Origin of the sequence: Microbacterium pseudoresistens, assembly GCF_013409745.1 — a bacterium.
Lineage (GTDB): Bacteria > Actinomycetota > Actinomycetes > Actinomycetales > Microbacteriaceae > Microbacterium > Microbacterium pseudoresistens.
Genome location: NZ_JACCBH010000001.1, coordinates 2,363,432 through 2,419,161 on the forward strand (window position 1 = coordinate 2,363,432; position 55,730 = coordinate 2,419,161).

At 69.1% G+C, this 55,730-nt stretch carries 58 protein-coding genes and 2 tRNA genes (1 of these 60 cut by a window edge); 45 read left to right on the forward strand and 15 right to left on the reverse strand.

What is annotated here, in order from left to right; translation table 11 throughout:
- The 3 genes in view from BKA02_RS11600 to trmD are tightly spaced (at most 9 nt apart) and all read left to right on the forward strand, a layout consistent with a single transcriptional unit that may run on beyond the window.
- Positions 1–51: the end of an RNA-binding protein gene (locus BKA02_RS11600; protein ID WP_179434208.1), read on the forward strand. The gene continues 180 nt to the left of window position 1, outside the view; only the last 51 of its 231 coding nucleotides appear in the window; the start codon falls outside the window, past its left edge; it ends in the stop codon at positions 49–51.
- 1 nt (position 52) lies between these two features.
- Complete coding sequence (rimM, locus tag BKA02_RS11605; RefSeq protein WP_179434210.1) at positions 53–649, forward strand: ribosome maturation factor RimM; 597 nt, start codon at positions 53–55, stop codon at positions 647–649.
- 9 nt (positions 650–658) lie between these two features.
- Complete coding sequence (gene trmD, locus BKA02_RS11610) at positions 659–1,342, forward strand: tRNA (guanosine(37)-N1)-methyltransferase TrmD (protein WP_179434212.1); 684 nt, start codon at positions 659–661, stop codon at positions 1,340–1,342.
- Between the two features lie 24 nt (positions 1,343–1,366).
- Here the strand turns inward: trmD and BKA02_RS11615 are convergent, their stop codons facing one another.
- Positions 1,367–1,816, reverse strand: a complete 450-nt coding sequence (locus BKA02_RS11615; RefSeq protein WP_179434214.1) for a DUF4190 domain-containing protein — start codon at positions 1,814–1,816, stop codon at positions 1,367–1,369.
- Positions 1,817–1,922: 106 nt separating this feature from the next.
- Between BKA02_RS11615 and BKA02_RS11620 the strand changes: the two genes are divergently transcribed.
- A complete protein-coding gene (locus BKA02_RS11620) occupies positions 1,923–2,660 on the forward strand; it encodes a class I SAM-dependent methyltransferase (protein ID WP_179434216.1) in 738 nt (245 codons plus the stop codon).
- On the opposite strand, the gene map is transcribed toward BKA02_RS11620, so the two are convergent.
- On the reverse strand, positions 2,661–3,443 hold the full coding sequence (map, locus tag BKA02_RS11625) for a type I methionyl aminopeptidase (RefSeq protein WP_179434218.1): 783 nt from the start codon (positions 3,441–3,443) through the stop codon (positions 2,661–2,663).
- A 99-nt stretch (positions 3,444–3,542) separates the two neighbouring features.
- Here map and BKA02_RS11630 point away from each other — a divergent pair, with 99 nt between their 5' ends.
- From BKA02_RS11630 to BKA02_RS11670, 9 genes are all read left to right on the forward strand, one after another.
- Positions 3,543–4,049, forward strand: a complete 507-nt coding sequence (locus BKA02_RS11630) for an MFS transporter permease (protein ID WP_179434220.1) — start codon at positions 3,543–3,545, stop codon at positions 4,047–4,049.
- Between the two features lie 186 nt (positions 4,050–4,235).
- Complete coding sequence (gene rplS, locus BKA02_RS11635; protein WP_179434222.1) at positions 4,236–4,583, forward strand: 50S ribosomal protein L19; 348 nt, start codon at positions 4,236–4,238, stop codon at positions 4,581–4,583.
- A gap of 116 nt (positions 4,584–4,699) precedes the next feature.
- Entirely contained in the window at positions 4,700–5,464 is a 765-nt protein-coding gene (gene lepB, locus BKA02_RS11640; protein WP_179434224.1) for a signal peptidase I, read from the forward strand.
- Positions 5,461–6,120, forward strand: coding sequence for a ribonuclease HII (locus BKA02_RS11645; protein WP_179434226.1), 660 nt, complete (start codon positions 5,461–5,463; stop codon positions 6,118–6,120). Before lepB ends, BKA02_RS11645 begins: the two co-directional genes overlap by 4 nt.
- A gap of 53 nt (positions 6,121–6,173) precedes the next feature.
- The gene (locus BKA02_RS11650; protein ID WP_179434228.1) at positions 6,174–6,500 is read left to right on the forward strand and encodes a DUF2469 family protein; all 327 of its coding nucleotides are present in this window, start codon (positions 6,174–6,176) and stop codon (positions 6,498–6,500) included.
- A gap of 99 nt (positions 6,501–6,599) precedes the next feature.
- Complete coding sequence (locus tag BKA02_RS11655) at positions 6,600–6,962, forward strand: YraN family protein (protein WP_179434230.1); 363 nt, start codon at positions 6,600–6,602, stop codon at positions 6,960–6,962.
- Positions 6,959–8,488 (forward strand): YifB family Mg chelatase-like AAA ATPase, encoded by a 1,530-nt coding sequence (locus tag BKA02_RS11660; RefSeq protein ID WP_179434232.1) that lies wholly within the window; start codon positions 6,959–6,961, stop codon positions 8,486–8,488. The genes BKA02_RS11655 and BKA02_RS11660 overlap by 4 nt, the downstream gene beginning before the upstream one ends.
- Positions 8,485–9,690, forward strand: coding sequence for a DNA-processing protein DprA (gene dprA, locus BKA02_RS11665; protein WP_179434234.1), 1,206 nt, complete (start codon positions 8,485–8,487; stop codon positions 9,688–9,690). The genes BKA02_RS11660 and dprA overlap by 4 nt, the downstream gene beginning before the upstream one ends.
- Before the next feature lie 59 nt (positions 9,691–9,749).
- Positions 9,750–10,652 (forward strand): tyrosine-type recombinase/integrase, encoded by a 903-nt coding sequence (locus BKA02_RS11670; RefSeq protein WP_179434236.1) that lies wholly within the window; start codon positions 9,750–9,752, stop codon positions 10,650–10,652.
- A gap of 18 nt (positions 10,653–10,670) precedes the next feature.
- Here BKA02_RS11670 and BKA02_RS11675 read toward each other — a convergent pair whose 3' ends face one another.
- The gene (locus BKA02_RS11675) at positions 10,671–11,213 is read right to left on the reverse strand and encodes a murein hydrolase activator EnvC family protein (protein ID WP_179434238.1); all 543 of its coding nucleotides are present in this window, start codon (positions 11,211–11,213) and stop codon (positions 10,671–10,673) included.
- A gap of 306 nt (positions 11,214–11,519) precedes the next feature.
- On the opposite strand from BKA02_RS11675, the gene rpsB reads away from it, so the two are divergent.
- From rpsB to BKA02_RS11715, 8 genes are all read left to right on the forward strand, one after another.
- Positions 11,520–12,434 carry a 30S ribosomal protein S2 gene (gene rpsB / locus BKA02_RS11680; RefSeq protein WP_179434240.1) on the forward strand — a complete coding sequence of 305 codons (915 nt, stop codon included), beginning with the start codon at positions 11,520–11,522 and terminating at the stop codon, positions 12,432–12,434.
- A 45-nt stretch (positions 12,435–12,479) separates the two neighbouring features.
- The gene (gene tsf, locus BKA02_RS11685) at positions 12,480–13,307 is read left to right on the forward strand and encodes a translation elongation factor Ts (protein ID WP_179434242.1); all 828 of its coding nucleotides are present in this window, start codon (positions 12,480–12,482) and stop codon (positions 13,305–13,307) included.
- An 89-nt stretch (positions 13,308–13,396) separates the two neighbouring features.
- Entirely contained in the window at positions 13,397–14,113 is a 717-nt protein-coding gene (gene pyrH / locus BKA02_RS11690) for a UMP kinase (protein WP_179434244.1), read from the forward strand.
- Positions 14,114–14,195: 82 nt separating this feature from the next.
- The gene (gene frr, locus BKA02_RS11695) at positions 14,196–14,750 is read left to right on the forward strand and encodes a ribosome recycling factor (protein WP_179434246.1); all 555 of its coding nucleotides are present in this window, start codon (positions 14,196–14,198) and stop codon (positions 14,748–14,750) included.
- A gap of 7 nt (positions 14,751–14,757) precedes the next feature.
- On the forward strand, positions 14,758–15,747 hold the full coding sequence (locus tag BKA02_RS11700; protein ID WP_179434248.1) for a phosphatidate cytidylyltransferase: 990 nt from the start codon (positions 14,758–14,760) through the stop codon (positions 15,745–15,747).
- A 2-nt stretch (positions 15,748–15,749) separates the two neighbouring features.
- Complete coding sequence (locus tag BKA02_RS11705; protein ID WP_179434250.1) at positions 15,750–16,310, forward strand: DivIVA domain-containing protein; 561 nt, start codon at positions 15,750–15,752, stop codon at positions 16,308–16,310.
- A gap of 48 nt (positions 16,311–16,358) precedes the next feature.
- Positions 16,359–17,057 (forward strand): aggregation-promoting factor C-terminal-like domain-containing protein, encoded by a 699-nt coding sequence (locus BKA02_RS11710; RefSeq protein ID WP_343045401.1) that lies wholly within the window; start codon positions 16,359–16,361, stop codon positions 17,055–17,057.
- A 12-nt stretch (positions 17,058–17,069) separates the two neighbouring features.
- Positions 17,070–17,354 carry a hypothetical protein gene (locus BKA02_RS11715; protein WP_179434252.1) on the forward strand — a complete coding sequence of 95 codons (285 nt, stop codon included), beginning with the start codon at positions 17,070–17,072 and terminating at the stop codon, positions 17,352–17,354.
- A gap of 9 nt (positions 17,355–17,363) precedes the next feature.
- Here the strand turns inward: BKA02_RS11715 and BKA02_RS11720 are convergent, their stop codons facing one another.
- Complete coding sequence (locus tag BKA02_RS11720) at positions 17,364–18,428, reverse strand: AI-2E family transporter (RefSeq protein ID WP_179434254.1); 1,065 nt, start codon at positions 18,426–18,428, stop codon at positions 17,364–17,366.
- Positions 18,429–18,594: 166 nt separating this feature from the next.
- Here BKA02_RS11720 and BKA02_RS11725 point away from each other — a divergent pair, with 166 nt between their 5' ends.
- Together BKA02_RS11725 and BKA02_RS11730 are read left to right on the forward strand one after the other, a co-directional pair.
- On the forward strand, positions 18,595–20,454 hold the full coding sequence (locus tag BKA02_RS11725; protein ID WP_179434256.1) for a DUF8094 domain-containing protein: 1,860 nt from the start codon (positions 18,595–18,597) through the stop codon (positions 20,452–20,454).
- Positions 20,451–21,404 (forward strand): tetratricopeptide repeat protein, encoded by a 954-nt coding sequence (locus BKA02_RS11730; protein ID WP_179434258.1) that lies wholly within the window; start codon positions 20,451–20,453, stop codon positions 21,402–21,404. Before BKA02_RS11725 ends, BKA02_RS11730 begins: the two co-directional genes overlap by 4 nt.
- A 14-nt stretch (positions 21,405–21,418) precedes the next feature.
- Here the strand turns inward: BKA02_RS11730 and glgB are convergent, their stop codons facing one another.
- From glgB to glgX, 3 genes are read right to left on the reverse strand one after another with little or no spacing between them, the layout of a single operon-like run.
- The gene (gene glgB, locus BKA02_RS11735; protein WP_179434261.1) at positions 21,419–23,608 is read right to left on the reverse strand and encodes a 1,4-alpha-glucan branching protein GlgB; all 2,190 of its coding nucleotides are present in this window, start codon (positions 23,606–23,608) and stop codon (positions 21,419–21,421) included.
- Positions 23,605–25,683, reverse strand: a complete 2,079-nt coding sequence (locus BKA02_RS11740; protein WP_179434263.1) for a maltotransferase domain-containing protein — start codon at positions 25,681–25,683, stop codon at positions 23,605–23,607. Before BKA02_RS11740 ends, glgB begins: the two co-directional genes overlap by 4 nt.
- 20 nt (positions 25,684–25,703) lie before the next feature.
- On the reverse strand, positions 25,704–27,773 hold the full coding sequence (gene glgX, locus BKA02_RS11745; protein ID WP_179434265.1) for a glycogen debranching protein GlgX: 2,070 nt from the start codon (positions 27,771–27,773) through the stop codon (positions 25,704–25,706).
- Positions 27,774–27,860: 87 nt separating this feature from the next.
- Between glgX and BKA02_RS11750 the strand changes: the two genes are divergently transcribed.
- From BKA02_RS11750 to ligA, 3 genes are all read left to right on the forward strand, one after another.
- On the forward strand, positions 27,861–29,054 hold the full coding sequence (locus BKA02_RS11750) for a cysteine desulfurase family protein (protein ID WP_179434267.1): 1,194 nt from the start codon (positions 27,861–27,863) through the stop codon (positions 29,052–29,054).
- A 9-nt stretch (positions 29,055–29,063) separates the two neighbouring features.
- Positions 29,064–30,161 carry a tRNA 2-thiouridine(34) synthase MnmA gene (gene mnmA / locus BKA02_RS11755; protein WP_179434269.1) on the forward strand — a complete coding sequence of 366 codons (1,098 nt, stop codon included), beginning with the start codon at positions 29,064–29,066 and terminating at the stop codon, positions 30,159–30,161.
- Between the two features lie 140 nt (positions 30,162–30,301).
- Complete coding sequence (gene ligA / locus BKA02_RS11760) at positions 30,302–32,620, forward strand: NAD-dependent DNA ligase LigA (protein WP_179434271.1); 2,319 nt, start codon at positions 30,302–30,304, stop codon at positions 32,618–32,620.
- A 128-nt stretch (positions 32,621–32,748) separates the two neighbouring features.
- On the opposite strand, the gene BKA02_RS11765 is transcribed toward ligA, so the two are convergent.
- Complete coding sequence (locus BKA02_RS11765; RefSeq protein ID WP_246286025.1) at positions 32,749–33,045, reverse strand: acylphosphatase; 297 nt, start codon at positions 33,043–33,045, stop codon at positions 32,749–32,751.
- 110 nt (positions 33,046–33,155) lie between these two features.
- Between BKA02_RS11765 and BKA02_RS11770 the strand changes: the two genes are divergently transcribed.
- Both BKA02_RS11770 and BKA02_RS11775 read left to right on the forward strand, forming a co-directional pair.
- Positions 33,156–33,419, forward strand: coding sequence for a type II toxin-antitoxin system Phd/YefM family antitoxin (locus tag BKA02_RS11770; RefSeq protein ID WP_179434273.1), 264 nt, complete (start codon positions 33,156–33,158; stop codon positions 33,417–33,419).
- Entirely contained in the window at positions 33,407–33,811 is a 405-nt protein-coding gene (locus tag BKA02_RS11775) for a PIN domain-containing protein (RefSeq protein ID WP_179434275.1), read from the forward strand. The genes BKA02_RS11770 and BKA02_RS11775 overlap by 13 nt, the downstream gene beginning before the upstream one ends.
- 9 nt (positions 33,812–33,820) lie before the next feature.
- Here the strand turns inward: BKA02_RS11775 and BKA02_RS11780 are convergent, their stop codons facing one another.
- Positions 33,821–35,617 carry a DEAD/DEAH box helicase gene (locus tag BKA02_RS11780; RefSeq protein WP_179434277.1) on the reverse strand — a complete coding sequence of 599 codons (1,797 nt, stop codon included), beginning with the start codon at positions 35,615–35,617 and terminating at the stop codon, positions 33,821–33,823.
- A 46-nt stretch (positions 35,618–35,663) separates the two neighbouring features.
- Positions 35,664–37,376, reverse strand: a complete 1,713-nt coding sequence (locus BKA02_RS11785) for a long-chain-fatty-acid--CoA ligase (RefSeq protein WP_179434279.1) — start codon at positions 37,374–37,376, stop codon at positions 35,664–35,666.
- A gap of 243 nt (positions 37,377–37,619) precedes the next feature.
- On the opposite strand from BKA02_RS11785, the gene BKA02_RS11790 reads away from it, so the two are divergent.
- The 7 genes from BKA02_RS11790 to BKA02_RS11820 all read left to right on the forward strand — a co-directional run bounded on the left by BKA02_RS11790 (position 37,620) and on the right by BKA02_RS11820 (position 45,236).
- Positions 37,620–39,581: a lipase family protein gene (locus BKA02_RS11790; RefSeq protein ID WP_179434281.1), complete on the forward strand. Its 1,962-nt coding sequence runs from the start codon at positions 37,620–37,622 to the stop codon at positions 39,579–39,581.
- Between the two features lie 9 nt (positions 39,582–39,590).
- Complete coding sequence (gene gatC / locus BKA02_RS11795) at positions 39,591–39,890, forward strand: Asp-tRNA(Asn)/Glu-tRNA(Gln) amidotransferase subunit GatC (RefSeq protein ID WP_179434283.1); 300 nt, start codon at positions 39,591–39,593, stop codon at positions 39,888–39,890.
- A 14-nt stretch (positions 39,891–39,904) separates the two neighbouring features.
- The gene (gatA, locus tag BKA02_RS11800; RefSeq protein ID WP_179434285.1) at positions 39,905–41,422 is read left to right on the forward strand and encodes an Asp-tRNA(Asn)/Glu-tRNA(Gln) amidotransferase subunit GatA; all 1,518 of its coding nucleotides are present in this window, start codon (positions 39,905–39,907) and stop codon (positions 41,420–41,422) included.
- Positions 41,422–42,951 (forward strand): Asp-tRNA(Asn)/Glu-tRNA(Gln) amidotransferase subunit GatB, encoded by a 1,530-nt coding sequence (gene gatB, locus BKA02_RS11805; protein WP_179434287.1) that lies wholly within the window; start codon positions 41,422–41,424, stop codon positions 42,949–42,951. The genes gatA and gatB overlap by 1 nt, the downstream gene beginning before the upstream one ends.
- A gap of 51 nt (positions 42,952–43,002) precedes the next feature.
- The gene (gene dinB, locus BKA02_RS11810) at positions 43,003–44,256 is read left to right on the forward strand and encodes a DNA polymerase IV (RefSeq protein WP_179434289.1); all 1,254 of its coding nucleotides are present in this window, start codon (positions 43,003–43,005) and stop codon (positions 44,254–44,256) included.
- A gap of 63 nt (positions 44,257–44,319) precedes the next feature.
- Positions 44,320–44,655, forward strand: coding sequence for a hypothetical protein (locus tag BKA02_RS11815; protein ID WP_179434291.1), 336 nt, complete (start codon positions 44,320–44,322; stop codon positions 44,653–44,655).
- Complete coding sequence (locus tag BKA02_RS11820; protein WP_343045402.1) at positions 44,652–45,236, forward strand: nucleoside/nucleotide kinase family protein; 585 nt, start codon at positions 44,652–44,654, stop codon at positions 45,234–45,236. The genes BKA02_RS11815 and BKA02_RS11820 overlap by 4 nt, the downstream gene beginning before the upstream one ends.
- Before the next feature lie 24 nt (positions 45,237–45,260).
- Here BKA02_RS11820 and BKA02_RS11825 read toward each other — a convergent pair whose 3' ends face one another.
- From BKA02_RS11825 to orn, 5 genes are all read right to left on the reverse strand, one after another.
- Positions 45,261–45,752 carry a DUF2017 family protein gene (locus BKA02_RS11825; RefSeq protein WP_343045403.1) on the reverse strand — a complete coding sequence of 164 codons (492 nt, stop codon included), beginning with the start codon at positions 45,750–45,752 and terminating at the stop codon, positions 45,261–45,263.
- Positions 45,749–46,045, reverse strand: coding sequence for an ATP-dependent Clp protease adapter ClpS (gene clpS, locus BKA02_RS11830; RefSeq protein ID WP_179434293.1), 297 nt, complete (start codon positions 46,043–46,045; stop codon positions 45,749–45,751). The genes BKA02_RS11825 and clpS overlap by 4 nt, the downstream gene beginning before the upstream one ends.
- The gene (locus tag BKA02_RS11835) at positions 46,042–46,389 is read right to left on the reverse strand and encodes a metallopeptidase family protein (protein ID WP_179434295.1); all 348 of its coding nucleotides are present in this window, start codon (positions 46,387–46,389) and stop codon (positions 46,042–46,044) included. The genes clpS and BKA02_RS11835 overlap by 4 nt, the downstream gene beginning before the upstream one ends.
- Positions 46,390–46,512: 123 nt before the next feature.
- A tRNA-His gene (locus tag BKA02_RS11840) sits at positions 46,513–46,588 on the reverse strand.
- 30 nt (positions 46,589–46,618) lie between these two features.
- Complete coding sequence (orn, locus tag BKA02_RS11845) at positions 46,619–47,245, reverse strand: oligoribonuclease (protein WP_179434297.1); 627 nt, start codon at positions 47,243–47,245, stop codon at positions 46,619–46,621.
- A 60-nt stretch (positions 47,246–47,305) separates the two neighbouring features.
- Between orn and BKA02_RS11850 the strand changes: the two genes are divergently transcribed.
- The 10 genes from BKA02_RS11850 (at position 47,306) to BKA02_RS11895 (ending at position 55,669) form a co-directional block, all read left to right on the forward strand.
- A tRNA-Arg gene (locus tag BKA02_RS11850) sits at positions 47,306–47,378 on the forward strand.
- Positions 47,379–47,543: 165 nt separating this feature from the next.
- Positions 47,544–48,770, forward strand: a complete 1,227-nt coding sequence (locus BKA02_RS11855) for a glutamate-5-semialdehyde dehydrogenase (protein ID WP_246286343.1) — start codon at positions 47,544–47,546, stop codon at positions 48,768–48,770.
- Between the two features lie 49 nt (positions 48,771–48,819).
- A complete protein-coding gene (locus BKA02_RS11860; RefSeq protein WP_179434301.1) occupies positions 48,820–49,044 on the forward strand; it encodes a hypothetical protein in 225 nt (74 codons plus the stop codon).
- Positions 49,045–49,053: 9 nt separating this feature from the next.
- The gene (nadD, locus tag BKA02_RS11865) at positions 49,054–49,659 is read left to right on the forward strand and encodes a nicotinate-nucleotide adenylyltransferase (protein ID WP_218844545.1); all 606 of its coding nucleotides are present in this window, start codon (positions 49,054–49,056) and stop codon (positions 49,657–49,659) included.
- Positions 49,656–50,693, forward strand: a complete 1,038-nt coding sequence (locus BKA02_RS11870; RefSeq protein ID WP_179434303.1) for a hypothetical protein — start codon at positions 49,656–49,658, stop codon at positions 50,691–50,693. The genes nadD and BKA02_RS11870 overlap by 4 nt, the downstream gene beginning before the upstream one ends.
- On the forward strand, positions 50,693–51,073 hold the full coding sequence (gene rsfS, locus BKA02_RS11875) for a ribosome silencing factor (RefSeq protein ID WP_179434305.1): 381 nt from the start codon (positions 50,693–50,695) through the stop codon (positions 51,071–51,073). Before BKA02_RS11870 ends, rsfS begins: the two co-directional genes overlap by 1 nt.
- Before the next feature lie 47 nt (positions 51,074–51,120).
- Positions 51,121–51,810, forward strand: coding sequence for an SDR family oxidoreductase (locus BKA02_RS11880; RefSeq protein WP_179434307.1), 690 nt, complete (start codon positions 51,121–51,123; stop codon positions 51,808–51,810).
- 114 nt (positions 51,811–51,924) lie between these two features.
- Positions 51,925–52,782: a hypothetical protein gene (locus BKA02_RS11885; protein WP_218844547.1), complete on the forward strand. Its 858-nt coding sequence runs from the start codon at positions 51,925–51,927 to the stop codon at positions 52,780–52,782.
- Positions 52,783–52,855: 73 nt separating this feature from the next.
- Positions 52,856–54,667, forward strand: coding sequence for a molybdopterin-dependent oxidoreductase (locus BKA02_RS11890; protein WP_218844548.1), 1,812 nt, complete (start codon positions 52,856–52,858; stop codon positions 54,665–54,667).
- A 3-nt stretch (positions 54,668–54,670) separates the two neighbouring features.
- Positions 54,671–55,669 (forward strand): tellurite resistance/C4-dicarboxylate transporter family protein, encoded by a 999-nt coding sequence (locus BKA02_RS11895; RefSeq protein ID WP_179434311.1) that lies wholly within the window; start codon positions 54,671–54,673, stop codon positions 55,667–55,669.
- Positions 55,670–55,730: the final 61 nt, after the last annotated feature.

Here is a 55,730-nt window from a genome sequence, read left to right on the forward strand (position 1 = left end):
TCGGCTCTGGCCGACGGGCGGCGCGTACGCGTCGACGTCGCGGACGATTGAGGTGGCCGCGAAGGAGCGCCCCGGAGCCAGGAACCAACTGCGGGTCGGCCGTCTCGTCAAGGCGCACGGACTCAAGGGCGCACTGAAGGTCGAGCTCTACACCGATGACCCGGATCGGCGATTCGTGCCTGGTGCCGAGTTCACCCTCCAGGTGCCCGAGACCTCGCCGTGGCGCGGAAAGTCGGTCACCGTGCGCGACTACCGCGTCATGAACGGCAGCTCGGTCGTGTTCCTCCAGGGGGTCGATGACCGTTCGGCGGCCGAAGGACTCGTCAAGGCGATCCTGTGGGTCGATCAGGATGACGACGTCGACGACCCCGACGACGACGCCTGGTACGACCACCAGCTGAACGGCCTCGATGTCGTGCGCGACGACGAGGTCGTCGGCCGCATCGTGCGGGTCGAGCACCTCCCCGCCCAGGACCTCCTGATCGTGCGGCCGACGTCGTCGGACGCCGACATCATGGTCCCGTTCGTCTCTGCGATCGTGCCCACAGTCGACGTCGCGGGCGGCCGCGTGATCGTCACCCCGCCTCCGGGGCTGTTCGAGGATCTCGAGTCCGGTTCGCCGGAAGACGCGCCCGACGCCCCTGCCTAGACTTGAGGGATGCGCGTCGACATCGTCACGATCTTCCCCGCGTTCTTCGACGTGCTCGACGTCTCGCTCATCGGTAAGGCGCGCGATCGGGGCATCCTCGAGCTGAACGTGCACGACCTGCGGGACTGGACGCACGATCGCCATCGCACGGTCGACGACACTCCCTACGGCGGCGGAGCCGGCATGGTCATGAAGCCCGAGCCGTGGGGCGAGGTGCTCGACGAGATCCTCACCGACGATGCCGTGCTCATCGTCCCCTCACCGGCCGGGGAGCGCTTCTCGCAGCCGTTGGCTCGGGAGCTGGCCGAGGAGCAGCACCTCGTGTTCGCTTGCGGACGCTACGAGGGCATCGATCAGCGCGTCGTCGACTACTACTCGGGCCGGGTGCGCGTGCGGCTGGTGAGCCTGGGCGACTACGTGCTCAATGGGGGAGAGGTCGCGGCGATGGCCGTGATCGAGGCGGTGTCGCGGCTCATCCCCGGCGTCGTCGGCAACCCCGACAGTCTCGTCGAGGAGTCGCACGAGGGAGACGGGCTGCTGGAGTACCCGTCGTACACCAAGCCCGCGTTCTGGCGTGATCTCGCGGTGCCCGAGATCCTGCTCAGCGGCAACCACGCGGCGATCGCCGCATGGCGGCACGATCAGCAGCTCGAACGCACCCGTGCGCATCGGCCCGACCTGCTGGCGGAGTGAGTCGCCGCCGTCTCACGCCGCGGATCAGCCGCAGGTGTAGGTCACGCCGTTGACGTCCCACACGCCGGGTCCGAGTTCAGCGCACGTGGCGGCGAGCCCGGCGATGGCGAACCCGATCGCGACGATGCCGACGATCCACGCGAGCGTGAGCAGCGCACCGATGATGATTCCGGCGATGGCGAGCCCGCGAGGCGCGTTCGCCTTCTTGAGCTTGACGAAGGCGACGATGCTGAGGATCAACCCCACGATGGGGACGATGATCGCGAGGACGAAACCGGCGATCGCCATCCCGCTGCCCGGCGCCGACGGTGCGGCCGCCTGCTCGGGGGCCGGATAGGCGGGGTGCTGATGCGGCGGATACTGCGGGGCGGCGATGCCCTGTGTTCCGGCGTCGACCGGGTGAGGACTGCTCACATCGGACGGCGGGACGGCCGGGCCGACGGAGTCCGGGCCGGGCTGCTCGGGAATGGTCATGGTTCCCTCCTCGTCATGCGTTGGCCCGATTCTAGAGATGCACGCCCGACAGCGCTACGCCTGTCGTCGCGCCGGCTCGACGACAGGCCGCTGGTAGCGTGGAGCGATGGCGGATCAGACGCTCGCTCAGTCGTTCCAGAAGGCGGGTGACGATTACGACCGGTTCCGCCCGGGGTTTCCCGAGGCTGCCGCGGACGAGGTGCTCCCGACAGCGGTGACGGCGGCGCTCGACCTCGGTGCGGGCACGGGAAAGTTCACCGAACGGCTGATCTCGCGGGCGTCTCGGGTGATCGCGGTGGAGCCCTCCGAGCAGATGCTCGCGGTGCTGCGCGCGAAGCTGCCCGACGTGGAGGCGCATCGCGGCACGGCCGAACGGATACCGGTGCCGGATGGGTCGGTCGATGCGGTGACGGTGGCGCAGGCGTTTCACTGGTTCGATCGCGACGCGGCCTGCGCCGAGATCCGTCGTGTCCTCGTCTCCGGGGGAACGCTCGGGCTGCTGTGGAACCATTCCGACCCGGGCTGTGCGTGGGATCGCGCCTGCACACGGGTCGCGCACCCCGGGCTCACCGACGGCCTGACGGCCGAGGATTCGGTGACCGCCGCGCTGCCGGGCTTCCACGAGGTGCGCTTCGTGCAGGTGCCGTGGCGGGAGCGGATCAGCCGGGCTGACTACATCCGGCGCTGGCTGACGGTGAGTTCTTTTCTCGCCGCATCCGTCGACGAGCGTGCGGACATGGTCGCGGAGGTCGAGCGGATCCTCGATGAGGACCACGAAACCGCCGGGCAGGCCGAATTCGACCTGCCGCAGCTCACCGACGTATACGTCTACCGAGCGAGCTGATCAGTCGACGCCGAGGAACGAGCGGTCGGTGAGGATGATGGGGCCGTCGTCGGTCACCGCGACGGTGTGCTCCGAGTGCGAGCCGCGCGATCCATCGGCGCTGCGCAGCGTCCAGCCGTCGGGGTCGGTGACGAGTTCATCGGTCGTGGCGAGAAACCACGGCTCGAGCGCGAACACGAGGCCGGCGCGCAGCGGAAAGCCGCGGCCGGGGCGGCCGTCGTTGGGAACGTGCGGATCCCCGTGCATGATGCGGCCGACGCCGTGGCCGCCGAAGTCGGTGTTGATCGAGTAGCCCTCGCCGTGCGCGACGGCGGCGATGACCGCCGAGATGTCGCCGATGCGGTTGCCGACCGTGGCGGCGCCGATGGCCGCATCCAGAGCGCGCTCGGTGGTGCCGATGAGGCGCAGGTCTTCGTCGCGCGGCGTGCCGACGACGAAGGAGACCGCCGAGTCGGCGACCCAGCCGTCGACGGACACGGCGAAGTCGAGAGACACGAGGTCGCCGTCGCGCAGCGCGTAGTCGTGGGGGAGGCCGTGCAGCACCGCGTCGTTGACGGAGGTGCAGATGACCTTGCCGAACGGGCCGTTGCCGAACGAGGGCGCGTAGTCGATGTAGCAGGACTCCGCCCCCGCCTTGCGGATGAGCTCGTGGGCGCGCTTGTCGATCGACAGGAGGTTGGTGCCGACAGCCGTCTCGTCGCGGAGCGTCGCCAGCGTCTCCGCCACGAAGCGTCCGGCGGCGCGCATCTCGTCGATCTCGGCGGGCGTGCGCAGTTCGATCATGGGAGTCCTCTCGTTCCCTCCCATTCTTCCGCACCGAACGATGCAAAGCTCACAGCGAAAGACGGGCCGCGGACGCGCTCTGCGCAATACGATCGGAGCATGTGGTTGCGGCGCGCGTTCTTCGGATGGCTCATCCCCTCGGCGTTCGTGCTGCCGTTGTGGCTGCTCATCGGCTGGGGCGTGTTCCAGGCGGGCGGATGGGCGTTCCTCTGGGTGCTCTTCATCGCCGTGCCCTCGGTGCTGCTCGGACAGCTCCTGCTCACCCTGCTCGTGCGGTCGCGGCCCACGGTGCGCACAGCGCGCGTCGTCTCCTGGTGGGACGTGCTGGGTTTCACGGTGTGGCACGGGCTCACCATCGCCGTCGGATTCTTCCTCCGCGACGCCTTCGGCTGGTTGCTGGCGGGCGCAATCGTCGCGTTCCTCGCCCTGTTCTGGCTCTCGCTGTGGCAGCTGTGGAACGAGTCCGGCCGCTCGCGCGGCCTCGGCATCCGCATCGGGCGCCCCGTGAGGGGAGACCCCGCCGACCGCGCATCCCGTGAGCGGGTGCGGCCGTCGGCGTCGGGGTCGGATGTCTTCGTGATCAGGGAGACCGACCGCGACGGCTGAACGCTGGCATGCCGGCGCCGCGCACCGTTTTGGTCGGCGGTCGCATCCGTGGCAGAATGGGCGTTTGTGCCGTGACCCGGCTCTGCCCCAGGGGAGCCCGCGGACGCCTCGTGCGCCGTTCGACACACCACCATCCTCATCCCTTCCATTGCATCCGACCTGAGGCGAGTGCAGAGAGAGACGATCATGCAGATCCTCGACGCCGTCGATGCGGCTTCGCTCCGCAGCGACATCCCCGACTTCCGCCCCGGTGACACCGTCAAGGTGCACGTGAACATCACCGAGGGCAGCCGTTCGCGCGTCCAGGTCTTCCAGGGCCTCGTCCTCGGCCGCCAGGGCGACGGTGTGCGCGAGACCTTCACCGTCCGCAAGATCAGCTTCCAGGTGGGCGTCGAGCGCACCTTCCCGGTGCACTCCCCGGTGATCGACCACATCGAGGTCGTCACCCGCGGTGACGTGCGTCGCGCCAAGCTGTACTACCTGCGCAAGCTGCGCGGCAAGAAGGCCAAGATCAAGGAGAAGCGCGACAACTGACGCGCCGACTCCAGAGCACCCCGGGACACAGTGTCCCGGGGTGCTCTGTTTCTGCGCGCATGTGGAAAGCTGGACGAGTCGTCACGAGGCGACCGTTCCCCTCGTGAAGGAAGTCGATGAGCGATCAGAGCGCGGCGGCAACGCCTTCGCGACGCGACCTGCGCGAACAGCGCTCGCCGAAGCGCGGCGTCCTGTCGTTCCTCCGCGACGTGCTCGTCATCCTGCTCGTCGCCGTGCTGGTGTCGTTCCTCGTGAAGACGTTCATCGTGCGCAGCTTCTACATCCCGTCGAGCTCGATGGAGAACACGCTCCTCATCAAGGACCGCATCCTCGTCGACGAGCTCACACCCCGATGGGACGGCTATCACCACGGCGACGTCGTGGTCTTCAGGGATCCGGGGGGCTGGCTGCCGATCAGCCCAGAAGGCCCGCCGCGTTCGCCGCTCCTCGAGGCGGGGGAATGGCTGCTGACCATCGTCGGCATCGCCGCGCCCGATTCGGACGATCACCTCGTCAAGCGGCTCATCGGGATGCCGGGAGACCATGTGCAGTGCTGCAACTCACTCGGTCAGATCACGGTGAACGGCTCGCCCATCGACGAGTCCTCGTACCTGAAGCTGCCCCAGGGCGACTCGGTCGCGTCGGGCGTCGAGTTCGACGTCACCGTTCCCGAGGGGACGGTGTGGGTGCTCGGCGACAACCGGAATCGCTCGCAGGACTCCCGCTACCATCAGGACGAGCCCGGGCAGGGATTCGTGCCGATCGAGAACATCGTCGGCAGGGCGTTCGTCATCACCTGGCCGTTCGACCGATTCGGGTTGATCGACGGACATCGCAATGTCTTCACCGGCGTCGAGCGCGAACGGGATGACGCGGAATGAGCGTCGTCGCCCCGCGACTCGTGTTCGAACGGCGCGCTCTGCGCGAGCACGAGTACATCGTCGCCCTCGACGAGGTCGGCCGAGGGGCTCTCGCCGGTCCGGTCGCGGTCGGCGCGGCGGTGATCGACGCCCGGTGCGCGAGGCGCCGGATACCGGAAGGGCTGCGCGATTCCAAGCTGGTGCCCGAGACGCGCCGCCCGGCCGTGGCGCAGCGCGCGGCGGACTGGGTGCTCTCCAGCGCCGTCGGCTGGGCCGCGAACTCCGAGATCGACGAGGTGGGTATCATGCGCGCGCTCGGGCTCGCCGCCTCGCGCGCGGTGCTCGCCGCATGCACGGAGCAGGTGGACCCCGCCGATGCGCTCGTCGTGCTCGACGGCAACCACGACTACCTCTCGGCGGTGCATCCCGGCCGGATCACCGTGCAGACGGTGATCAAGGGCGACCGCGACTGCGCATCGGTCTCGGCCGCCTCGGTGATCGCGAAGGTCGCCCGCGACGAGCTGATGGTGCGCCTGCATCCCGATCACCCGCACTACCGCTGGGAGCGCAACAAGGGCTACGCGAGCGCCGAGCATCGTGAGGCGATCCGCACGCACGGACTCAGCCCCCTGCACCGCGCGTCGTGGGCGATCGCCGATGCGCCCACGCTGTTCTGATCGCCGGGAGCCGGGTGTGGCACGCATGCCGGTGCTCGTAGGATGGAAGCACCATGGATGAGGATGCCTTCGACGATTACGACCGCGAGCTCGAGCTCGCGCTGTACCGCGAGTACCGCGACGTCGTCTCGCAGTTCCAGTACGTGATCGAGACCGAGCGCCGCTTCTACCTCGCCAACGACGTCAACGTCGTGCGTCAGGACACCGAGAACGACTTCTACTTCGAGGTCTCGATGAGCGACGTCTGGGTCTGGGACATCTATCGTGCCGACCGCTTCGTCAAGGCAGTGCGCGTGCTGACGTTCAAGGACGTTAACATCGAGGAGCTTTCGCGGCGCGAGTTCGAACTGCCGCAGGAGCTCTCGCTCGACGGGGAGTGACGCGGGCGGTTCTCCTCCCCAGCGGGTCTTTCCGACGGGTTCTCCTCCGAAAGCGCAAAACGCCGCTTCCGCGTCGGCGGGCCCGGCCAGGCTGGCCGCATGGCAGCGAAGGACGACTTGGGTCGCGCGGGCGAGGACCGCGCCGCCGCACATCTGACAGACAGCGGATACCGCATCCTGGAGCGCAACTGGAGATGCGAACTCGGTGAGCTCGACATCGTCGCAGCGCACGACGGGCATCTCTCCTTCATCGAGGTGAAGACGCGCAGTTCACTGGGGTGCGGGCATCCGTTCGAGGCGATCGACGAGCGCAAGCGACGACGGCTCTGGCGCCTCGCGCACGCCTGGATCCGCTCTCATCCGATGAGCGCTCGTGGCCTGCGGATGCGTCTGGAGGCGATCGGGATCACCGGTCCGGATCCCGCTACCGGGCGGCTCGAGCATCTGGCGGACCTGCGATGACCTCCCGCACCTGGGCGGTGGCCCTCACCGGGATCGCGGGGCACATGGTCGAGGTCGAAGCCGACCTCACCGCGCACACCCCGGCATTCGAGTTGATCGGAATGGCCGATCGGGCCCTGGGCGAAGCCGTGCGACGTGTGCGCAACGCGTGCAGCAACAGTGGCTTCGAGCTGTCTCCGCGACGACTGACTGTCAACCTGTCACCAGCGAGCCTGCCCAAGACCGGTTCGGCGTTCGATCTGGCCATCGCCGTGGCGGTGGCGGCGACCGAGACCCCGATGGACGAGGAGTCGCTTGCGCGCACGGTGCATCTGGGCGAGTTGGGGCTCGACGGTCGGCTGCGCCCCGTCCCTGGAGTGCTCCCCGCACTGCACGCCGCGCGGCGGGCAGGATTCCGGCGAGCCGTGGTGCCGTTCGCGAATCGGGCTGAGGCGGAACTCGTGCCCGGCCTCGAGGTCCATGCGCTGGGCACGCTCGCCCAGGTGGCGCTGCTGCACGGCGCCGAGCTCGACGACCTGCCCGATGTGGAACCGATCCCCGCGCCACCCGCGGTCGCACGCGCCGCCGTCGAACCGGAGCTGCAGGATGTCGTAGGCCAGGACGACGCGGTGGAGGCGCTCATCGTCGCGGCCGCAGGAGGGCACCACATGCTGCTGAGCGGGCCGCCCGGTGCGGGCAAGACGATGCTGGCGCGCCGGCTTCCGGGGCTGCTCCCCGACCTCGACGACGACGCTGCGCTCGAGGTCGCCTCGGTGGCCTCCTTGACGGGACGAGCGGTGCACGCGCTCGACCGGAGACCGCCGTTCGTGGCTCCTCATCACAGCGCGTCCCTGGCCGCTTTGATCGGCGGAGGGTCACGGCAGGTGCGTCCGGGCGCGATCGTCTGCGCGCACGCCGGACTGATGTTTCTCGACGAGGCGGCCGAGGCGCCGCGAGCGGTGCTGGATGCGCTGCGTCAGCCGCTGGAGTCGGGCTCGATCGAGATCGACCGGGCGGAGTTCACCGCCCGATTCCCGGCGCGATTCCAGCTCGTGCTCGCCACGAATCCGTGCCCGTGCGGCTCGTACGGAGTCGTGGGGGAGGACTGCATCTGCCCGCCCGCGGCGATCCGCCGGTATGCGGCACGGCTGTCCGGACCCCTGCGGGATCGCATCGACGTGGAGCTGCACGTGCGCCGGGTGGCGGCGGCCGTCGTCGCCGAGCACGAGCGCGGCGCCGTGTCGACGGCCCAGGCGAGAGAGCGGGTCGTCGGTGCGCGAGAACGCGCGGCGCATCGCTGGCGCGGCACACCGTGGCGTATCAACGCCCAGGTTCCCGGCGACTGGTTGCGCAGTGGCGGCCATCGGTTGGCGATGCAATCGCGGGCTCCGCTGGATCGTGCGCTGCAGCGCGGCCAGCTGACCCTGCGCGGATACGACCGTGTGCTGCGCCTGGCATGGTCGGTCGCCGATCTCGACGGCGCAGATCGGCCGACGCTCGATCATGTCGGTCGTGCGCTGTACCTCAAGCGAGGGTGGGCGGCATGAGCGGCGCGAGCGAGCACAGCGCCCCCGTCGCGGAGGTGCTCGGCGACGCTGCGCTGGGCGCCGCTGAGGCGCTGCGCCCCGATCGTGACCCGCGGGAGGTTGCGGCGCGCGTGGCGTGGAACGTGATCACCGAGCCCGGTGACGGCGTCGCCGGTGCGTTGACGAACGCCCTCGGCCCGGAAGACGCGCTCGACGAAGTGTTCGGGGCAGGCACGCGCGTGCGGGACGCATCCGAGGGAGAGAGGCGCCCGGCGGCACGTGCACTGCGCGGCGCTCGCGCGCGATGGTCGTCGCGCTGGGACCAGAAGCTCGTCGTCTCCGCCCTGCACTCTGCACAGACTCTGGGCGTGCGGTTGCTGCTCCCTGATGATCCGGACTGGCCGACGCCGCTGGACGACCTCGACGCGCACGCACCGCAGGCGCTGTGGGTGCGCGGCGACATCGGGCTGCTGCACGGCACTGCCGCGGCGATCGTCGGGGCGCGGGCTGCCACTCCGTACGGCGAGCACGTCGCCGGCGAGATGGCCGGAGAGCTGGCAGAGCTCGGCGTCTGCGTCGTCTCGGGCGGGGCGTACGGGATCGACGGAGCCGCCCACCGCGCAGCGCTCAGGTCGGACGGAGGGACGGTCGCCTTCCTGGCCGGCGGGGTCGACAGGGCCTATCCCGCCGGTCATGCGCAGCTGCTGGGTCGCATCGCCACCTCGGGCGCCGTGCTCAGCGAGATCCCCTGCGGCGGGGCGCCCACCAAATGGCGCTTCCTCGCAAGGAACCGGCTCATCGGGGCGGCCTCGGGCGCCACGGTCGTCGTGGAGGCCGGGGCGCGCAGCGGATCGCTGAACACGGCGGGTCATGCTGCGGCGCTGGGGCGTCCCCTCGGCGCCGTCCCGGGGCCGGTGACGAGCGCTGCCTCTGCCGGATGCCACCGCTTGCTGCGGGAGTACGACGCGCGTTGCGTGACGTCGGCATCCGACGTGCGCGAGCTGCTCGGCGTCGAGGAGGCGACGATGGTCGGCATTCCTCGCGAGGATCCGGCCATGATCCGGCTGGCCGATGCGCTGAGCCCCCGTTCGGCCCGAAGCATCGATGATCTCGCGCGTCGGTCGGGTCTCGCGGTCGAGCGGATCGGAGCGCTGCTCGGCATCCTCGAACTCGACGGCGGCGTGACCCGAGCGGGAGCAGGGTGGCGGCGCGCCGACGCCTGAGCGGTCACGCCCGCGGCGGGTCGGGGCCCGTCGCGGGCGTTCCGGGGCATTCTGGAATCGTGCGACTCACGGATGCGGCAGACGACTTCGCCTGGCACCTGTCACGGGTGCGGCGGCTGTCGGAGGCGACGGTGCGGGCCTACCGCGGCGATCTCGCCGACCTCGCCGCGATCGCCGCCGACCCAGAGCTCGACGAGATCGACCTGGAGACCCTGCGCGATTGGCTGTGGCGAGCCACCGGCCGCGGGGACGCCCGCTCGACCCTGGCCCGGCGCACGGCGGCTGCGCGGTCGTTCTTCGCCTGGGCCCTCGAGGACGGCAGGATCGACACCGACCCCGCCCTCCGGCTGGTGGCGCCCAAGCGGGCTCGGACGCTTCCGGTCGTCGCCTCGGCCGAGGCGCTGGGCGAGGTGCTCGACGCGCTGCGTCAGGCGGCTGCGGAGGGCGATCCGATCCTGTTGCGCGACAGCGCGATCCTCGAGCTCCTGTACGGCACAGCCATGCGCGTCTCCGAGCTGTGCGGGCTCGATGTCGACGACGTCGATCTGGACCGCGGCACCGCCCGAGTGCTCGGCAAGGGGTCGAAGGAGCGCGTCGTGCCGTTCGGCGCTCCCGCGCGCGACGCCGTCGCGGCCTACCTGCGCCGGGGCAGACCCGCTCTGCTCGCACGAGGCGACAAACCGTCGGCGCGGCTGTTCCGTGGCGTTCGCGGGGGAGAGCTGGGCCCTCGCGCCGTGTACGACCTCGTCGCGCGGGTGCTCGGCCCGATCGTCGGCTCCGAGACAGCGGGCCCGCATGCGCTGCGGCACTCCGCCGCCACGCACCTGCTCGATGGAGGCGCGGATCTGCGCGCGGTGCAGGAGATCCTCGGGCACGCGAGTCTGGGCACCACTCAGATCTACACACACGTGTCGGCCGAGCGTCTCGCCGCCAGCTATCGGCTGGCGCACCCGCGCGCCTGACCCGACTCGGGCGGATGCTCAGCAACCCGATGCCCCGCACGGGATGAGCACCGCGCGCGGTACGCGTCCGAACATGAGCATCGGGTTGAGGTAGACGTCGTTCCACCGCACGCCGATGTGCAGGGCGCCCCGCGCGGCATGACCGCCGACGGACAGGGTGCCTATCGCCTCGCCCTGCGCCACGACGGTTCCCGGAGTCAACTCGCTCTGCACGGGCTCGAGAGTGGAGACGTTTCCGCCGCCGTGGTCGATCGTGATCAGCGGGCGGTCGACGACGGTGCCGCGGAAGGCCACCACGCCCGCCGCGGGCGCGCGCACGACATCGTCGGCCGCGATGTCGATGCCGCGATGCCCAGGGCCGTAGGCGTGTGCGGGGGCGCGGAACGGCTCGACGACGGTGCGACCGCCGGCAACGGGCCACAGCCACGTTCCCGCACCGGGCGGATCGGCGGCTGCCTCAGCACGGCTCGGCAACACGAGGAGCACCGCGGCGATGAGAGCGCAGAGGGTCAGGAGGGTGATCCGCACGCGTCGCGTCGGGGCGGAGGGAGAGGACGACATGGCTCCACGGTGCCCCTCGCCGGCGAACGGATGGGGCACGTGTGCGCGAATCGTGGAGAATCCGCGGAATCGCGCCGGTGGGGAGGGAAAGCGCGATACGCGGATCCGCCCCTCGACTGGTATGCTGGCAGGGCATCCCGAGTGATCGGGGTGACTACGCGTGCCCACAGCGTTCAACGTGGCGATTCACTCCGACGGTCCTTCTGACGAAGGCGGGGTGTGCGCCGGGCACCAGGACGACCGATCGACCGATCGGCGTGACAACCGGAAATGGCGCCCTCGCGCGCCGAGAACAGGAGAACGGCCATGGCCGTCGTCACCATTCGCCAGCTGCTCGACAGCGGCGTCCACTTCGGACACCAGACCCGCCGGTGGAACCCGAAGGTGAAGCGCTTCATCCTCACCGAGCGCAGCGGTATCCACATCATCGACCTGCAGCAGTCGCTGGCCTACATCGACAGCGCCTACGACTTCGTCAAGGAGACCGTCGCCCGCGGTGGCACCGTCCTCTTCGTCGGCACCAAGAAGCAGGCGCAGGAGATCCTCGCCGAGCAGGCCACCCGCGTGGGCCAGCCCTTCGTGAACCAGCGCTGGCTCGGCGGTCTGCTCACCAACTTCTCGACCATCGCCAAGCGCCTGGCCCGCATGAAGGAGCTCGAGGAGCTCGACTACGAGAACCCGGCCGCCTCCGGCTTCACGAAGAAGGAGCTGCTGCTCAAGAAGCGCGAGCTGGACAAGCTGCACAAGTCGCTGGGCGGCATCCGCAACCTCTCCAAGACGCCGTCGGCCCTGTGGGTCATCGACGCCAAGCGCGAGCACCTCGCGATCGACGAGGCCAAGAAGCTCGGCATCCCGGTGATCGGCATCCTCGACACGAACGCCGACCCGGATGACTTCCAGTACCCGATCCCCGGCAACGACGACGCGATCCGCTCCGTCTCGCTGCTGACCCGCATCATCGCCGACGCCGCCGCCGAGGGCCTGCAGCAGAAGCACAACCCGGAGTCGGGCGAGGCCGAGCCGCTTGCCGAGTGGGAGCAGGAGCTCCTCGAGGGCGGCGCGACCGAGACCCCGGTCGTCGAGGGCGCCGCCGAGGTCGCGACCGAAGCGGCTGAGACGCCTGCCGACGAGGCCGGCGAGAAGGCCGACGACGAGGCGATCGCCGCCGCTGCGGACGAGACGCTCGCCGAGGTGGCCGCCGCCGAGGCGACCGACAAGTAATCCCGCGCACAACGCGTCCACACACGATTCAAGGAGCCACCACACATGGCCAACTTCACCATCGCCGACATCAAGGCGCTGCGTGAGCAGCTCGGAACGGGAATGGTCGACACCAAGAAGGCGCTCGAGGAGGCCGACGGAGACGTCGCGAAGGCCACCGAGATCCTGCGTCTGAAGGGTGCCAAGGGCAACGCCAAGCGCGCCGACCGCTCCACCAGCGAGGGTCTCGTCGTCGCCCGTCAGGGCGAGGGCGCCGTCACCCTCGTCGAGCTCGTCTGCGAGACCGACTTCGTCGCGAAGAACGAGCGCTTCATCGCGCTGGCCGAGAAGGTCGCCGATGTCGCCGCGTCGATCTCCGCAGACGGCGTCGACGCCGTGCTCGCCGCCTCGGCGGGCGACCAGACCGTCGAGCAGCTCGTCTCGGATGAGGCCGCGATCATCGGCGAGAAGGTCGAGCTGCGCCGCGTGCGCACCGTCAAGGGCGAGAAGACCGAGGTCTACCTGCACCGCACGAGCAAGGACCTGCCGCCGCAGATCGGCGTCGTCGTCGCCTACACGGGTGACGACGCGGAGACCGCGCGCAGCATCGCCCAGCACATCTCGTTCGCCAACCCGTCGTACCTCGCCCGCGAGGACGTGCCGGCGGCAGACGTCGAGAAGGAGCGCGAGATCGTCACCGAGATCTCCCGCAACGAGGGCAAGCCCGAGGCCGCCCTGCCGAAGATCGTCGAGGGCCGCGTGTCCGCGTTCTTCAAGCAGGTCGCCCTGCTCGAGCAGGACTACGCCAAGGACAACAAGCTGTCCGTCGGCCAGGTCGCGAAGGACGCCGGTATCACGGTGACCGACTTCGCGCGGTTCAAGGTCGGCGCGTAAGCGCAGCGAAGGGGTTCGGATCTGCACTGATCCGAACCCCTTCTTCATGCCCTGCGCAGGGTAGTTTGATCACGGACGAGAGGAACCCCATGACCGAGAGAACCGGACGCCGTCGCGTCGTGCTGAAGCTGTCGGGCGAAGCCTTCGGCGGCGGACAGCTCGGGGTCAATCCCGACGTCGTCGGCCAGATCGCCCGCGAGATCGCCGCGGCGACCGCCGAGGTCGAGATCGCCGTCGTCGTCGGCGGAGGCAACTTCTTCCGCGGCGCGGAGCTGAGCCAGCGCGGCATGGATCGCGGACGCGCGGACTACATGGGCATGCTCGGCACGGTCATGAACGCCCTCGCTCTGCAGGACTTCCTCGAGCAGGCGGGAGCCGAGCCGCGCGTGCAGTCGGCGATCGCGATGACGCAGGTCGCCGAGCCGTACATCCCGCTGCGTGCCGAGCGCCACATGGAGAAGGGCCGCGTCGTGATCTTCGGCGCGGGCGCCGGGCTGCCGTACTTCTCCACCGACACGGTCGCCGCCCAGCGTGCCCTGGAGATCCGCGCCACCGAGGTGCTCGTCGCCAAGAACGGTGTGGATGCGATCTACACCGCCGACCCCAACAAAGACACCTCGGCGACCCGTATCGACCGCGTCACGTATCGGGAGGCGCTGCAGAAGGGACTCAAGGTCGTCGACTCGACGGCGTTCAGCCTCTGCATGGACAACGGGATGGACATGCGGGTGTTCGGCATGGAGCCCGCGGGCAACATCACCCGGGCCCTTCTGGGCGAGACCATCGGCACGCTCGTGACCTCGTGATCCGCACCCCGGGCGAGCGCCCGGGGCCGCACAAACCGTCCTGGCTAGACTGGGAACAACACCTGAACGAATAGGAGCACCCGTGATCGCGGACGTTCTCGCCGACACCACTTCCCGCATGCAGCGCGCCGTGGAGGCCGCCAAAGAGGACTTCGCGACCGTGCGCACAGGGCGCGCCAATCCGCAGCTGTTCCAGAAGCTTCTCGTGGACTACTACGGCTCGCCCACCCCGCTGGCCCAGCTCGCCTCGCTCGCGAATCCCGAGGCACGCACCCTGCTGATCACCCCTTACGACAAGGGCGCGCTCAAGGACATCGAGCAGGCGGTGCGCGACATGCCGAACCTGGGCGCCAACCCCTCCAACGACGGCAACATCATCCGCGTCACGATGCCAGAGCTCACCGCCGAGCGCCGCAAGGAGTACGTCAAGCTCGTCAAGTCGAAGGGCGAAGACGCGAAGGTGCACGTGCGCGGCATCCGGCGCAAGGCGAAGGACGAGCTCGATGCGCTCAAGGCGGAGCTCGGCGAAGACGATGTCGCCCGCGGGGAGAAGGAGCTGGATGCCCTCACCCGTCAGCACGTCGATCTCGTCGACGAGGCCGTGAAGCGCAAAGAGGCCGAACTGCTCGAGGTGTGAGGCGCGCATGACGAAGGAGCCGGGTGAACGGCCCTCGGGGCCGGAGAGCACGTCGCTCCAGGAGCAGTGGAAGGCGGCGCGCAGCGAGGTGCGCACGCACGTCGAGCACGCTCGCGGGCAGCTGGACCAGGCGAACGAGCGGATCAAGGAGCGCACGGGGCGCGACCTGATCATCGCGATCGTGATCGGTGTGGCGATCGGCGTCGCACTTGTGGCCTCTCTCGTGTTCGTGAAGTGGGCATTCGTGATCTTCGCGGTCGCGGCCGCGGTTCTCGGCATCTTCGAGCTGGTGCTCGCCCTGCGCGTGGGCGGCCGGCGGATCGACCTGTGGCCGCAGCTCGTCGTGGGGGTCGCGCTCGTCGCCGCCGGGTACTTCGCGGAGCCCTGGCTGTGCTGGGTCATGCTCTTCGTCGCGGTCGCCGTGGTCGTGGTCTGGCGTTTCGTGGCGCAGATGGTCGCCCGTGACGGCAGGCGGTACGGCGATGTGCTCGCCGACGCCATGGCATCCGGCTTCGTGCAGGTGTACGTGCCCTTCCTCGCCGCGACCGCACTGTTGCTGCTGCGCCAGGAGCGCGGCGAATGGTGGGTGCTCTCCTTCGTCGTCGTCGTCGTCGCCGCCGACACCTGCGCCTACGCCGCGGGCCTCCTGTTCGGCCGCGGCGGCCGGCATCCGATGGCCCCGCGCATCAGTCCGAAGAAGACCTGGGAGGGTTTCGCCGGCGGCGTGGTGGGATCGCTCCTGGCCGGCCTTTTCCTCGGAATGTACGTGCTCCAGGTGCCGTGGTGGGCAGGGCTGATCTTCGGCGCCGTCCTGGTCGCCTCCGCCACGCTCGGCGACCTCGGAGAATCCATGCTCAAACGCGACCTCGGCATCAAGGACATGAGCTCCTGGCTGCCCGGGCACGGCGGCCTGCTCGATCGGCTCGACAGCATCCTGCCCTCCGCGGTCCTCGCCCTCGCCCTGTTCCACCTCCTCAGCCCCCTGGCGGTATCGTGACCATGACCGAGACAGCTCCGACCTCGACGCCGTTCGCCGTGACCACGGGCCGCGAGAAGGGGTATCAGCGCGCCGCGGTCGATACTTTCCTCGATCGCGCCAAGCAGGCCTTCGAAGCCGGGTCGGACGTTCTCGATGCCGACGCGGTGCGCTCCGCGTCGTTCCCGCTCGTGCGCGGCGGCTATCGTGTGGCCGAGGTGGATGCGGCCCTCGCCCGGGTGGAAGACGCCTTCGCCCAGCGCGCACGAGTCAGTGCGCTGTCGCAGCAGGGCGCGCGGTCGTGGGTGCGCCGGGCGCGCGAAGACGCCCAGGTCATCCTCGATCATCTCGATCGGCCGGCCGGCCATCGGTTCGCTCGCACGGGCCTGCTCACGTTCGGATACCGCATCGACGAGGTCGATCACGTCGCCGATCGCATCGCGCGCTATCTGCGCGATGGAGACACGCTCTCGGCCGATCAGGTCCGCCAGACCGCGTTCCGCATGCAGCGCAGGGGATACCGCGAGGAGCAGGTGGATGCGCTGCTCGACGCGACCATCGCGGTTCTGCTCGCGGTCCGCTGAGCATTCTCATGGCGAACTCAGCATGCTGTCGCTAAACTGGGCGGCACTGTGGCTTCCGATAACGATCTGACACCCGACAACGATCCGGTCTCGACTCCTGGTGCCGTCTCCGGCGCGGTCGAGTCCTCTTCGCGTCGCGCGTCGCGCACTTCGTCGCCGCGTCGCCGCGTTGTCTCAGCGATCGTCGCGGGGTGCGCCGTCGTCGGCTTCGCGGCTGCGATCCTCGCACCGGCGGGGCTGTCGATGGTCGACCCGCAGCAGGCCGTGGCCGCCCAGAGCGTGTACTCGCTCGCGGCCGATCAGGCGCAGAACATCACCGTGCAGGTGCACGGCGCCACGGCGGCGCCTGCAGATCGCGACGGTTTCGAGGTATACGTGACGCCGACGCCGACGCCCGAGCCGGAGCCCGCCTCGGGCGGAGGCTCCGGGGGTGGTGGCGGAGGTGCGGGTCCGGTCTATTACACCGGCGGAGGAGCTCCCGCGGAGTGGATGGCCGCGGCGGGCATCGCCGAGTCCGACTGGGGCTACGTCGACTACGTCGTCAGCCGCGAGAGCGGGTGGAACCCGAACGCGACGAACAGCTCGTCGGGCGCGTGCGGGCTTGTGCAGGCGCTGCCGTGCTCCAAGGTTCCCGGAAACGGGTACGACCCCGTCGACAACCTCCGATGGGCGAACGGCTACGCCACCGGGCGCTACGGCAGCTGGGCGGGCGCGTACCAGTTCTGGGTGAACAACCACTGGTGGTGAGCGCTCGCTGTCATGCCCCGCTCGCACCGACGCCGACCTGAACGCCCGCACGACGACTCCCTCGACCGCCTGATCGCAGGCTGGAAGCGGGTCGAGACCCGCCGCGGCGGGGAATGGTACGTGCAGCCCCTCTCGGCCGCTCGGGCCCAGAAGGAGTACCGCTGCCCCGGGTGCAGCCGCACCATCCGGCCCGGAACCGCGCATGTGGTCACGTGGCGCGCCGACGGCGTGCTCGGCGATGCGGCCGACCTCGCGGCCCGCCGGCACTGGCACAGCGCCTGCTGGTCGCGCCCTTAGCGCGCGCCGCTACCTCTCGTTCATCCGGGGTATCAGCACCTGACGATAGATGATGAGGATGCTCGCGGCCACCGGAATGGCGATGAGCGCGCCCAGCAGGCCCAGCAGCGACCCGCCGGCCAGCGCCGCGATCACGACGACGGCAGCCGGGACGGAGACCGCGCGATTCATCACGCGCGGCGAGATGATGTAGGCCTCGACTTGCATGTAGATGAGGTAGTAGATCGCGGCGATGATGGCCGTCATGGGATACGGCAGCCCGCCCAGGCCGGGGATGAGGCAGACGAGCACGATGATCGTCGAGCCGGTCAGGGTCCCCACCAGGGGGATGAGCGAGAAGAAGAATGCGATCACGGCGAGCACGGCGGGGAACGGTGCCCGCACGATCGAGAGGAACACCGCACTGAGCACGCCGTTGATGATCCCCATCGTCACCTGCCCCATGACGTAGTAGCCGACCGATGCCGTGATCTGCTCGGCCAGGTCGACGAAGCGGGGCCGCTTGGATGCCGGCACCAGCTGGTACACCGAGGCCTTGAGCGAGGGGACGGCGGCCGTGAAGTAGATCGTGAGGATGAGCACGATGAAGGCGCCGGCAAGCCCCGTGACGATCGAGGTGCCGACGGCGACGACGCCCTCGGTGATGGATCCCCAGTTGTCGAGCAGCCAGGTGGAGGCATTGGTCATCAGGTCGTCGAGGAAGCTGGGCTGCAGGCCCGGGAAGACCGAAAGGATCCAGTCCTTGACGTCATCCAGCGCCGTGCTCTGCAAGAAGTACGAGATCCTGCGCACGAGCTGACTGATCTGGTCGATGAGGATCGGCAGCACCATCAGCACGATTCCCGCGAACACACCCAGCACGGCGAGGATCGTGATGAGCACCGCTGCCCACCGCGGCACCCGATGGCGAGTGAGGAAGGTGATCGCGGGATCGAGGCCGAGGCTGAGGAACAGCGCCGTGCCGACGTAGAGCAGGATCGTCGACAAGGTCTGCACGCTGTTGATCAGCATGATTCCGAGCCCCACGCCGAGCGTGGCCACCAGCGCGGTGCGGAAGGGGTTGTGCAGCTTCATGCGCCTCCTCGATCTCGAGGTCAGCGTAGTCGTGCCCGCCGGAGGAACCGCGCCGCACCGCGGGAGGACACTCATGCTCGTGGCAGACTTCCAGGTGCTTTCGCTAGTCTGAAATGTCGAGCGAGGTTCCGCGGCGTGCGCCCGCGGTTCGCGGAGGAGACTTTTCGTGCGTTTTGTATGGGCCGTTCTGGCCTTCGTGCTGGCGGCGGTCCTGGTCGGGGCCGGTATCGCGCAGCGGACCATCTTCCTCGGCCCGAAGAACGTGAAGACCGAGGTGTCGGTCGACGAACCGCAGCGGTACACGCTGATCGACAGCGCCGTGCTGCGCTCGCACACCGGTGAGCAGACCCTCGTGGTGCACGGCGACGGCACGCTGTTCGCCGCGCAGGCGCGTACGGCTGATCTCGAGAGCTGGCTTGCGGACGTGCCCTACAACCGCGTGTCACTGGACGACACCGGTGCCGTTGTCACCGAGGCCGTCGAGCCGCCGAAGGAAGTGACCGAGCCCGTCGAGGGCGACCAGACCGGCGATCCCGCGGCCGCCGATGCTGGCGCGCCTGAAGACGGCGGGCGCAATCCCGCCGGATCCGATCTGTGGCTCGATGAGATGAGCGACGAGACGGCGCTGATCGATCGCATGCAGGTGCCCGAGGGCGTGAGCGTGCTGATCGCATCCGACGGCGTCGCCGACGCGCCGAGCGACGTCGTCGTGTCGTGGCCGTTGCCGACGGCGACGCCGTGGGCCGGCCCGCTCATGGTCGCAGGCGGCGTGTTCCTGCTGGCCGGGCTCGTGCTGTACGTGCTCGCGGTGCGCCACTCCCGACGCGGCCGCGGCCCTCGCCGCAAGAGCCCGCCGCCTCTGCCCACCGAGCCGATCGAGGTCGCCCGGCGCACGGGGGCGATCGAGGTCGGATCCGAGACGACGGCTCCCGAGGGGCCGCGCCGCGCGGAGTCCCGGGCGCACCGTCGCCCGTGGCGCGCCTTGATGGTCATCCCCGCGGTCGGCGTGTCGGCGGCGTTGCTGTCGGGCTGCTCTCCGGATGCCTGGCCGCAGGCCGAGCCGACGGCGACGCCGACGCCCACCGCGACGGCCACGCCCGATCCCACGCAGCAGATGCCCGCCGTCACTGGCGCGCAGGCATCCCGGATCCTGCAGAATCTCTCGAAGACGCTGGCGACAGCGGATGAGACGCTCGACGGCGAACTCGCCGGCACGCGGCTCACGGGTGCGGCGCTGGCCGAGCGCACCACGGCGTACGCGGCCCGTGCCGCGGTGGCCGATTACGGTCTGCCCGCGACCATCCCCGCCGACGACATCCGCATCCTCGTGCCGCAGGCGTACGACGACTGGCCCCGCACGACCCTCATGCTCGTTGAGCACGGGACAGACCAGACCGTGGCGCCGCTCATCCTGACCATGACGCAGGACGACCCGTGGTCGAACTACAAGGTCTCCTACGTCGCCGAGATGCAGGCCTCCGCCGAGTTGCCTGATATGGCGCCGGAGTGGCTCGGGGCAAAGCTCACGCCGCCGGACTCTCCCTTCCTCGAGATCGCGCCGGACGCGATCGGCGAGGCATTCGCCGATGTCATCGACGCCGGTGATCAGAGCGCATCGTCCGGGCTGTTCGATCAGCGCGCGCAGGACTTCGCGCAGTCGGTCGTCGACAGCAGGGCGGCGCTCGTGCAGAAGCTCGCCGATGCCGGGGCGAGCGAGACCTCGGCCTACAGCTTCGACGCGATCCCCGGCGGCGACGCGCCCGTGGCGATCTCATCGATCGACAGCGGCTCGATCGTCGCTGTCACCATCAAGGATGCGCAGACGATCGCCCCGACCCAGGAGGGCGTGGACATCCGTCCCAACGCCGTCGCGAAGGCGCTGACGGGAACGGAATCGTCGACCACGGGCTACGTGACGACGTACAGCATGCAGCTGTTCTTCTCGGTGCCGGCCCAGGGGGCGACCGAGCCCATCGCCCTGCTCGCCGCATCTCAGCATCTGCTCTCCGTGGAGGCCATCCCATGACCGATATCAGTCCCGCCGCACTCCGCGGCGCCGTCGACCTGTCATCTCTGCGCAATCGCCCCGCCGCGCCCGCCGCCGGAGCGGCCGCGCCCGCCGGTGAGCCCGGCGCGGGCAGCGGCGGCGGTCTCGTGTTCGACGTCACCGATGCGACCTTCGGTCAGGTGATGGAGCTCTCGCGCACGGTTCCGGTCGTCATCGACCTGTGGGCCGAATGGTGCGGTCCGTGCAAGCAGCTGAGCCCGATCCTGGAGAAGGTCGTCACAGGGCTCGGCGGGCGGCTCGTGCTCGCCAAGGTTGACGTCGATGCCAATCCGCAGCTCGCGCAGAGCTTCCGTGCGCAGTCGATCCCGCTTGTGGTGGCCCTCGTGGCAGGTCAGCCCGTGCCCTTGTTCACGGGCGCCGTTCCCGAGGAGCAGGTTCGTCAGGTCTTCGGCCAGCTGCTCGAGCTGGCCGCGCAGCACGGCGTCACCGGAACCGTGCCGACAGGTGCGCAGGAAGACGACGCCGATCCCGCCGCCGAGCCCGAGGAGCCGTCGCTTCCGCCGCTGCATCAGGCTGCCTACGACGCGATCGAGCGGGGCGATTACACCGCGGCGATCGAGGCGTACGAGAAGGCGCTCGCAGAGAACCCCCGCGACGACGAGGCCCGGGCCGGGCTCGGGCAGGTGCGGCTGCTGCACCGCACCCAGGGCCTCGATCTCAACGAGGCGCGTGCGGCGGCCGCCGCAGCACCGACGGACGTCGACGCGCAGTTCGCCGTGGCAGATCTCGACATCGCCGGCGGTCACGTCGACGACGCGTTCACGAGGCTGCTCGACTTGTTCGCCGCCGTGGACGGCGAGGCGCGCACGGGCGTGCGCGATCGTCTCGTTGAGCTGTTCGGACTCGTCGGCGACGCAGATCCGCGAGTGGTTTCCGCACGCCGTCGCCTGGCGACGTTGCTGTTCTGACGCGAGCGCCGGCGTCAGGCGTGCGAGGGTGTCGGCATGTGCGGATCGCGCGCGTGCCGCAGCCAGAGCGTCGACAGCGCGGGCACGGTGAGCGTCGCGCGCGGGGGAGCGCCCTCGTTCTCCGTGGCGTAGACGAGGCCCAGGTTGCCGGCGCCGTGCCCGCCGAACTCAGCCGCATCGGTGTTCAGCACCTCGTTCCATGCTCCCGCACGCGGCAGGTCGAGGATGAGCCCGGTGCGCGTGGTGCCGGAGAAGTTGCTCACGACCGCGATGTGCCCGCTGTGCGCGTCTCGGCGCACGAAGGCGACGACGTTGGGATCCCAGTCCGGCGCGCCGATGCGGGTGAACGAGGTGCCGTCGTCGTCGCGTTCCCACAGCGGCGCCTGACCGCGGTACACCCGGTTCATGGCGCCGACGAACCCCTGCAGCTGGGCGTGCGAGGGCTGATCCAGCAGCCACCAGTCCAGACCGCGTGACTCGGACCACTCGGCGATCTGACCGAACTCCTGGCCCATGAACAGGAGGTTCTTACCCGGATGCCCCCACATGTAGGCGAGGTAGCCGCGTACGTTGGCGAGCTTGGCGGCGTGATCGCCGGGCATCTTCGACAGCAGGCTGCCCTTGCCGTGCACGACCTCGTCATGACTGATCGGCAGCACGTAGTTCTCGCCGAACGAGTACACGAAAGAGAACGTCATCTCGCCCTGATGGTGCGAGCGGTGGATGGGATCGCGCTGCATGTACACGAGCGAGTCGTTCATCCAGCCCATGTTCCACTTGAAGCCGAAGCCGAGACCGGCCCGATCGGTGGGCGCCGTGACCCCGGGGAAGCTCGTGGACTCCTCGGCGAACATGAGTACGCCCGGATGCGCACGATAGGCAGTGGCGTTGACCTCCTGCAGGAAGCGGATGGCCTCGAGGTTCTCCCTCCCGCCGTGGACGTTGGGCTCCCACTCGCCGTCGCCGCGAGAGTAGTCGAGGTAGAGCATCGAGGCGACAGCGTCGACGCGCAGGCCGTCGGCGTGGAACTCCTCGAGCCAGTACAGCGCGTTGGCGACGAGGAAGTTGCGCACCTCGTTGCGGCCGTAGTCGAAGATGTACGTGCCCCAGTCGCGGTGCTCGCCGCGCCGAGGATCGGGGTGCTCGTACAGCGGACGGCCGTCGAATCGGGCCAGGGCGAACGCGTCTTTGGGGAAGTGCCCCGGCACCCAGTCGAGGATCACGCCGATGCCGGCCTGGTGCAGCCGGTCGATGAGGTAGCGCAGGTCGTCGGGCGAGCCGAAGCGATGCGTCGGCGCGTAGTATCCGGTGACCTGGTAGCCCCAGGAGCCGCCGAACGGATGCTCGGCGACAGGCATGAACTCCACGTGCGTGAAGCCGGTCTGCGCGATGTGCCCGATGAGCTCGTCGGCGAGCTCGCGGTACCCCAGCCCCGGGCGCCACGAGCCGAGATGCACCTCGTAAACCGATAGCGGCTGGGCGACGGCGTGCGTGGCTGCGCGCCGGGTCATCCAGGCCCCGTCGTTCCACGTGTGGGCTGAGCTGGTCACGATCGACGCGGTGGCCGGAGGCACCTCGGCGAGGCGCGCCATCGGGTCGGCCTTCAGGATCCAGTCGCCGGAGGGGGTGAGGATCTCGTACTTGTACCGGGTGCCGGTGTCGACCTCGGGGATGAACAGCTCCCACACCCCGCTCGCGCCCATCGACCGCATGGCGTGCAGCCTGCCGTCCCACCCGTTGTGGTCGCCCACGACCCGTACGGCCCGTGCATTCGGCGCCCACACGGCGAAGGCGGTGCCTGGGTCGCCCTCGAACAGCCGGTGCTGGGAGCCGAGCACCTCCCACAGCCGTTCGTGGCGGCCCTCGGCGATCAGGTGCAGATCGAGCTCGCCGAGCGTGGGGGAGTGGCGGTACGGGTCGGCCGCGGTCCAGTTCGGCGCATCCGCATACGTCGCGGCGATGCGGTACGGACCCATCTCGTGGCGCACCGTGCCTTCCCAGACGCCCGAGGCGACGTGCATGAGCGGCACCTCTCCGCCGTCGGTGAGCAGCGCCGTGACGGTCTCGGCGAGCGGGCGCAGCGCGCGCACCACCGTGACGGGGTGGCCGGTGTCGTCGACAGAGGGATGCGCGCCGAGGATGCTGTGCGGATCGTGATGCTCCCCGGCGGCGACGGCGTCGAGCACGGCGGTTTCGGTGATCATGATCGCTCCTTGACTTGCAGGATGTGGATCGGCTCGGTGAACGCGTCCAGGCGCACGTAGGCGTGATCCGTCCATCGCCATGCCGCGCCGGTGATGAGATCCTCCACCTCGAAGGCGTCGCCGGGCTCGACGCCCCACACCCGGGTGTCGAGGTGCACCGTGGTCTCGCGCACCGAGTGCGGATCGACGTTCACGACGACGATGATCGTGTCGTCGCGGCCCGTGCCGGTGAAGGCGGCGTCGAGGTGCTTGGAGTACACCAGCACCGCCTCGTCGTCGCTCCAGTGCACGCGGAGGTTGCGCAACTGGCGCAGCGCCGGATGCGCCCGCCGGATCTCGTTGAGCCGGCGCAGGAACGGCGCGAGCGAGTCGCCGGCGGCCTCCGCCGCATCCCAGTCGCGCAGCTTGTACTCGTACTTCTCGTTGTCGATGTTCTCTTCGGAGCCCGGCCGCGCGACGTTCTCGAAGAGCTCGAAGCCGGCATAGACGCCGTACGTCGGTGCGGCGGTCGCGGCGATCGCGGCGCGGATGCGGTACGCGGCGCGCCCGCCGAACTGCAGATACTCGGTGAGGATGTCGGGAGTATTGACGAAGAGATTGGGGCGCAGGAAGTCGGCGGTGTCCTCGGCGAGCGCCGTGAGGAACTCCTCGAGCTCGGCCTTCGTGTTGCGCCAAGTGAAGTACGTGTAGCTCTGCTGGAACCCGGCGGCGGCCAGGCCGCGGAGCGGAGCGGGACGGGTGAAGGCCTCTGCGAGGAAGACGATGTCGGGATGCGCGGCGTTCACCGTGCGGATCAGCCACTCCCAGAACCGCAGCGGCTTGGTGTGCGGGTTGTCGACGCGGAAGATCCGCACGCCCTGGGTGATCCAGTGCTCCACGACCCGCAGCACTTCGGCGTACAGCCCGTTCGCGTCGTCGTCGAAGTTCAGCGGGTAGATGTCCTGGTACTTCTTCGGCGGGTTCTCGGCGTAGGCGATCGTGCCGTCGGGCAGGCGGGTGAACCACTCCGGATGCGCCGTGACCCACGGATGGTCGGGGGATGCCTGGAGGGCGAGGTCGAGCGCGACCTCGAGCCCCGCCTCGTTCGCCTTCTTCACGAAGCGGCGGAAAGCCGCGAGAGTGCCGAGATCGGGGTGCACGGCGTCGTGGCCGCCCTCTGCGGCGCCCACGGCCCATGGCGAGCCGGGGTCGGCGGGACCGGCGACGAGGGTGTTGTTCGGGCCTTTGCGGTGCGTGCGGCCGATGGGGTGGATCGGCGGCAGGTACAGCACGTCGAATCCCATGCCCGCGACGCCGGCGAGACGGGCCTCGGCGGTGCGGAACGTGCCGCTCACGATGGTGCCGTCGGCGCGCTTCTTCGCACCCTCGGAGCGGGGGAAGAATTCGTACCAGGCGCCGACGCCGGCCCGTTCGCGTTCCACGAGGATGCTCTGCCACGCGGTTGCGGAGTGCAGACTCGCCAGGGGACGCTCGGCGAACACGGGGGCGAGCTCGTCCGTTTCGGCGAGGATCGCGTCTGCGGCGACGTCGTCGGCGGAGAGGGTGGCGGATGCCGCGGCCAGTCGTCGTCGCTGTGCCGCCGGGCGATCCTTCTCGGCTGCTGCACGAGCCATGAGCTCGGCGCCGAGCATCCGCACGAGGTCGGTATCGATACCCGCGGCGAGCTTAACCTCCGCGACGTGCGCCCAGGTGGCGAAGTCGTCGGCGAAGGCCTCGAACCGGTATTCCCAGCGGCCCTGCGCATCCAGGGCGATGGGCGTCTGCCAGCGGTCGGTGCCGTCGTCCATCGGATCGAGGCGATGCAGGCTCTCCACGCCATCGGGATCCCGCAGTCTCAGCCGCACGCCGATCGAGTCATGCCCCTCGCGGAATGCGACGACCCGGAACGGCACCACCTCGCCCGCGAACGCCGACGGCGCGAACCCTCCGGGGGCGGCGGGGCGCGGGTCGGACAGTGGGATGCGGGCGGTGAGACCGGCCGGATCCGGGGTGTTCGGCGTCTTCGGCCACCGGCGCAGCGGAACCTGCGAGATGCCGCGCAGGTTCGCGGGACGACGGGTGCTGCGTGAGGCCATGCCCTGAATGTACCGCGCGCCTACACGACTCGAAACAGGTGCATCGACGTACCGGGAATGGGCAGCACGTCGCCGGGCGCGAAAGCGCGTTCCTCGGACGACGGGGCCTCGTCGACGCTCGACCACAGGGCGATGAAACGCGTCGCGCCTTCGATGGCCGTCGGCAGGGTCACGTCGATCGGCGACTCCGTGCCGTGCACGATGAGCAGGATGCGGTTGGGCACCTCTCCGGCGGTCGTGGCGGCGACGTACTGCAGGGTGCGGTGGCCCGGATCGGTCCACTGCTGCTGCTCCATCGTCTCGCCGTGCTGGTCGTACCAGTCCATGTCGCTGGCCCGCGGCGTCTGCTCGCCCTGCACGGCGTACCGGCTGGGACGCAGCGCCGGGTTCTCGCCGCGCAGCCGGATGAGCGCGGCGACGTGCGCGCGCAGGTCGCGCTGCCAATCCTCCAGTTCCCAGTCCAGCCAGGTGAGCGCGGAGTCCTGCGCATACGCGTTGTTGTTGCCGCGCTGCGTGCGCCCGGTCTCATCACCCGCGGTGAGCATCGGCACTCCGGCGGAGAGCAGCAGGGTGCCGAGCAGGTTGCGCATCGCCTTGCGCCGCGCGGCGAGGATGCCCGGGTCATCGGTGGGCCCCTCCACCCCGTGGTTGAACGAGCGGTTCATGTCGGCGCCGTCGCGGTTCTGCTCGCCGTTGGCCTCGTTGTGCTTGACGTCGTAGGAGACGAGGTCGTGCAGGGTGAACCCGTCGTGCGCGGTGACGAAGTTGATGCTGGCGAGCGGGCCGCGCTCATCGCTGTACGTGTTCGACGAGCCGGCCAGCCGGGTGGCGAAACCGCCGATGCCGACCGGGGCCGAGGCCCGCCGGGCGTAGTCGATGTCGCTGAGCCAGAAGTTGCGCACCCGGTCGCGGTAGCGGTCGTTCCACTCGTGCCAGCCGTCGGGGAAGTTGCCGGTCTGCCAGCCGCCCATCCCGACGTCCCACGGCTCGGCGATGAGCTTGACGCCCCGCAGCGCCGGATCGTCGCGAATGGCGGTGAGCAGCGGATGCTCGCGCGAGAACTCGTGGTTCGCGTCGCGCCCGAGGGCAGCGGCCAGATCGAACCGGAATCCGTCGACGCGCATCTCGCCGGCCCAGTAGCGCAGCGAGTCGAGCACGAAGCGCGCCCCGGCATCCGTCGCGGTGTTCAGCGTGTTGCCGCATCCGGTGGTGTCGATGTACGCGCCATCGGGCTGCTGGCGGTAGTAGCGGGCGTTGTCGATGCCGCGCAGGCTGGTGCGGGGCCCGCCGAGGCCCTCCTCGGAGGTGTGGTTGTAGACGACGTCGAGGATGACCTCGAGACCCGCCTCGTGCAGCAGCCGCACCATGCCCTTGAACTCGGCGAGCACCGCCTCGGGGCCGGCCTGGCGCGCCTCCTCGGTCGCGTAGGCGGTGTGCGGCGTGAAGAAGTTCAATGTGTTGTAGCCCCAGTAGTTGGTGAGTCCGCGTTCGAGCAGGCGCGGCTCGGGCACGAAGGCGTGCACGGGGAGGAGCTCGACGGACGTGACCCCGAGGGAGTGCAGATGCTCGATCATCGCGGGGTGCGCCAGGCCGGCATAGGTACCGTGGAGGGCTGGAGGCATGTCGGGGTGGCGCTTGGTGAGGCCCTTGAGGTGGCCCTCGTAGATGACGGTGCGATCCAGCGGCGTGGCGGGCTTGCGCGAATCGCCCCAGTCGAAGCCGTCTTCGATGACGACCGAGCGCCACTCCTCGTAACCGACGCCCTGCGCGAGGCCGCGGGCATAGGGGTCGAGCAGCAGGGTCTCCTCGTTGAAGGTGTTGCCAGGGCCGTGCGGTCCACTCACCTGCAGCGCGTAGCGCGTGCCCGGCTGCAGGAGATCGGTCGTGACCTCCCACACGCCGCCGGGACGTCGTTCGAGAGATGCGCGATCGACCTCCCAGTCGAGGTCGGTGGCGTCGAACACGACGAGTTGCATCGCGCTGGCGTTCTGCGACCACACCCTCAGGGTGCCGACGCCGTCGTGCAGACGGACGCCGAGGTCGTCGAGCGCGGCCCCGCCTGGTGGGCAGAACGCAGACGAATCAGACATGCCGTACAGCCTATGGGGCGCGGGTGGCGCCCGGTGATCAGGCGTTCTTCACGGGTGTCTCGGCCGCCGATGCGCGATCATGGGGGGATGGCCCCGTACCTCGACCACGCCGCGACGACGCCGCTGCGTCGCGAGGCGCGCGATGCGTGGCTGGCGGCGGCGGATTCCGCGGGCAACGCGTCGTCGACGCACCGTGCCGGGCAGGGCGCCCGACGCGTGCTGGAGGATGCGCGCGAGCGCCTGGCGGCGGTGCTCGACTGCGAGCCGATCGAGGTCGTCTTCACCTCGGGTGGCACCGAGTCGGTGAATCTCGCCCTGCAGGGGCTGTGGCGGGCGCGCGCCGACGGACGGGACGCGGTCGTCCTTCCGGATGCGGAGCACCATGCGACGCTCGACACCGTCGAGGCGCTGCGTTCGGCGGGTGCGCGGGTGAGCGCGGTGGCCGTGGACGGGCTCGGCCGCATCTCGGCCGAAGCGTTCGCCGAGGCCGTCGCCGCTCCGGCCGTCGCTCTGGCCACCGCGCTCATCGCCAACAACGAGGTCGGCACGATCAACGACGCACCCGCGCTGAGTGCCGCCGCGGCAGCATCCGGCGTGCCCCTGCATCTCGACGCGGTGGCCGCGCTCGGGCATGTGCCCGTGTCGTTCCGCGCACTTCGCGCCGATGCGCCCGCCGGCGCAGGACTGGTGGCGCTGAGCATCGCCGGGCACAAGATCGGCGCCCCGGTCGGCACGGGTGCGCTCCTCGTCGCCCGCACCGCGCGTCTGAGCGCCTTGCTGCACGGCGGCGGGCAGCAGCGCGGGCTGCGAGCAGGAACGCAAGACGTCGCGGGAGCGGTCGCGCTCGCCGTCGCGGCCGAGCTCGCAGAGTCGGAGCGCGAGGGCGAGCGCGAGCGACTGCGAGGGATGCGCGATGCGCTGATCGACGGCATCCGCGCACGAGTGCCCGAGGCGGTGCTCCTGGGGGATCCCGGTGCGGACGAGCCGGGACGGCTGCCAGGCAACGTGCACCTGCTGTTCCCCGGAGCACCCAGCGAGAGCATGCTGTTTCTGCTCGATCAGGCCGACATCTCCGCGTCGGCGGGCTCGGCGTGCCAGGCAGGGGTGTCGGAGCCCTCGCATGTCGTGCAGGCAATGGGATTCTCGGAGGGCGAGGCGCGCAGCGTGCTGCGCCTCACGCTCGGCCGCACGTCCACGCGTGACGATGTGGATGCCGTGCTCGCGGTCATCACCCAGGCATACGCGCGGGCATCCGGGACCGCTTCAGGCAAGCGCTCGTAGACTGGGGGCATGCGGATCCTGGCGGCGATGAGCGGCGGAGTGGACTCCGCCGTCGCAGCCGCACGGGCTGTGGAGGCGGGGCACGACGTCACCGGCGTGCACCTCGCGCTCTCGCGCGCGGGCGGCACGCTGCGCACGGGCTCGCGCGGATGCTGCACGATCGAGGACGCCATGGATGCGCGTCGCACGGCGGATCTGCTCGGCATCCCCTTCTACGTGTGGGACTTCTCCGAGCGCTTCCGCGACGACGTGATCGACGACTTCATCAGCGAGTACAAGGCCGGGCGCACCCCGAACCCGTGCCTGCGCTGCAACGAGAAGATCAAGTTCGCCGCCCTGCTCGAGCGCGCGCTGGAGCTCGGCTTCGACGCCGTGTGCACGGGCCATTACGCCCACCTCGTCTCCACCGTGACCGGGCTGGAACTGCACCGCGCCGCCGATGACGCCAAGGATCAGTCCTACGTGCTCGGAGTGCTGAATGCCGAACAGCTCGCGCACACCTACTTCCCGCTGGGAGAGACGCCGTCGAAGGCGCTCGTGCGCGCCGAGGCCGCCGAGCGCGGCATCACGGTGGCGCAGAAGCCCGACAGCCACGACATCTGCTTCATCCCCGACGGCGACACGCGCGGGTGGCTCGCAGAGAAGGTGGGCACGGCGACGGGGGAGATCGTCGATCGCGAGGGCGCCGTCGTCGGCAGCCACGAGGGGGCGCACGCGTTCACCGTCGGCCAGCGCCGCGGACTGTACCTCGGGGTGCCGGCGCCGGACGGCAAGCCGAGGTTCGTGCTCGAGGTGCGTCCGGTGACCAACACCGTGGTCGTGGGACCGAAGGAGGCGCTGGCGATTGCCGAGATCGCGGGGGAGCGGTTCTCCTGGGCAGGAGCGGCGCCCGTCGATGCCGAATTCGCCTGCGAGGTGCAGATCCGCGCCCACGCCGATCCCGTGCCCGCCCGTGCGTTCGTGACCGAGGAGGGCGTGCGCGTCATCCCCGACGAGCCGCTGAACGGCGTGGCCCCCGGACAGAGCGCCGTGCTCTACGTCGGCACGCGCGTGCTCGGCCAGTTCACGATCGACACGACCGTCTCGGCCGTGCCCATCGGCGCCTGACCCGCGACATTCCCGAGATTCGCGGCATCTCCCGACGATTTCCCCGATTTCGTCGGGACATAGTGTCGTTCTCGGGAATACGCGCGAGGCGCGGGCGGGAAGGCCGGTCGGTGTCGGTCGCCGCTCGTAGACTTGCGGACGTGCTGGAGAACATCTCGCTGGAAGACGCCCGCAACGAGGCCCAGGGGCTGACCACGCGCATCCTCGACGCGAAGGATGCGTACTACGGGCGCGACACCTCGCTCGTCGACGATGCGACCTACGACGGCTGGATGCACCGGCTCGAAGAACTGGAGCGCCTGCACCCCGAACTGCAGGGCCAGGACTCTCCGACGCAGATGGTCGGCGCCGCCGAAGCCACCGGGCTTGACACGATCGAGCACGCGGAGCGGATGCTGAGTCTGGACAACGTCTTCTCCGTCGACGAACTGCGAGAGTGGGCTGCGAAGACCCGGTCGGCCGCGGGGCGCGACGTCGCCTGGCTCACCGAGCTGAAGATCGACGGGCTCGCCATCAATCTCCGCTACGAGAACGGCGTGCTCACCTCTGCCGCCACGCGCGGCGATGGGCGCGTCGGCGAGATCGTCACGGAGAACGCACTGCGCGTCGCCGGCATCCCCGAACGGCTCACCGGCGAAGGGCATCCGCCGATCGTCGAGGTGCGCGGCGAGGTCTTCATCCCCGTTGCCGCCTTCGAGCGGCTCAACGCCGCTCAGGCGGAGTTCCGTGACCGCGCCTTGGCCGAGGCGCTCGCGAAGTGGGAGTCCAGGGCTGGTGCGAAGAAGCCCTTCGACGAGGAGAAGGCGCGCACGGCGGCGGCACGGCGGTTCCCCGCCTTCGCAAACCCGCGCAACGCCGCCAGCGGCGGTCTGCGTCAGCAGATCGACAAGAAGTCAGGCATGGAACGGGAGGCGGGCCTCCTGCGTATCGAGTCCCTCGCGCTGTATGTGCACGGGGTCGGTGCGTGGCCCAACCCGCCCGTGGCGGCGCAGAGCGAGGTCTACGACCTGCTCTCCGAATGGGGCCTGCCCACCAGCCCGCACACGAAGGTGTGCACCTCGATCGATGAGGTCGTGGACTTCGTCTCGTACTTCGGTGAGCACCGCCACGACGTCGAGCACGAACTGGATGGCATCGTCGTCAAAGTCGACGAGCTCGCTCTGCATGACGAGCTGGGGATGACCAGTCGTGCCCCGCGCTGGGCCATCGCCTACAAGTACCCGCCCGAGGAGGTGCAGACGACACTCCTCGACATCGTCGTGTCCGTCGGCCGCACGGGGCGTGCCACCCCGTTCGCCGTCATGGCGCCCGCGCACGTGGCCGGCTCCGTCGTGCGTCAGGCGACGTTGCACAACAAGGACGTCGTGAAGGCCAAGGGCGTGCTCATCGGAGACACCGTCGTGCTCCGCAAGGCGGGCGACGTCATCCCCGAGGTGCTCGGCCCGGTGGTCGACAAGCGTGACGGCACAGAGCGCGAGTTCGTGATGCCAGAGAACTGTCCCGAGTGCGGCACGCCGCTGCGGCCGATGAAGGAGGGTGACATCGACCTGCGTTGCCCCAACGCCCGGTCGTGCCCGGCGCAGGTGCGCGGCCGCGTCGAGCACATCGGCTCGCGCGGGGCCCTCGACATCGAGGCGCTCGGGGAGGTCACCGCGGCGGCGTTGACGCAGCCGAGCGTGCCGGCGACGCCGCCGCTCATGACCGAGGCCGGACTGTTCGAGCTGACCCTGGAGGAGCTCGTACCGATCGAGGTCGTCGTGCGGGATGCGGAGACCGGGTTACCCAAGGAGGATGACGAGGGCGTCGCCAAGATGCGGGCGCCGTTCCGGCGCAATCCGACCGCTTCCGAGCGCAAGGAGGGACTCGAGGGCCCGCAGCCGTCCTCGCAGGCGCTGAAGCTGCTCGACGAACTGGAGAAGGCGAAGGCGAAGGAGCTGTGGCGGCTGCTCGTCGCGCTCAACATCCGTCATGTCGGTCCGGTCGCAGCCCGCGCGCTTGCGCAGTGGTTCGGCTCACTGGGCGCGATCCGTGCCGCATCGCACGACGAGCTCGCCGCCGTCGAGGGGGTCGGGGGGATCATCGCCGACTCGCTTCTGGACTGGTTCGCGGTGGACTGGCACGAGGAGATCGTCGATCGCTGGACGGCGGCGGGCGTGCGGTGGGTGACGCCCGGGCACCCCGGGCCGGGAGCGGGCTCCGTCGAGGGCGGCGTGCTGACCGGCCTCACCATCGTCGCGACCGGCTCCCTCGACGGCTACACGCGCGAGGGCGCGCAGGAGGCAATCATCAAGGCCGGCGGCAAGGCGGCATCCAGCGTCTCCAAGAAGACCGACTTCGTCGCGGCCGGCCCCGGCGCGGGCTCCAAGCTCACCAAGGCGGAGGACCTCGGCATCCGCATCCTCGATGCCGCTCAGTTCCACCTCCTCGTCACCGAGGGCCCCGAGGCGCTCGATACCTGAGAGGCTCATCGTCCTCAACGGAATGCCCGGGCAGGCCCGATGACGGGCTTCCAGAGTTTTCCGCGTCGGGATATCGGAGACGTCGCCCGGGTGAGCGAGTCCGTGCGTACGGCTTCTGACGCGCTGCCTCAGACGGTCGGACGTATATCGAACCCCGCATATAGGGGAGCAGGCTCTGCGTCGGTTACGGCCAGGTCGTCGACATTCGACCACTCAGGACCTTCGGAGAGGCGGTTCAGCACAGTGCTCACCGCCTGATCATCGCCATGCAGTTCCGCTTCGACCGTGCCGTCACGACGATTGCGGACCCATCCCGCGATGCCGGCGGTCTCGGCGGCGTCACGAGTGAACCAGCGGAAACCGACGCCCTGCACTCGACCGCGGACGATGACGTGAACCGATCTCATCCGCTCAGGATGCCTCATCGGTAAAGGAATCGATGTCAGAGGCGGGTTCTACGCTGTCAGAACCTAGAGAAAGAGAAGGGACGCGCGAATAAGTGCTACATAGTGCTACAGAACGCTACACTGCGGGTATGGCAGAGGTGGCGGCTCGAGAACTGCGGAACGACACCGCAGGCGTGCTCCGTCGTGTCGAGGCGGGAGAGGACGTCACGATCACCGTGCACGGACACCCCGTGGCGCGGGTCGTCCCGATCCGTTCTCAGCGACGCTGGGCGAACACTGCGGAACTTCTCGACATCGTGGAGAACCATCAGGCGGATCCGGGGCTGCGTGTGCAACTCACGGAACTCGTGGGGGAGATGACGGACGAAGCGACGGATCCGTGGCCGAACTGACACGCGGGATCATCGACACCTCGGTTCTGATTGCGGGTGAGACCGGGCGTCGGCTCAACCGAGAGCTTCTTCCCACGGAGACGGCAACGACGGTGATCACGTTGGCGGAGTTGCGGCTCGGTGTGCTCGCAGCGCCCGATGCGGCGTCACGCTCGCGTCGCCTGGATACGGTCGAGAGCATCAGCAACATGCTGGTGTTCGACGTGGATGACGCCGCGGCCCGGGTCTGGGCATCGTTGCGGATCACCCTGCGTGACAGGAACAGGCGGATGAGCGTGAATGATCTCTGGATCGCGGCGATCGCCTCGGCCAATCATCTGCCGGTCGTCACGCAGGACACCGACTTCGACGCGCTCGACGGCGTCGCCGGGATCGAGATCATTCGTGTCTGACCGCGCGGATCAGCTCTTATGGCGGGGCTTGCGATAGGGCTTGTCGGCACGGTCATTGCGACGATCACGGCGCTCGTAGCCGCCCTCACGAGGCGAGCGACGGCCGGGAACGCCACGGTCGGGCTTGATCTCGATGAGACGGCCGGAGATACGCGTGTCGCGCAGCTTCTCCAGCACCGCCGCGTCCATGCTCGCGGGAAGCTCGACGATCGAGAAGTCCGGCTTGATGGCGATGGCGCCGAAGTCGTCGCGACCCAGGCCGCCCTCGTTGGCGAGCGCACCCACGATCTGTCGGGGCTCGACGCGGTGCCGGCGGCCCACTTCGATGCGGTACGGCGCGTAGTCACCTCGCCCCCGGCGCTCCCGCGGCTCTTGGGCAGGTCGGTCGCGGCCCTCGCGCGGCGGACGGTTGTCGCGCTCGACCGCCTTGGACAGGGCATCGTTCTCAGGATCGAGCAGCAGCGGCGTCTCTCCCTGCGCGACGACGGCCAGGGCCGCGGCGACGTCGGTCTCCGGCACGTCATGGTGGCGCACGTAGTGGTCGATGATGTCACGGAAGCCTTCGATCCGGCCGGCATCCTGCAACGCGGCGGTGATGGCGTCGTCGAAGCGGGCGAGCCGGGTCGTGTTGACGTCGTCCGTCGTCGGCAGCTGCATCTGGGCGGGCTGCTGCCTGGTGGCCTTTTCGATGTGCTTGAGCAGGTATCGCTCGCGCGGCGTGATGAAGCTGATCGCGTCGCCGGAGCGTCCGGCCCGGCCGGTGCGGCCGATGCGGTGCACGTACGACTCGGTGTCGGTGGGGATGTCGAAGTTCACGACGTGGCTGATGCGCTCCACGTCGAGCCCTCGGGCCGCGACGTCGGTGGCGACGAGGATGTCGAGCTTGCCGTCCTTGAGCTGATTGACGCTGCGCTCGCGCTGCACCTGCGGCACGTCGCCGTTGATCGCCGCGGCGGAGTAGCCGCGGGCGCGGAGCTTCTCGGCGAGCGTCTCGGTCTCGTTCTTCGTGCGCACGAACACGATCATCCCGTCGAAGTTCTCCACCTCAAGGATGCGAGTGAGGGCATCGACCTTCTGCTGATACGAGACGACGAGGTAGCGCTGCGTGATGTTCGCGTTCGTCGCGGTCTTGCCCTTGATCGCGACCTCTTCGGGGTCGTGCAGGTACTTCTGCGCGAGCCGGCGGATCTGCGCGGGCATGGTGGCTGAGAACAGCGCGACCTGCTTCTCCTCGGGCGTCTGGGAGAGGATCTCCTCGACATCTTCGGCGAAGCCCATCTTGAGCATCTCGTCGGCCTCGTCGAGCACGAGATAGGTGAGCTCAGAGAGGTCGAGCGTGCCCTTGGCGAGGTGGTCCATGATGCGGCCGGGAGTGCCGACGACGATGTGCACCCCGCGGCGCAGGGCCGACAGCTGCACGCCGTACCCCTGCCCCCCGTAGACGGGCAGCACGTGCACGCCCTTCATCTTCGAGGCGTACGACTCGAATGCCTCGCACACCTGCAGGGCGAGCTCTCGCGTGGGGGCGAGCACGAGCGCCTGGGGCGTCTTCTGCGACAGGTCGAGGCGTTCGAGCACGGGAAGCGCGAACGCGGCGGTCTTGCCGGTGCCGGTCTGCGCCATGCCGAGCACGTCGCGTCCCTCCAGCAGCAACGGGATCGTCGCCGCCTGGATGGCGGATGGCGTCTCGTAGCCGAGGTCGCGGATCGCGGCGAGCACCGCCCCGCTGATCCCCAGGTCGTCGAACCCGGGCGCTTGCGCGGTATCGTCGGCGGATTCGGTCACTGCGGCCGTGTCTTCACTCACCTCCCTACCGTAGCGCCGCACGGCCGGGAGAGTGCAGTGCGCGGGATCAGGTCGGCGCGTCGGTCGCTGTGGTGAGGGCGACGAGCTGGTCGCGCACCTGGCGACGCAGCACCTTGCCGATCAGGCTCTTGGGCAGCTCGTCGACGACGAAGATGCGGCGCGGCACCTTGTACGGAGTGAGGATGCCGCGGGCGAAGGTGCGGATCGCCTCGACATCGGGATCCGTGCCCGGGTCGACGACGATCGCGGCTACGACCTCTTCGCCGGAACGGTCGCTGTGCAGGCCGACGACGGCGGCATCCTGCACGTCGGGATGCTGGCGCAGCACGGTCTCGACCTCGGTGGGCGCCACGTTGAACCCTCCGGTGATGATGAGCTCTTTGATGCGGTCGACGATGCGGAGGAACCCATCGTCGTCCATGACGGCGACATCGCCGGTGCGGAACCAGTCGTCCCAGAACACCGCCGCGGTCTCCTCGGGCTTGCCGTAGTAGCCCTGGAACACCTGCGGGCCGCGCACCTGCAGCTCGCCCGGCTGACCAGCGTCGACCTCGCGTGCGGGGTCGTCGGGGTCGGCCAGGCGCACCTCGGTGCCCGGCAACGGCAGGCCGATGCTGCCCGCCCTGCGGTTGTCCGCCACCGGGTTGACCGCGAGTACGGGGGAGCACTCGCTGAGGCCGTAGCCTTCGACGAGGTAGCCTCCGGTCTCGACCTCCCACGGCTCGACGAGAGCCTGATCCAGCGCCATGGCGCCCGACACGGCGATCCCGATGCCGCGCAACGAGACGCCCTTCTCCTCCGCCGTCGTCAGCAGCCGCTCGGCGATCGGCGGAACGAGCGGGAGGACGGTGGCCGGGCGTTTGCGCACGACGTCGAGCACCATCTCGGGATCGAACTTCGGGAACAGCACGAGCCTCGCACCCACCGACATCGCGAAGGTGAGGCACAGGGTGAGCCCGTATGCGTGGAACATCGGCAGTACGGCGTAGAACACGGTGCCCGCGCCGCGGGTGACCTCGGGGATCCAGGCGCCGGCCTGCGCGGCATTGGCGAGCAGGTTGCGATGCGTGAGCGCGGCGCCCTTGGGCGTTCCTGTCGTACCGGAGGTGTATTGGATGATCGCCAGGTCGTTCGTATCCGGCCGAGGATGGGACGCGGGGAGCGGCTCGTGCCCGACCAGCGACTCCCAGGAGATCGCGCCGCGCACCGGTGCGGTGAGCGCGGCGCGCGACTCCCGAGCCTTGGCGACGGGGAGGCGCAGCGCCAGCCGGGTGAGCAGAGGCATGGCCTTGGTCACGTCGACCGTGACGAGCGCACTCACGGCCAGGTCGTCGGGGAACTCCTGCACGGTCGCGACGACCTTGCTCCACACGATGGCGTGCTTCGCGCCGTGATCCTCGAACTGCTTGCGCAGCTCGCGTGCCGTGTAGAGCGGGTTGTGCTCGACGACGACGGCGCCCAGTCGCAGCACGGCATAGAACGCCACGATGTGCTGCGGACAGTTCGGAAGCACGATCGCGACGGGATCGCCCTTCGAGACACCGAGCTCGCGCAGCCCTGCCGCTACGCGGTCGATCGCGTCCTTGAGGTCGCGATACGCGGTGGTGCGCCCGAAGAACTCCAGTGCTGGCGCATCCGGGTAGTCGCGCGCGGAGGCGTCGATGAGATCGGTCAGGCATCCTTCCACAGATCCCAGATCGTCGGGCACCCCGTCGGCATAGCTTGCGGTCCAGGGGCGCGGAGGATCGAACGAGGTCATGCTGACCAGCCTATTGCGGCGCATCGAGCGGTCCGCATGTCCGTGGGCGTCCGTAGGGTCGGGGCGGGAAGCTGCACTCCGCGAAGCTGTGGCAGTCAGGGGGAAAGAATGGGACGACCGGGCAAGAAACGGCGAAGTCGACCGCCGCAGGCAACGCCGTCGAAACCAGCCTCGGAGTACCGTGACGGGCTGGTCGTCGTGCACGGCGTCGGGCACCCGGAACCCGGGGACACACTCCGAAGCGTGGCTCCGCGCCTCGTCGACACCCTTGCCGCACAGGGGCTGTCTTCGGGCTTCGAAGAGCACGGCGACGGTTCCGCGGGGGTGCTCCGGATCGACGGGGGCCGACCGGTCTTCCTGGCCGAGGCCTTCTGGGCGGACATCGTCGCGGATGCGCGGGCGGGAGGGTTGCGCGGGGCGCTGCTGCGACTCCGGTTCGCGTTCGCATCGATGCCGTATCTCATCGTGGGGGCAGTCGGGTTTCGGGCCGGACACGCGGGTGCAGCGCCGCCTCCGCAGCATTCGGCTCGTCTCGTCCGCTTCTTCCGCAGTTTCTTCGGCCTCGACGCGGGTGAGATCGCGAGGTATGCACCTCTTGCGTGGCGCGTGCTTCCGCTCTACGGCGCGGCTGTGGCCCTGACGGCGTTGTTCGCTCTCGCCTGGTGGGCGGGCCTGAGCGTACTGGTCGGCGTGGTGCTGGTTCTGCTGCTCGTGCTTGCGATGCCGGGTTCGATCGTCGAGCACATCCGCATGGCCGCTGAGGACGGGGCAGACCTCGAGCGAATCCGGCAGCGAGTGTCGGAGCAGATATCGGCCGTGGAGGAGCGTTGCGAGCGGGTCTGGGTGATCGCGCATTCGCAGGGAGGATACATCGCGCATTCCCTCCTGGCCGGAGCCGATACGTCCGTGCACCCACGCGTGACCCGGCTGACCGGACTCGCATCGGGGCTGCGTCCGATTCGCCTCGCCGGCCTTGCTTCACACGGGAGGGTTTTGGCGAGCAGTTGGCTGACCCTTCTCAGCACAGCGTTCATGACCGTGGGGTTCCTGCAGGGGATGGAGCCGGACGGCTTCTTCGGCTTCGCGACGTTGAGCAACGTCATGGCGGCCATGACGATCATGACGGTCCTTCCTCTTCAGAGCGTGCTCCGTCCGGGAGCGCTGCTCGACGTGCTTGCAGATGGTCCTGTGTTCGGATGGAACGGCGTGCCCATGTTCGCCGTGGCGATCGTCGTGATGGTGGCGGCGCTCCTGCTCCGGCGAAACATGCCGCAGGCGCGTACGAGCATCGAGGACATTCCACGACGCATCCGCTGGGATGAGGCCAGCTCGCCGAGCGACCTCGTCGGCAGCATGTCGATCCCGGAGCTGCCCGATCGTGTGAACCTCATTGCCATGCCGAGCATTCGCAGTGCGCTGTTCGACCACGGCATCGGAGCGTACTTCTCCCGGAACGGCGCAATGCGGCTCCTCGTCGCCTCTGCGATCGCGGAGGCGACGGTCGGTCCGCGCCGCGGGCGTGCGCTCACGCGTTCGTCGAAAGCCGCGAGGTCGAGCCTCGCGGCCCTCTCGAGGCAGCTCTACGTGTTCCGCGGGTCGCTTGTGGCCGGTACGCTGCTCTTCACGCTCGGCATCCCCGCCGTTTTCGGGTCCTCCGTGCTCACGCGCGCCCCGAGCACGTTGCTCCCGTGCCTAGGGGCCTCACTCATAGGTTGGGGGTTTGCATATCTCCGCTGGGGCCGAGTGGCGCCGGCCGCGGTGGATGCCGCCCTCACGGAAAGCCCGAGGGCGTTGCGCACGCTCCGCCGAGCGCTGCGCCCTGCCGCCCGCGAGTCGGTCCTTGTCCTGCAGCTCGCGCTGATGTGCTGGTCGATCATGGTCGGCATCGGGATCGCGGTCGTCGGCCGGCTCGTCGGGCAATCGGCCTCCGTCGTCTCGATGCCCTACAACCTCGCCTCGGTCCGCCTGATCGAGGCTGCGATGATGCTCGCGATGGGCGGGATCTGTCTGATCTCGCGCATGGGGCGCCCGAAGCTGTGGAATCTCGCGGCCCTTCTGTTCGCCCAATCCGGGATGGTCGCCCTCGTGCCCGATCCGCCGTCGGCGATGGTGCTCGGACTGCCCGGAGTGATTCCAGGAATAGCGTTGATCGTCGCCCTCGTCGTGCATCTCTGCCGTCGCAGCTACGCGGAGCCGTTCTCGTAGACTGGAGCGGTGTCTGAAATCACCCCCAATCTTGTGCGCCATCTCGGCGTGCTCGCGCGCATCCAGCTGAACGACGACGAGGTGACGCGGCTCACGGGCCAGCTCGACGCCATCGTCGACAACATCGCGAAGGTCTCGCAGGTCGCGACTCCCGATGTCGCCGCCACGAGCCACCCGATTCCGCTTGCGAACGTGTTCCGTCCCGACGAGGTCGGCGAGACGCTCACGCACGAGCAGGTGCTGCAGAACGCGCCGGATGCCGCGGACGGCCGCTTTCGCGTCACCGCGATCCTCGGTGAAGAACAATGACGCAGGGAGGAGCAGTGACGGACATCATCCGGCTGACCGCCGCCGAGCTCGCCGACAAGCTCACCGCGGGTGAGATCTCCAGCCGTGAGGCCACGCAGGCGCACCTCGACCGCATCGCCGCCGTCGACGGCGACGTCCACGCCTTCCTGCACGTCAACGGCGGCGCTCTCGCCGCCGCGGACGCGATCGACTCGGCCCGCGCGGCGGGGGAGCAGCTGCACCCGCTCGCCGGCGTCCCGCTCGCGATCAAGGACGTCCTCGTCACCACCGACCAGCCCACCACCAGCGGATCGAAGATCCTCGAGGGCTACCTGTCGCCCTACGACGCGACGGTCGTCGCACGGTCGCGTGCGGCCGGTCTCGTCCCGCTCGGCAAGACGAACATGGACGAGTTCGCGATGGGCTCGTCGACCGAGCACTCCGCGTACGGCCCTACCCGGAACCCGTGGAATCTCGACCGGATCCCCGGCGGTTCGGGCGGAGGCTCGGCCGCGGCGGTCGCCGCCTTCGAAGCGCCGCTCGCCCTGGGCTCGGACACCGGCGGTTCGATCCGTCAGCCCGCGCACGTCACGGGAACCGTCGGAGTCAAACCGACGTACGGCGGCGTCAGCCGCTACGGTGCCATCGCCCTGGCCTCGAGCCTCGACCAGGTCGGGCCCGTCACGCGCACGGTTCTCGACTCCGGTCTTCTTCACGACGTCATCGCCGGTCATGACCCGCACGACTCCACGTCGCTGGAAGATGCCTGGCCGTCGTTCGCGGATGCGGCTCGCGAGGGCGCCCGCGGGGACGTGCTGAAGGGCCTGCGAGTCGGCGTCATCGAGGAGCTTCCGGACTCCGGCTTCCAGCCCGGTGTCGCGGCATCCTTCCGCGCCTCGCTCGACCTGCTCGAGCAGAACGGTGCCGAGATCGTCGAGATCTCCACGCCCCATTTCGAGTACGGCGTTGCGGCGTACTACCTGATCCTGCCCGCCGAGGCGTCGAGCAACCTCGCGAAGTTCGACTCCGTGCGCTTCGGCCTGCGCGTCACACCAGAAGGCAACCCGACCGTAGAAGACGTGATGTCGGCCACCCGCGAGGCCGGCTTCGGCGATGAGGTCAAGCGCCGCATCATCCTTGGCACCTATGCGCTGTCGGCCGGATATTACGACGCCTACTACGGCAGCGCTCAGAAGGTGCGCACGCTCATCCAGCAGGACTTCGACCAGGCCTTCGAGCACGTCGACGTGATCGCGACGCCGTCGGCGCCGACCACGGCGTTCAAGATCGGCGAGAAGATCGACGACCCGCTGCAGATGTACCTGAACGACCTGACGACGATCCCCGCGAACCTCGCCGGGGTCCCGGGCATCTCGATCCCGTCGGGCCTCGCGGACGATGACGGGCTGCCGGTCGGCATCCAGTTCCTCGCCCCGGCGCGGGAAGACGCCCGCCTGTACCGGGTGGGCGCGGCGCTGGAGACGGCGCTCGTCGACTCGTGGGGAGCCCCGCTGCTCACCAGGGCCCCGCAGCTGGCAGGAGGGAATCGCTGATGGCCGCGGCAAAGCTCATGGACTTTGACAAGGCCCTCGAACTGTTCGAGCCGGTGCTCGGCTTCGAGGTGCACGTCGAGCTCAACACCAACACGAAGATGTTCTCGGCGGCGCCGAACCCGGCCAACGCGAAGTATCACGCCGCCGAGCCGAACACGCTCATCGCCCCGGTAGACCTTGGCCTGCCCGGCGCGATGCCGGTGGTGAATGAGACGGCGATCCGGTCGTCGATCAGTCTGGGACTCGCCCTGGGCTGCTCGATCGCCGAGTCCAGCCGCTTCGCGCGCAAGAACTACTTCTACCCGGATCTGGGCAAGAACTACCAGATCTCGCAGTACGACGAGCCCATCGCTTTCGAGGGATCCGTCGAGGTCGAACTCGAAGACGGCAGCCTGGTGACCGTGCCGATCGAGCGCGCGCACATGGAGGAGGATGCGGGCAAGCTCACCCACATGGGTGGCTCCACAGGCCGCATTCAGGGCGCCGAGTATTCGCTCGTCGACTACAACCGTGCCGGCGTCCCGCTCGTCGAGATCGTCACCAAGACGATCTTCGGCGCGGATCGCCGTGCTCCGGAGGTCGCCAAGGCGTACGTCTCGACGATCCGCGATATCGTCCGCAGCCTGGGCATCTCCGAGGCGCGCCTGGAGCGCGGCAACCTGCGCTGCGACGCGAACGTGTCGCTGCGTCCGCGCGTCGCGGAGGGGAAGGAGCCGGCACCGCTGGGCACCCGCACGGAGACGAAGAACGTCAACTCCATGCGGTCGGTCGAGCGCGCCGTGCGGTACGAGATCCAGCGCCAGGCGCAGATCCTCGCCGACGGCGGCACGATCACGCAGGAGACCCGTCACTGGCACGAGGACACCGGCACGACCTCGCCGGGGCGTCCCAAATCGGATGCCGACGACTACCGGTACTTCCCCGAGCCCGACCTGTTGCCCGTGCAGCCTGCGGCCTCGCTCGTCGAGGAGCTTCGCGCGGCACTGCCCGAGCAGCCGGTGGCGCGTCGTCGGCGGTTGAAGGCCGAGTGGGGCTTCACTGACCTCGAGTATCAGGACGTGCGCAACAGCGACCTGGTCGACGTCGTCGAGGCGACGATCGCCGCGGGGTCGACGCCCGCCGCTGCCCGCAAGTGGTGGACGGGCGAGATCACCCGCCTCGCGAACGCGCAAGAGAAGGATGCCGCGACGCTGGTCAGCCCCGAGAACGTCGCTGCCCTGCAGAAGCTCGTGGACGAGGGAACTCTGACCGACAAGCTCGCCCGTCAGGTCCTCGAGGGCGTCATCGCCGGCGAGGGCACGCCGCAGGAGGTCGTCGACGCCCGCGGTCTCGCCGTTGTCTCGGACGACGGGGCGCTCATCGCCGCGATCGACGAGGCACTGGCCGCGCAGCCCGACGTCATGGCGAAGATCAAGGACGGCAAGGTGCAGGCCGCCGGCGCCATCATCGGCGCGGTCATGAAGGCCATGAAGGGGCAGGCGGATGCCGCGCGCGTCCGCGAACTGATCCTCGAGCGCGCGAACAGCTGACACCGCCTCGCGTGCCGTGCCGATGTCGGTGCGGCACGCGAGAATGGACGCATGGGACGCGGTGACGGATCCGGACGCGTCGTTTCGCCCGACGACGCCGATGACACGGGTGCGGGAATCCTTCACGTCGACATGGACGCGTTCTACGCCTCCGTCGCCGTGCTCGACGATCCGTCGCTGCGCGGGCTGCCCCTGATCATCGGCGGCCGCGATGGGCGCTCGGTGGTCTCCAGCGCCTCGTACGAGGCTCGACGCTACGGGGTGCGCGCCGCGATGCCCGTCGGCCAGGCGATCCGGCTCTGTCCGGCCGCGCGTGTCGTACCGCCGGACTTTCCGCGCTATCAGGACGTGTCGCGCCACGTGATGACGATCTTCGAGTCGTTCACGCCGCTTGTCGAGCCGCTCTCGATCGATGAGGCCTTCCTCGACGTGCGCGGCGCACGGCGGCTGTGGGGGAGTCCCGGGCGCATCGCCCGACTCATCCGGGCGCGCGTCATCGACGAAGTCGGCATCACCTGCAGCGTGGGCGCGGCGGCCACGAAGCACGTCGCCAAGATGGCATCGACGTTAGCCAAGCCCGACGGATTGCTGATCGTCTCCGAAGCACACACGAGGCGGTTTCTGGAGCCGTTGCCCGTACGCGCGATGTGGGGCGTCGGGCCGAAGGCGGCCGAGACCCTGGAGTCGCGCGGCATCCGCACGATCGCCGACATCCGCGCCACGCCCGTCTCGGCGCTGGAGCGGGCCGTCGGAGCCGCCTTGGCCGCACGGCTGCACGACCTGGCCGAGGGGCGCGACCCGCGGGCCGTCGAGACCACGCGCGTCGAGAAAAGCGTAGGACATGAGGAGACCTTCGAACACGACATCACCGATCCCGCCGTGCTCCGCTCGGAGCTGCTGCGGCTCGCCGACCGCGTGGCCGCGCGCCTGCGCAGGGCCGGCTGGGAGGCGGGCGGAGTCGCGATCAAGGTGCGCTTCTCCGACTTCACCACGCTGTCGCGTTCGCAGACCCTGGCGGAACCGACGTCGGTGGGCCAGCGTCTCGGCGAGGTGGCTCAGCGGCTCTTCGAGGCGATAGAACGACGCGATCCGGTGCGGCTGATCGGCGTGCGCGCCGAACGCCTCGGCGCCGCGGGAGGAGGACTTGCGCTCTGGGACGACGATGCGCACTGGCGACGGGTCGAGGGCGCGCTCGACGATGCGCATGCGAGGTTCGGCTCGTCGATGATCACCCGGGCCCGTCATGTCGGCGCAGGCGACGGGCGCGGCTCCGCCCGGCATCCGCGCGATCACGGTGTGGAATGACGAGCGGCGGGGAGGACGAGCGTGTGGAGTGACGGGCGCGCCCCGGTGGGTTAGCGTGGAGCCATGCCGCACATCGCACTCGAACTGGGCAAGAACTCCGCGTCCTTCGGCGTCAAGAGCGCCTATGGCCAGACCCAGGAAGTCGACGGGGCGCAGTTCACCCCGGTCGCGCTCACCGTCTCGGGTTTCGGCGGCGGGGGCATCGACGGCTCGGGCAACGAGTCCGACGCGAGCGGCGGGGGCGGCGGCGGCATCGCGATCCCGCTCGGCGTGTACGTGAAACGCGAGGAGGGGCTGCGCTTCGAGCCCAACATCGTCTCGCTGCTCGCCGTGGGCGTACCGTTCGTGTGGGTCGCCGGTCGCGTCATCGCCCGCATCATCCGCGCCCTCAAGAAGTGAGTGGGCCGAGAGGCGACGATCCCGTCGCCCTCGCGCTGCGCGCCGCCGTCGCCCGTATCTCGGATGCCGTGAGCGGCCTGTCCGCCTCCAATCCGGTCGTCCTCATCGACGGCGGGGCGGGGGCCGGAAAGACGACGATCGCCCGCTTGCTCGTGCAGCACTGGCCGCTGACCACGGGTGTGCAGCTCGTCGCGCTCGATTCGATCTATCCAGGGTGGGACGGGCTTGCAGAAGGAGCGCAGCGCGCCCACGAACAGATCCTCCGACCGCACGGGCGGGGACTGCTGGGCACCTGGCAGCGCTACGACTGGGTGGCGGGCGCCTATGCCGAGAGCAGCGCTGTCGACCCCGCGCTGGGGCTGGTCGTCGAGGGATGCGGAGTGCTGACCCCGGCATCCGCGCGCGTCGCCGACGTCACGGTCTGGGTCGATGCGCCCGAAAAGAGCCGTCGAACCCGGGCTCTGGAGCGCGACGGCGAGGCGTTCCGGCCGCACTGGGAGCGTTGGGCGCGTCAGGAGCGCGCACACTGGCGCGAGCACCGGCCGCAGGAGATCGCCATGATGACGATTCCGATGCCGTAGCGCCCGGCGGTATAGGAATGCCGGTCAGAGATCGCGTGCGTCGGCGGCCTCGATCAGGCCGTCGAGACGGTAGCCGAGCCAGTCGTACACCCCGAAGCGGGGGTCTTCGTGGTCGTGCGGATCAACGCCGTCGGCGACGCTGAGGCGGGTCGCGATCACCAGGCGCAGTGCAGTGAGGGTGCGCAGCCAGGCGTCCAGCTCTCGCTCATCGATCACCACGTCGAGCGGATCCAGATCTTCCCCTTCGCCCTCGCCGTCGACGAAGCGCTGCAGCGCGGCGCGCACGGTGCGTGCGTCGGCGGCCCGGCGGTCGAGCAGGTCGTCCGCCGTGGCGCGGGAGAACTCTGCCGAGGCCTCGGCATCATCCGGATAAGCCTCGGGAGTCAACCTGTCCAGCCCCGGGTCATTCGCGTCGGATGCGGTGTCCGTGAGCAGAGCGACGAACTCGTCCACGAGCCCCGCGAGATGCCGTCCCTCGAGCCGCGCGAGCGGCACGAGCACGATGCGATCGTTCACTCCGACCCCTTTCGCACGGTGGCCCACAGCCCGTAGTGGTGCATGGCCTGGGCATGCACCTCCATCGTCTCTCGGGGCCCGGTGGCCACCACCGCATGCCCGTCGTTGTGCACCGCGAGCATGAGGCGCTGCGCGTGTTCCGCCGAATAGCCGAAGTAGGTGCGGAAGACGCGCGAGACGTAGGTCATGAGATTGACCGGATCGTCCCACACCACCAGCTCCCACGGATGCGCGGGTGCTGCGCGCAGGTCGAGGTCCTGTTCGACGTCGGGAACGATCGCAGGTGTGCTCATGCCCACCCCATCTCGTGCAACTGCGCATCGTCGATGCCGTAGTAGTGCGCGATCTCGTGCACGAGCGTGGTGTGCACTTCGTCGCGCACCTCGTCGAGGTCGTCGCACTGCGCCAGGTGCGGCTCGCGGTAGACGACGATGCGATCGGGCAGCTCGCCCATGCCGTAACTGCCGCGCTCGGTCACGGCGAGCCCGTCGTACAGGCCGAGCAGATCGAGGCTGCCATCCTCCGGACGGTCCTCGACGACGAACACGACGTTCTCCAGGCCGTCGACCATGTCGTCGGGCAGCCGGTCGAGTTCGTCGACGACGAGGGTCTCGAAAGCCTCGGCGTCCATCTCCATGCCTTCGATGCTATCCATCCGGGGCCGGGGAAGCGGCGACCGTGGCGGCATCCGGCACGCACATGACGATACGCAGGTCCGCGGCATTCCCGTCCGGCGAGGAGCGAACCTCGAGAGAAGAAGTGGGGTGGCTGACGGGGCTTGAACCCGCGACCCCCGCGACCACAACGCGGTGCTCTACCAACTGAGCTACAGCCACCATGCGCCCGTAGGCAACCCGACAAGTCTATTACAGGTTCGGGGCGAACTCAGACACGACGGAGGCCGACAGATCCTTCGCCTGATCGGTCGTCGGACCGGGCTCGGCGACGAACACAGCGCGCCGGTAGTACTCCAGTTCGCGGATGGATTCGAGGATGTCGGCGAGCGCCCTGTGACCGCCGTCCTTGTCGGGGGCCTGGAAGAACACGCGCGGATACCAGCGGCGCGAGAGCTCCTTGATGCTCGACACGTCGATGTTGCGGTAGTGCAGGTACTGATCGAGCTCGGGCATGTACTTGGCCAGGAACATCCGGTCGGTGCCGATCGTGTTGCCGCCCAGCGGCGCCTTGCGCTCTTGCGGCACGAAGCGGCGGATGTACTCCAGCACCTTCTCTTGCGCCTCGACGAGGGAGACGCCGTCCGGGATCTCCTCGAGCAGCCCGGAGGCGCGATGCATCTCGGTGACGAACTCGCCCATGTGCTCCAGGGCGGCGGCAGAGGGGGTGATGACGATCTGGAACCCCGGATCGAGCACCTTCAGCTCGAAGTCGGTGACGACGACCGCGACCTCGACCAGCTCATCGAGCTCCGGATCGAGACCGGTCATCTCGCAGTCGATCCAGACGATCCGGTCGTTCTCGGAGGCAGCAACCATGCTCCCGATTCTAATGAGGCACTCCGACGTCGCCCGCCGCGCGCGATAGCCTGTACCCGCGCCCCCTTAGCTCAGTGGATAGAGCGACAGCCTTCTAATCTGTGGGTCGCAGGTTCGAATCCTGCAGGGGGCACCCCGATGACACCGCACCAGGGATCCCGAACACCGCCGTCAACACCGCCGTCACCCGCGCCCTCGATAGACTGGCGCCATGGCCATCGACTCCGCCCTCGCGCCCGCTTCGCCCTCGGCCGTCGACGCCGAGCGGGAGCCGGGGGAGGACTCGCCGCAGGCGCGCATGGCGGCTGCGAAGGAGGCGTCGAGGGAGACCGCGCGCCTCACGAGCAGCGACAAGGTGCGTGCCCTCGAGGCGATCGCCGCGGCGATCGAGGCCGATGCCGCAGAGATCATCGCCGCCAACAGCCGTGATCTCGACCGCGGTCGCTCCCAGGGCATCGGCGACGCGCTCCTGGACCGGCTGCGCCTCGATGAGAAGCGGGTGGCGACTCTCGCCTCCGCCGTGCGCGATGTGGCCGTCCTGCCCGACCCCGTCGGTCAGGTCGTCGGCGGACACCGGATGCCCAACGGTGTCGCCCTGGAGCAGGTGCGCGTCCCGTTCGGCGTGGTCGGCGTGATCTACGAGGCCCGTCCCAACGTCACGGTCGACATCGCCGCGCTTGCGCTGCGCTCCGGCAACGCGGTGGTTCTGCGTGGCGGCAGCGCGGCGAAGGAGTCGAACACGGTGCTCGTGCGGATCATGCGCGAGGCTCTCGACGGCATCGGGATCAGCCCGGAGGCGATCCAGTCCGTCGACGACTTCGGCCGAGATGGCGCCAAGGCGCTCATGCATGGCCGCGGCTTCATCGACGTACTCGTGCCGCGGGGGAGCGCATCTCTCATCGAGACCGTGGTGACCGAGTCGACCGTTCCTGTGATCGAGACCGGCGCGGGCAACGTGCACATCGTGCTCGACGAGAGCGCCCCGGAGGACTGGGCGCGCGAAATCGTCGTGAACGCGAAGGTGCAGCGTCCCAGCGTCTGCAATGCGGTCGAGACGGTGCTCGTGCTGCGCCCCGCCGCCGAACGACTCGTCCCTTCTGTCGTCGATGCGCTGCAGCAGAGCGGAGTGACCGTGCACGGCGACGACGTCGTCTCCGGTCTCGCGTCGTCGGTGGTTCCCGCGACCGAGGAGGACTGGGCCACCGAGTACCTGAGCCTCGACATCGCGATGAAGGTGGTCGACTCGCTCGACGAGGCGCTCGCCCACATCCGCACGTACAGCACCGGGCACACGGAGTCGATCATCACGACAGACTCGCGCAACGCCGAGCGCTTTCTGGCCGAGGTGGACTCCGCGGTCGTCATGGCGAACGCGTCGACGCGATTCACCGACGGCTCCGAGTTCGGCTTCGGTGCCGAGGTGGGCATCTCCACGCAGAAACTGCACACCCGTGGACCGATGGGTCTGTCCGAGCTGACGAGCACGAAATGGCTTGCGCGAGGGGCGGGTCAGACGCGCGCGTGAGGACTAGACTGGTTCAGCCCACGCACCCGCACACCCACTGGGAGATTCGATGAACCTCGTCGCACAGATCGCGATGGCCGCTGCTGAGGCCGAGCATCATGGAAACGTGGCGCTGGACACCCTGGTCTTCGGAATCATCGCGGCGGTGGTGTTCTTCATTCTCGCGATGGTGACCTTCTCGTATCGCCACGTGGCGAACCGGCACACGGCGAAGGCCGAGGCATGGGCCGCCGCCCACGGCAAGGATGCGCACGGAGCAGGGCACGGCCACTAGGCGATCTTCATGACCACGACCTCACGCGCGCCGCGCATCGGGGTGATGGGCGGAACCTTCGACCCGATCCATCACGGGCACCTGGTCGCCGCCAGTGAGGTCGCGCACTCCTTCGACCTCGACGAGGTCGTCTTCGTGCCCACCGGCAAGCCGTGGCAGAAGCAGAAGAGCGATGTCACGCCCAGCGAGCACCGGTACCTGATGACCGTGATCGCCACGGCGTCGAACCCGAGTTTCACGGTGAGCCGGGTGGACATCGATCGCGACGGGTTCACGTACACGATCGACACACTGCGTGATCTGAAGGCCGAGCGTCCGGAAGCGGAGTTCTTCTTCATCACGGGGGCCGACGCCGTGGCGCAGATTCTCAGCTGGAGGGACCATGATGAGTTGTGGGACCTGGCCCACTTCGTCGCCGTTTCCCGACCAGGGCATGTTCTGAGCATCGAAGGACTGCCCAGCGACGACGTCAGCCAGCTGGAGATCCCCGCACTGGCGATCTCTTCCACGGACTGCCGTGCGCGCGTGGCGCAAGGGGATCCGGTCTGGTACCTCGTCCCCGACGGCGTGGTCCAGTACATCGCGAAGCATCATCTGTATCGGAGCAAGGAATGAGCACACCGGATCGGCCCGAGGCCGCACCGCTGACGCGCAAGCAGCTGCGTGAGGCGCGGCTGACCGGGGCCACGAACGTCGTCACCCCCGAGCAGGTGCAGGCGAATCTACGCGAACGCAACCGCGATGTTTCGGCGAGCCGCGGAACCCCTGTGATCGAGGCGCCGATCGTCGAGGCGCCGGTCGCCGAGACGCCCGCCGCTGATGCTCCGGCCCCGTACACCCCGGACCGGTACGCCCCGGCGGCGGAGGCTCCCGCGTCGGCCGCGCAGCCCGATCCGGTCGCCGACGCCGCGCCGCGGCTGACCCGCCGGCAGGCGCGCGAGCAGGAGCGGATCCGCACCGGCTCGCTCCCGGTGTTCGGAGCCCGTGCCGCCGACGAGACACCCGCCGAAGCGGCCGCTCCGATCGCGCTGCCGGAGGCGCAGTCGCCGGTCGTCCCCGACGCTCCACAAGCCCCGGCACCGATCTCTCCCACCGACGGGACGGCGACTCCCGAGTCTGTGGCGTCGCAGGCGCTCGACGGCTCGGCGGGAGGATCGCGAGTTCGTGACGGGTTCGGCGAGAGCCTCATCCGAGACGACGAGCGCAATCGCCCGCTGACCCCGTCGTTCGACTCGCTGCTGTCGACGGACTCCAGCGGATCGCAGAGCCGCGCGAACGCCCTCATCTTCCAACAGTCGCCCGGTGTGCCCTCGCTTTCGGGCCCAGTGGCTTCCACGGGCGAGGTGCTCGTGACGGGCTCGTACGAACTTCCCGCACGACTCGGATCCCACGGCCACGGCCGCGGCACCGACGGCAAAGAGGTCGATGCCGTGCTGATCGACGGCGAGCTGCCGGCATCGTCGTCGCCCACGCCGATCGCCGCGAGTTCGGCGATCAGCACGATCAAGCCCGCCGGTGAGGTCATCCGCCCGCCCGAGCCCGAGAAGGGCAACAAGCTCATGCTCGCGCTCACCATCACCGCCGGCGTCTTGGCCGCGGCGCTGGTCGGCGCGCTGATCATCGCGATGACCACGGGAGTGTTCTCTTGATGCAGTCCGGCTCCGCGGCCCTGGAGATAGTACAGCTGGCCGCCGAGGCGGCGGTCGACAAGGGCGGCGAGGACCTCGTCGCCCTCGACGTGTCCGAGCCGCTGCCGCTCGTCGATGTCTTCCTGCTCGTGACCGGCAATAGCGAGCGCAACGTCGCCGCGATCGCCGACGAGATCGAGGATCGCCTGATCGAGGCGGGACACAAGCGGCTCCGTCGCGAGGGGCGCGCCGAGGCCCGCTGGGTGCTGCTCGACTTCGGCGACCTCATCGCGCACGTGTTCCACTCCGAGGAGCGCACGTATTACGGACTGGAGCGGTTGTGGAAGGACTGCCCGGTCGTGCCGCTGCACATTGCGAACACGGAGTCCATCGAGCAGTGACCCGCAGCGCGCCGCTGCCGTGCCCGGGAGTCTGACACGATGGACGGATGCCTGTTCATCTGATCACCGGCTCCGGTTCCGGAATCGGTGCCGCCCTCACGAGTCGCCTGTACGCACGCGGAGACGAACTGGTGCTGCTCGCCCGCGACATCGGTCGTGCGAAGGAGCTCGCCGAGCGCTTTCCCGGCGTGCACACCGTCGTCGCCGATCTCGCCCAGCCCGGGCGCATCTCATGGGCGCTGTCGAAGCAGCAGCTGCCCGAGCGCATCGACTCGCTCGTGCACGTCGCCGGCGTCATCGACCTCGGGGCTGTGGCCGACCTTGCACCATCGTCATGGGAGAGCCAGCTGGCGGCGAACCTCGTCGCACCGGCAGAGCTCACACGCCTGCTCCTGCCGATGCTGCGGGTGAGTCGGGGCCAGGTGATCTTCGTGAACTCGGGTGCGGGTCTGCGGGCGCACGCCGGGTGGTCGGCGTACGCCGCATCCAAGCACGGGCTCAAGGCTCTCGCCGATGCCCTGCGCGCCGAAGAGCACGAGCACGGCGTGCGCGTGACGTCGGTCTTCCCGGGGCGCACGGCGACGCCGATGCAGGAGAAGGTGCATCGCCAGGAGGGCGAGGAATACGATCCGACGAGGTTCGTCGACCCTGAGTCGGTGGCGACCACGATCGTGACGGCGTTGGACCTGCCGCGTGACGCGCAGATCACAGATCTGGCGATCCGGCCGGGTACCTGAGTCATCCCTGCTGAGACAGGGGCTTCCCGTCGACCATGCGGTCAGTCTGCGAGCGCCCTGTGATCGGGAGGGCCGGCAGATGCGGCAGTGTGGGTGCCGATACGAGGAGCCGACATGCAGATGATCGAGGGGCCGCGGGGCGGTGGCGCGAAGTACCCCGAGGTGTGGGCTCGTGTGGCGGAGAGCCGCCCTCGGGGCGCGGCACGCCCGATCGACGTTCCCCGTCCCGAGTCGGTCGACGAGGTCACTGTGTGGGCGGGCAGCGAGGACTCCCGCCGCGTGCAGCTCATCTACGCGCCGATCTTCTGGGTCGTGCTGCCGCTGGCCGCGTTCGGGCTCCTGATTCAGCAGGCGATCACCGACCCCACGGGCGAGCACGTCAATATCGTCATCGAAGACCAGAGTGTGGAGAGCTGGCCGGTGTGGCTGCTCTGGATCTTCTGGGGCGGGGCGAGCATCTGGCTGCTCATCGCCGTCGGCGTTCTCGTGGTGCACCTCAGCATCTTCCGGGGACTGCATGCGGAGAACGAATGGATCTTCACGCACAGTGTCGCGTATTCGATTCATCGGGCCTCCGTGGACTACGACGACGGCGAGAGCAGCGGCTGGGCGACATACATCGCCCTCGATCATCGGCTCGACCGTCGGCAGGCGGCGCGGATCCACGAGGCGTTCGAGCAGTGGCTGAGGGTGGCGGGGCTGCCGCCGTCGGGCTCGGGTCCGATCTCGTCTGAGGCCCTGTTCGGGGCGTCGGCGAAGGGCGGGTACTTCATCCTGCATCTGCCGATCTCGCAGACGGCCGGCGCCCGTGTGGAGAATCAGTGGATCCTCATCACCGAGCCGCGTGACACGGATGACGGCGACGAGGTGATCGTGACGCCGGTCCCGACGCCGAAGAAGCTGCAGGGGATTCGCGCGAGGCTTCACCGGAAAGCGGCACGACGCGGATCGCGGCGGGTTCCGCTCCGGTAGGGGGATCTGGCATTGTCTTGAGCAGATGCATCGGGTTCTTCGAGCGCCGACCGACAGACTGCGAGGGAATGTGGTGTCCACGGAGGAGCAGTCGATTGCGCGATCGAGATCGCTCGCGCGCAGCGCCGAGGAGCAGCGTTCCCAGCAACTGAGGGAGGTATCGCCGGCGTTCCGCGACGAGCTCGACGCCCGACGACACGACCGTGTCGGGCCCGACTGGGCGGGCGGCCTTCCCGCGCAGTACGGCGTCGCTCCGCGCATCCGCATCGGCCGCAGCAAGTGGTTCAACCTGCTCTGGCTGATTCCGATCGGCATGGCGCTGATGGTGATCGGGATCGCCGTAGCACGCGGCATCGTCGATACGCCTGCCGTCAAGGATTTCCTGACCGCTTATCCCGGCGCATCGGAGCTTCCGGAAGGAACGCCGCAGGGATTCCCGGTATGGATGCAGTGGCAGCACTGGCTCAACATCTTCTTCATGTTCTTCATGATGCGCTCCGGCCTCAGCATCCTCGCCGACCACCCGCGTCTCTACTTGACCCGCCACTCGACACCGGGGCGCGAATGGTTCCGGATGCAGCGGCCGGTGCCCGTCGACGACCCGACGTACACCGCGAAGGGCGACTCGCTCACCCTTCCCGACGGGGTGGGCCTCCCTGGCCGACGGCACTCCATCGGTCTCGCGCGGTGGTGGCACCTCAGCATCGACGTGCTCTGGCTGCTCAACGGCGTCGTTTTCGTCGCGCTGCTGATCGTCACCGGTCACTGGGCACGGATCGTGCCGACCAGTTGGGATGTCATCCCCCACGCGCTCAGCACTGCCATCCAGTACCTCTCCCTCGACTGGCCGACCGAGAACGGCTGGGTGAACTACAACGCGCTGCAGTTGCTCGCCTACTTCGTCACCGTGTTCATCGCCGCCCCGTTGGCCCTGCTCACGGGTCTGGGCATGTCGCCGGCTCTGTCGACGAGGTTCCGCCGCATCAGCCGGGTGTTCAGCATCCAGCTCGCCCGTTCGCTGCACTTCCTCGTGCTGTGCTGGTTCGTGATGTTCATCATCGTGCACGTCGCTCTCGTGTTCGCGACCGGAGCGCTGCGCAACCTCAATCACATGTACGCCGGCAACGACGGCACCTCATGGACGGGATTCTGGATCTTCCTGGCCACGACCGCCGTGCTCATCGTCGTCTGGGTCGCCGCGACCCCCGTCACCTATCGCTATCCGCGCGCGATCCGCCGGATGGGCCTCGCCCTGATCGGCCCCGTTCAGCGGCTCTTCGAGCACGTCGACTCGAAGCCCGGCAAGTACACGGAGAAGGACATCTCGCCTTACTTCTGGTCGAACGGCCGCGTTCCAGACAGCGACGAGTACCGCCGCCTGCAGAAGGACGACTTCCGCGACTATCGACTTCGCATCGAGGGCCTCGTGGAGAACCCCGTCTCCCTCAGTCTCGACGACCTGCGCACCATGGCCCGCCATGATCAGATCACCCAGCACTTCTGCATCCAGGGCTGGTCCGGGGTCGCGAAATGGGGTGGGGTGTCGATGTCGTCGGTGCTCGACCTCGTGCAACCGAAGCCGGAAGCGAAATGGGTCGTGTTCTACTCGTTCGCGGAGGGCGCCGAGGGCGGTCTGTACTACGACGCGCAGGACATCGACCAGATGCGCTATCACCTCACGATGCTCGCGTACGACATGAATGACGAACCGCTGTCGTTCTCGCACGGAGCTCCGCTGCGATTGCGCAACGAGGCGCAGCTCGGGTTCAAGATGGTCAAGTGGATCCAGGGGATCGAGTTCGTCGAACGGTTCGAAGACATCGGCGGCGGGCTCGGCGGCTACAACAACGATCACGAGTTCTTCGGATACCGGCAGTCGATCTGAGCGATGACCCTGAGTGATGCGATCGAGCGGATGCCGCCGTCGAGCTTCTCGTTCGTCATGGCCACCGGGATCGTGGGTACGGCCTTCGCGACCATCGGGCTCGAACCGGTCGCCGTCGCTGCACTGATCGTCGCCTCGGTCGGATACGTCGCCCTCATCGTCGCCACAGCGACCCGCGCGATGCTCGCTCCGGATGCTCTGCGGCGCGACGCTCGCGACCCGGGGAAGGCGTTCGGCTTCTTCACTGTCGTCGCCGCGACCGGAGTGACGGCGACGCTCGCCTCGACTCTCGGCATCCGCTGGATCCTGCCCGGCGCCCTCGTCGTCGAAGCGCTGCTCTGGCTCGCTCTCGTCTACGCGCTGCTGCCGTGGATCGTCACCCATCCCTCGATCCGCCCGTTGCTTCCGACCGTGGACGGCGGCTGGTTCCTGCTCGTCGTCGCGACGCAGTCGCTCTCGGTGCTCACGAGCACCGCGGCCGGCGATCATCACCTCCTGAGCCTCGTGGCTCTCGGGCTGTGGTCGGTCGGCATCGTCGTGTACCTGCTGCTCATGGCCGCGGTGCTCGTGCGCATGCTCTCGGGGCGCGGCACGAGCATCGACGTCGCACCGACCGCGTGGGTGCTCACCGGCGCGACCGCGATCTCGGTCTTCGCCGCATCGCGCATCCTGACCGCGTCGACTCCGGCCCTCCCCGATGCGTCGTCAGCGGTCACGCTCGTTGCCATGACCCTGTGGGCCTTCGGTACGCTCCTGATCCCGTTCCTGATCGGTCTCGGCATCCGCGACCTGGCGCATCGGCGCGATGCGTGGCGATTCTCGGTCGGATGGTGGAGCATCGTCTTCCCCTTGGGGATGTACGCGACGGCGACGCTCTCCTTCGGCTCGGTCGTCGAGGTGGAGGAGTTCGCCACCGTCGGCACCATCGCGGTGTGGTGCGCGGGGGTGGCGTGGCTCATCGTCACCGCCGGTGGGGTTGTCCGTGCCCCGGCGCGAACCTGACACACGCGTCTCTGGCCGCGCAGACCTCGGGCTCGGTGGCGCGCGCGTGACGGCCCACGAT

Coding starts and splice junctions, on each gene's coding strand:
- BKA02_RS11740 (WP_179434263.1), bottom strand. CDS start 25,683: ATGGCCTCACGCAGCACCCGTCGTCCCGCGAACCTGCGCGGCATCTCG.
- pyrH (WP_179434244.1), top strand. CDS start 13,397: ATGACCGAGAGAACCGGACGCCGTCGCGTCGTGCTGAAGCTGTCGGGC.
- BKA02_RS11675 (WP_179434238.1), bottom strand. CDS start 11,213: ATGTCGTCCTCTCCCTCCGCCCCGACGCGACGCGTGCGGATCACCCTC.
- BKA02_RS11660 (WP_179434232.1), top strand. CDS start 6,959: ATGACCTCCCGCACCTGGGCGGTGGCCCTCACCGGGATCGCGGGGCAC.
- dprA (WP_179434234.1), top strand. CDS start 8,485: ATGAGCGGCGCGAGCGAGCACAGCGCCCCCGTCGCGGAGGTGCTCGGC.
- BKA02_RS11860 (WP_179434301.1), top strand. CDS start 48,820: ATGAACCTCGTCGCACAGATCGCGATGGCCGCTGCTGAGGCCGAGCAT.
- clpS (WP_179434293.1), bottom strand. CDS start 46,045: ATGAGCACACCTGCGATCGTTCCCGACGTCGAACAGGACCTCGACCTG.
- lepB (WP_179434224.1), top strand. CDS start 4,700: ATGAGCGATCAGAGCGCGGCGGCAACGCCTTCGCGACGCGACCTGCGC.
- BKA02_RS11885 (WP_218844547.1), top strand. CDS start 51,925: ATGCAGATGATCGAGGGGCCGCGGGGCGGTGGCGCGAAGTACCCCGAG.
- BKA02_RS11765 (WP_246286025.1), bottom strand. CDS start 33,045: ATGAGGCATCCTGAGCGGATGAGATCGGTTCACGTCATCGTCCGCGGT.
- gatB (WP_179434287.1), top strand. CDS start 41,422: ATGGCCGCGGCAAAGCTCATGGACTTTGACAAGGCCCTCGAACTGTTC.
- rplS (WP_179434222.1), top strand. CDS start 4,236: ATGCAGATCCTCGACGCCGTCGATGCGGCTTCGCTCCGCAGCGACATC.
- BKA02_RS11785 (WP_179434279.1), bottom strand. CDS start 37,376: ATGACCTCGTTCGATCCTCCGCGCCCCTGGACCGCAAGCTATGCCGAC.
- BKA02_RS11770 (WP_179434273.1), top strand. CDS start 33,156: ATGGCAGAGGTGGCGGCTCGAGAACTGCGGAACGACACCGCAGGCGTG.
- BKA02_RS11700 (WP_179434248.1), top strand. CDS start 14,758: ATGACGAAGGAGCCGGGTGAACGGCCCTCGGGGCCGGAGAGCACGTCG.
- BKA02_RS11835 (WP_179434295.1), bottom strand. CDS start 46,389: ATGGAGATGGACGCCGAGGCTTTCGAGACCCTCGTCGTCGACGAACTC.
- BKA02_RS11750 (WP_179434267.1), top strand. CDS start 27,861: ATGGCCCCGTACCTCGACCACGCCGCGACGACGCCGCTGCGTCGCGAG.
- BKA02_RS11855 (WP_246286343.1), top strand. CDS start 47,544: ATGGCGGCTGCGAAGGAGGCGTCGAGGGAGACCGCGCGCCTCACGAGC.
- BKA02_RS11630 (WP_179434220.1), top strand. CDS start 3,543: ATGTGGTTGCGGCGCGCGTTCTTCGGATGGCTCATCCCCTCGGCGTTC.
- rsfS (WP_179434305.1), top strand. CDS start 50,693: ATGCAGTCCGGCTCCGCGGCCCTGGAGATAGTACAGCTGGCCGCCGAG.
- glgX (WP_179434265.1), bottom strand. CDS start 27,773: ATGTCTGATTCGTCTGCGTTCTGCCCACCAGGCGGGGCCGCGCTCGAC.
- BKA02_RS11870 (WP_179434303.1), top strand. CDS start 49,656: ATGAGCACACCGGATCGGCCCGAGGCCGCACCGCTGACGCGCAAGCAG.
- BKA02_RS11715 (WP_179434252.1), top strand. CDS start 17,070: ATGCCCCGCTCGCACCGACGCCGACCTGAACGCCCGCACGACGACTCC.
- tsf (WP_179434242.1), top strand. CDS start 12,480: ATGGCCAACTTCACCATCGCCGACATCAAGGCGCTGCGTGAGCAGCTC.
- BKA02_RS11880 (WP_179434307.1), top strand. CDS start 51,121: ATGCCTGTTCATCTGATCACCGGCTCCGGTTCCGGAATCGGTGCCGCC.
- mnmA (WP_179434269.1), top strand. CDS start 29,064: ATGCGGATCCTGGCGGCGATGAGCGGCGGAGTGGACTCCGCCGTCGCA.
- glgB (WP_179434261.1), bottom strand. CDS start 23,608: ATGATCACCGAAACCGCCGTGCTCGACGCCGTCGCCGCCGGGGAGCAT.
- BKA02_RS11620 (WP_179434216.1), top strand. CDS start 1,923: ATGGCGGATCAGACGCTCGCTCAGTCGTTCCAGAAGGCGGGTGACGAT.
- nadD (WP_218844545.1), top strand. CDS start 49,054: ATGACCACGACCTCACGCGCGCCGCGCATCGGGGTGATGGGCGGAACC.
- map (WP_179434218.1), bottom strand. CDS start 3,443: ATGATCGAACTGCGCACGCCCGCCGAGATCGACGAGATGCGCGCCGCC.
- BKA02_RS11720 (WP_179434254.1), bottom strand. CDS start 18,428: ATGAAGCTGCACAACCCCTTCCGCACCGCGCTGGTGGCCACGCTCGGC.
- BKA02_RS11730 (WP_179434258.1), top strand. CDS start 20,451: ATGACCGATATCAGTCCCGCCGCACTCCGCGGCGCCGTCGACCTGTCA.
- dinB (WP_179434289.1), top strand. CDS start 43,003: ATGGGACGCGGTGACGGATCCGGACGCGTCGTTTCGCCCGACGACGCC.
- rpsB (WP_179434240.1), top strand. CDS start 11,520: ATGGCCGTCGTCACCATTCGCCAGCTGCTCGACAGCGGCGTCCACTTC.
- BKA02_RS11815 (WP_179434291.1), top strand. CDS start 44,320: ATGCCGCACATCGCACTCGAACTGGGCAAGAACTCCGCGTCCTTCGGC.
- BKA02_RS11645 (WP_179434226.1), top strand. CDS start 5,461: ATGAGCGTCGTCGCCCCGCGACTCGTGTTCGAACGGCGCGCTCTGCGC.
- BKA02_RS11655 (WP_179434230.1), top strand. CDS start 6,600: ATGGCAGCGAAGGACGACTTGGGTCGCGCGGGCGAGGACCGCGCCGCC.
- orn (WP_179434297.1), bottom strand. CDS start 47,245: ATGGTTGCTGCCTCCGAGAACGACCGGATCGTCTGGATCGACTGCGAG.
- BKA02_RS11895 (WP_179434311.1), top strand. CDS start 54,671: ATGACCCTGAGTGATGCGATCGAGCGGATGCCGCCGTCGAGCTTCTCG.
- BKA02_RS11650 (WP_179434228.1), top strand. CDS start 6,174: ATGGATGAGGATGCCTTCGACGATTACGACCGCGAGCTCGAGCTCGCG.
- trmD (WP_179434212.1), top strand. CDS start 659: ATGCGCGTCGACATCGTCACGATCTTCCCCGCGTTCTTCGACGTGCTC.
- BKA02_RS11705 (WP_179434250.1), top strand. CDS start 15,750: ATGACCGAGACAGCTCCGACCTCGACGCCGTTCGCCGTGACCACGGGC.
- BKA02_RS11615 (WP_179434214.1), bottom strand. CDS start 1,816: ATGACCATTCCCGAGCAGCCCGGCCCGGACTCCGTCGGCCCGGCCGTC.